This window comes from Gluconobacter roseus NBRC 3990 (assembly GCF_006538885.1).
Taxonomy (GTDB): Bacteria; Pseudomonadota; Alphaproteobacteria; order Acetobacterales; family Acetobacteraceae; genus Gluconobacter; species Gluconobacter roseus.
This window is the reverse complement of record NZ_BJLY01000001.1, coordinates 806,905-864,333: the sequence shown is the minus strand read 5'-3', so window position 1 is coordinate 864,333 and position 57,429 is coordinate 806,905. Positions and strand designations below refer to the sequence as shown.

The 57,429-nt window shown below is 60.2% G+C and carries 52 protein-coding genes and 1 pseudogene (2 of these 53 cut by a window edge); 29 read left to right on the top strand and 24 right to left on the bottom strand.

The annotated features are described in order from the left end of the window. The 6 genes from metH to GRO01_RS03775 form a co-directional block, all read left to right on the top strand. Nucleotides 1–3,168 carry the 3' portion of a methionine synthase gene (gene metH, locus GRO01_RS03800; RefSeq protein WP_062509145.1) on the top strand. 339 nt of this gene lie to the left of the window's left edge, so only the last 3,168 of its 3,507 coding nucleotides appear in the window; its start codon lies off the left edge, out of view; the stop codon is at nt 3,166–3,168. Nucleotides 3,169–3,205: 37 nt separating this feature from the next. After that, the gene (gene purU, locus GRO01_RS03795; RefSeq protein WP_062509147.1) at nt 3,206–4,084 is read left to right on the top strand and encodes a formyltetrahydrofolate deformylase; all 879 of its coding nucleotides are present in this window, start codon (nt 3,206–3,208) and stop codon (nt 4,082–4,084) included. A gap of 101 nt (nt 4,085–4,185) precedes the next feature. Further along, on the top strand, nt 4,186–4,632 hold the full coding sequence (locus GRO01_RS03790) for a hypothetical protein (RefSeq protein WP_062509149.1): 447 nt from the start codon (nt 4,186–4,188) through the stop codon (nt 4,630–4,632). Nucleotides 4,633–4,775: 143 nt separating this feature from the next. Further along, on the top strand, nt 4,776–6,194 hold the full coding sequence (locus tag GRO01_RS03785) for an FAD-binding oxidoreductase (RefSeq protein WP_062509151.1): 1,419 nt from the start codon (nt 4,776–4,778) through the stop codon (nt 6,192–6,194). A gap of 56 nt (nt 6,195–6,250) precedes the next feature. After that, nucleotides 6,251–7,750: a malate dehydrogenase (quinone) gene (gene mqo, locus GRO01_RS03780; protein WP_062509153.1), complete on the top strand. Its 1,500-nt coding sequence runs from the start codon at nt 6,251–6,253 to the stop codon at nt 7,748–7,750. Between the two features lie 121 nt (nt 7,751–7,871). Continuing rightward, entirely contained in the window at nt 7,872–8,690 is an 819-nt protein-coding gene (locus GRO01_RS03775; RefSeq protein ID WP_062509156.1) for a DeoR/GlpR family DNA-binding transcription regulator, read from the top strand. Between the two features lie 9 nt (nt 8,691–8,699). Here GRO01_RS03775 and mntR read toward each other — a convergent pair whose 3' ends face one another. Next, the gene (mntR, locus tag GRO01_RS03770) at nt 8,700–9,191 is read right to left on the bottom strand and encodes a manganese-binding transcriptional regulator MntR (RefSeq protein ID WP_062509158.1); all 492 of its coding nucleotides are present in this window, start codon (nt 9,189–9,191) and stop codon (nt 8,700–8,702) included. Between the two features lie 168 nt (nt 9,192–9,359). On the opposite strand from mntR, the gene GRO01_RS03765 reads away from it, so the two are divergent. Further along, nucleotides 9,360–10,712, top strand: a complete 1,353-nt coding sequence (locus tag GRO01_RS03765; protein ID WP_062509388.1) for an Nramp family divalent metal transporter — start codon at nt 9,360–9,362, stop codon at nt 10,710–10,712. Between the two features lie 3 nt (nt 10,713–10,715). On the opposite strand, the gene GRO01_RS03760 is transcribed toward GRO01_RS03765, so the two are convergent. The 3 genes from GRO01_RS03760 to GRO01_RS03750 all read right to left on the bottom strand — a co-directional run bounded on the left by GRO01_RS03760 (nt 10,716) and on the right by GRO01_RS03750 (nt 13,613). Then, entirely contained in the window at nt 10,716–11,672 is a 957-nt protein-coding gene (locus tag GRO01_RS03760) for a glutaminase (protein WP_062509160.1), read from the bottom strand. Between the two features lie 152 nt (nt 11,673–11,824). Beyond that, the gene (cysG, locus tag GRO01_RS03755) at nt 11,825–13,246 is read right to left on the bottom strand and encodes a siroheme synthase CysG (RefSeq protein WP_062509162.1); all 1,422 of its coding nucleotides are present in this window, start codon (nt 13,244–13,246) and stop codon (nt 11,825–11,827) included. Nucleotides 13,247–13,394: 148 nt separating this feature from the next. Then, complete coding sequence (locus GRO01_RS03750; protein ID WP_141306768.1) at nt 13,395–13,613, bottom strand: hypothetical protein; 219 nt, start codon at nt 13,611–13,613, stop codon at nt 13,395–13,397. Between the two features lie 207 nt (nt 13,614–13,820). Here GRO01_RS03750 and GRO01_RS13705 point away from each other — a divergent pair, with 207 nt between their 5' ends. The 3 genes from GRO01_RS13705 to GRO01_RS03740 all read left to right on the top strand — a co-directional run bounded on the left by GRO01_RS13705 (nt 13,821) and on the right by GRO01_RS03740 (nt 17,397). Continuing rightward, a complete protein-coding gene (locus tag GRO01_RS13705) occupies nt 13,821–13,946 on the top strand; it encodes a hypothetical protein (RefSeq protein WP_264787796.1) in 126 nt (41 codons plus the stop codon). Between the two features lie 49 nt (nt 13,947–13,995). Then, nucleotides 13,996–14,583 (top strand): HD domain-containing protein, encoded by a 588-nt coding sequence (locus GRO01_RS03745; protein WP_062509165.1) that lies wholly within the window; start codon nt 13,996–13,998, stop codon nt 14,581–14,583. A gap of 153 nt (nt 14,584–14,736) precedes the next feature. Then, complete coding sequence (locus GRO01_RS03740; protein ID WP_062509168.1) at nt 14,737–17,397, top strand: TonB-dependent receptor; 2,661 nt, start codon at nt 14,737–14,739, stop codon at nt 17,395–17,397. Between the two features lie 6 nt (nt 17,398–17,403). Here GRO01_RS03740 and alr read toward each other — a convergent pair whose 3' ends face one another. Continuing rightward, nucleotides 17,404–18,504: an alanine racemase gene (alr, locus tag GRO01_RS03735; protein WP_062509389.1), complete on the bottom strand. Its 1,101-nt coding sequence runs from the start codon at nt 18,502–18,504 to the stop codon at nt 17,404–17,406. Nucleotides 18,505–18,787: 283 nt separating this feature from the next. Between alr and GRO01_RS03730 the strand changes: the two genes are divergently transcribed. From GRO01_RS03730 to spt, 5 genes are all read left to right on the top strand, one after another. Continuing rightward, nucleotides 18,788–20,098 carry a lipopolysaccharide biosynthesis protein gene (locus GRO01_RS03730; RefSeq protein ID WP_231490269.1) on the top strand — a complete coding sequence of 437 codons (1,311 nt, stop codon included), beginning with the start codon at nt 18,788–18,790 and terminating at the stop codon, nt 20,096–20,098. Further along, nucleotides 20,095–21,225, top strand: coding sequence for a hypothetical protein (locus tag GRO01_RS03725; RefSeq protein ID WP_062509173.1), 1,131 nt, complete (start codon nt 20,095–20,097; stop codon nt 21,223–21,225). Before GRO01_RS03730 ends, GRO01_RS03725 begins: the two co-directional genes overlap by 4 nt. After that, a complete protein-coding gene (locus GRO01_RS03720) occupies nt 21,225–23,036 on the top strand; it encodes a fatty acyl-AMP ligase (RefSeq protein WP_174787397.1) in 1,812 nt (603 codons plus the stop codon). Before GRO01_RS03725 ends, GRO01_RS03720 begins: the two co-directional genes overlap by 1 nt. Before the next feature lie 113 nt (nt 23,037–23,149). After that, complete coding sequence (locus GRO01_RS03715; RefSeq protein ID WP_062509391.1) at nt 23,150–23,404, top strand: acyl carrier protein; 255 nt, start codon at nt 23,150–23,152, stop codon at nt 23,402–23,404. Continuing rightward, nucleotides 23,401–24,594, top strand: coding sequence for a serine palmitoyltransferase (spt, locus tag GRO01_RS03710; RefSeq protein ID WP_083541359.1), 1,194 nt, complete (start codon nt 23,401–23,403; stop codon nt 24,592–24,594). Before GRO01_RS03715 ends, spt begins: the two co-directional genes overlap by 4 nt. Nucleotides 24,595–24,633: 39 nt before the next feature. Here spt and GRO01_RS03705 read toward each other — a convergent pair whose 3' ends face one another. Beyond that, complete coding sequence (locus GRO01_RS03705) at nt 24,634–25,572, bottom strand: hypothetical protein (RefSeq protein ID WP_062509178.1); 939 nt, start codon at nt 25,570–25,572, stop codon at nt 24,634–24,636. Continuing rightward, nucleotides 25,565–26,512, bottom strand: a complete 948-nt coding sequence (locus tag GRO01_RS03700; RefSeq protein ID WP_062509180.1) for a diacylglycerol/lipid kinase family protein — start codon at nt 26,510–26,512, stop codon at nt 25,565–25,567. The genes GRO01_RS03705 and GRO01_RS03700 overlap by 8 nt, the downstream gene beginning before the upstream one ends. Before the next feature lie 142 nt (nt 26,513–26,654). Here GRO01_RS03700 and GRO01_RS03695 point away from each other — a divergent pair, with 142 nt between their 5' ends. Genes GRO01_RS03695 through GRO01_RS03670 form a run of 6 tightly spaced genes read left to right on the top strand, consistent with a single transcriptional unit; the run spans nt 26,655 to nt 32,466 of the window. Next, the gene (locus GRO01_RS03695) at nt 26,655–27,578 is read left to right on the top strand and encodes a metallophosphoesterase family protein (RefSeq protein ID WP_062509182.1); all 924 of its coding nucleotides are present in this window, start codon (nt 26,655–26,657) and stop codon (nt 27,576–27,578) included. Next, a complete protein-coding gene (locus tag GRO01_RS03690) occupies nt 27,575–28,729 on the top strand; it encodes an LptF/LptG family permease (protein WP_062509184.1) in 1,155 nt (384 codons plus the stop codon). The genes GRO01_RS03695 and GRO01_RS03690 overlap by 4 nt, the downstream gene beginning before the upstream one ends. Beyond that, nucleotides 28,726–29,835: an LptF/LptG family permease gene (locus GRO01_RS03685; protein WP_174787396.1), complete on the top strand. Its 1,110-nt coding sequence runs from the start codon at nt 28,726–28,728 to the stop codon at nt 29,833–29,835. Before GRO01_RS03690 ends, GRO01_RS03685 begins: the two co-directional genes overlap by 4 nt. Further along, complete coding sequence (locus tag GRO01_RS03680; protein ID WP_062509191.1) at nt 29,832–30,647, top strand: sterol desaturase family protein; 816 nt, start codon at nt 29,832–29,834, stop codon at nt 30,645–30,647. Before GRO01_RS03685 ends, GRO01_RS03680 begins: the two co-directional genes overlap by 4 nt. Then, nucleotides 30,644–31,399: a nucleotidyltransferase family protein gene (locus tag GRO01_RS03675; protein ID WP_062509193.1), complete on the top strand. Its 756-nt coding sequence runs from the start codon at nt 30,644–30,646 to the stop codon at nt 31,397–31,399. The genes GRO01_RS03680 and GRO01_RS03675 overlap by 4 nt, the downstream gene beginning before the upstream one ends. Further along, entirely contained in the window at nt 31,396–32,466 is a 1,071-nt protein-coding gene (locus tag GRO01_RS03670) for a glycosyltransferase (protein WP_062509195.1), read from the top strand. Before GRO01_RS03675 ends, GRO01_RS03670 begins: the two co-directional genes overlap by 4 nt. Before the next feature lie 20 nt (nt 32,467–32,486). On the opposite strand, the gene GRO01_RS03665 is transcribed toward GRO01_RS03670, so the two are convergent. Further along, complete coding sequence (locus GRO01_RS03665) at nt 32,487–33,473, bottom strand: glucosamine inositolphosphorylceramide transferase family protein (RefSeq protein WP_231490271.1); 987 nt, start codon at nt 33,471–33,473, stop codon at nt 32,487–32,489. On the opposite strand from GRO01_RS03665, the gene GRO01_RS03660 reads away from it, so the two are divergent. The 3 genes from GRO01_RS03660 to GRO01_RS03650 all read left to right on the top strand — a co-directional run bounded on the left by GRO01_RS03660 (nt 33,472) and on the right by GRO01_RS03650 (nt 35,800). Continuing rightward, entirely contained in the window at nt 33,472–34,035 is a 564-nt protein-coding gene (locus GRO01_RS03660) for an MmcB family DNA repair protein (protein ID WP_083541360.1), read from the top strand. The two genes, GRO01_RS03665 and GRO01_RS03660, sit on opposite strands and share 2 nt — an antisense overlap. Nucleotides 34,036–34,045: 10 nt before the next feature. Further along, nucleotides 34,046–34,834, top strand: coding sequence for an inositol monophosphatase family protein (locus tag GRO01_RS03655; RefSeq protein ID WP_062509197.1), 789 nt, complete (start codon nt 34,046–34,048; stop codon nt 34,832–34,834). Nucleotides 34,835–34,921: 87 nt separating this feature from the next. Further along, on the top strand, nt 34,922–35,800 hold the full coding sequence (locus GRO01_RS03650; RefSeq protein ID WP_062509199.1) for a lipid-binding SYLF domain-containing protein: 879 nt from the start codon (nt 34,922–34,924) through the stop codon (nt 35,798–35,800). Nucleotides 35,801–35,837: 37 nt separating this feature from the next. On the opposite strand, the gene mltG is transcribed toward GRO01_RS03650, so the two are convergent. From mltG to GRO01_RS03610, 7 genes are all read right to left on the bottom strand, one after another. Next, on the bottom strand, nt 35,838–36,887 hold the full coding sequence (gene mltG / locus GRO01_RS03645; protein WP_062509201.1) for an endolytic transglycosylase MltG: 1,050 nt from the start codon (nt 36,885–36,887) through the stop codon (nt 35,838–35,840). Nucleotides 36,888–36,904: 17 nt separating this feature from the next. Further along, a complete protein-coding gene (fabF, locus tag GRO01_RS03640; protein WP_062509203.1) occupies nt 36,905–38,191 on the bottom strand; it encodes a beta-ketoacyl-ACP synthase II in 1,287 nt (428 codons plus the stop codon). Between the two features lie 123 nt (nt 38,192–38,314). Then, a complete protein-coding gene (locus tag GRO01_RS03635; protein WP_011253554.1) occupies nt 38,315–38,554 on the bottom strand; it encodes an acyl carrier protein in 240 nt (79 codons plus the stop codon). Nucleotides 38,555–38,774: 220 nt separating this feature from the next. Then, nucleotides 38,775–39,515: a 3-oxoacyl-[acyl-carrier-protein] reductase gene (gene fabG, locus GRO01_RS03625; RefSeq protein ID WP_041112235.1), complete on the bottom strand. Its 741-nt coding sequence runs from the start codon at nt 39,513–39,515 to the stop codon at nt 38,775–38,777. A 12-nt stretch (nt 39,516–39,527) separates the two neighbouring features. Next, the gene (fabD, locus tag GRO01_RS03620; RefSeq protein ID WP_062509205.1) at nt 39,528–40,472 is read right to left on the bottom strand and encodes an ACP S-malonyltransferase; all 945 of its coding nucleotides are present in this window, start codon (nt 40,470–40,472) and stop codon (nt 39,528–39,530) included. Nucleotides 40,473–40,544: 72 nt separating this feature from the next. Continuing rightward, nucleotides 40,545–41,291 carry a hypothetical protein gene (locus GRO01_RS03615; RefSeq protein ID WP_141306765.1) on the bottom strand — a complete coding sequence of 249 codons (747 nt, stop codon included), beginning with the start codon at nt 41,289–41,291 and terminating at the stop codon, nt 40,545–40,547. Nucleotides 41,292–41,332: 41 nt separating this feature from the next. Further along, nucleotides 41,333–42,211, bottom strand: coding sequence for a class I SAM-dependent methyltransferase (locus GRO01_RS03610; protein WP_062509207.1), 879 nt, complete (start codon nt 42,209–42,211; stop codon nt 41,333–41,335). Nucleotides 42,212–42,469: 258 nt separating this feature from the next. Between GRO01_RS03610 and GRO01_RS03605 the strand changes: the two genes are divergently transcribed. Continuing rightward, nucleotides 42,470–43,249: an acetoin reductase gene (locus GRO01_RS03605; protein WP_062509209.1), complete on the top strand. Its 780-nt coding sequence runs from the start codon at nt 42,470–42,472 to the stop codon at nt 43,247–43,249. A gap of 45 nt (nt 43,250–43,294) precedes the next feature. On the opposite strand, the gene GRO01_RS03600 is transcribed toward GRO01_RS03605, so the two are convergent. The 4 genes from GRO01_RS03600 to GRO01_RS03585 form a co-directional block, all read right to left on the bottom strand. Beyond that, nucleotides 43,295–44,020: a glycine betaine ABC transporter substrate-binding protein gene (locus GRO01_RS03600; RefSeq protein WP_062509211.1), complete on the bottom strand. Its 726-nt coding sequence runs from the start codon at nt 44,018–44,020 to the stop codon at nt 43,295–43,297. Nucleotides 44,021–44,094: 74 nt separating this feature from the next. Next, the gene (locus tag GRO01_RS03595) at nt 44,095–46,191 is read right to left on the bottom strand and encodes a M13 family metallopeptidase (RefSeq protein ID WP_062509213.1); all 2,097 of its coding nucleotides are present in this window, start codon (nt 46,189–46,191) and stop codon (nt 44,095–44,097) included. Nucleotides 46,192–46,262: 71 nt separating this feature from the next. Further along, nucleotides 46,263–46,898 carry a Dabb family protein gene (locus GRO01_RS03590; protein ID WP_062509399.1) on the bottom strand — a complete coding sequence of 212 codons (636 nt, stop codon included), beginning with the start codon at nt 46,896–46,898 and terminating at the stop codon, nt 46,263–46,265. Between the two features lie 100 nt (nt 46,899–46,998). Beyond that, entirely contained in the window at nt 46,999–47,820 is an 822-nt protein-coding gene (locus GRO01_RS03585; RefSeq protein ID WP_062509215.1) for an acyl-ACP desaturase, read from the bottom strand. Between the two features lie 103 nt (nt 47,821–47,923). Here GRO01_RS03585 and bioB point away from each other — a divergent pair, with 103 nt between their 5' ends. The 4 genes and pseudogenes from bioB to GRO01_RS03565 all read left to right on the top strand — a co-directional run bounded on the left by bioB (nt 47,924) and on the right by GRO01_RS03565 (nt 52,681). Beyond that, nucleotides 47,924–48,964, top strand: coding sequence for a biotin synthase BioB (gene bioB, locus GRO01_RS03580; RefSeq protein WP_062509217.1), 1,041 nt, complete (start codon nt 47,924–47,926; stop codon nt 48,962–48,964). A 123-nt stretch (nt 48,965–49,087) separates the two neighbouring features. Then, complete coding sequence (locus GRO01_RS03575) at nt 49,088–50,389, top strand: Hsp70 family protein (RefSeq protein ID WP_062509219.1); 1,302 nt, start codon at nt 49,088–49,090, stop codon at nt 50,387–50,389. 287 nt (nt 50,390–50,676) lie between these two features. Beyond that, a pseudogene (locus tag GRO01_RS03570) lies at nt 50,677–52,243 on the top strand (carbohydrate porin). A gap of 147 nt (nt 52,244–52,390) precedes the next feature. Continuing rightward, a complete protein-coding gene (locus tag GRO01_RS03565) occupies nt 52,391–52,681 on the top strand; it encodes a hypothetical protein (RefSeq protein ID WP_062509221.1) in 291 nt (96 codons plus the stop codon). A gap of 61 nt (nt 52,682–52,742) precedes the next feature. Here the strand turns inward: GRO01_RS03565 and GRO01_RS03560 are convergent, their stop codons facing one another. The 5 genes in view from GRO01_RS03560 to GRO01_RS03540 are tightly spaced (each overlapping or abutting the next) and all read right to left on the bottom strand, a layout consistent with a single transcriptional unit that may run on beyond the window. Then, nucleotides 52,743–53,645 carry a hypothetical protein gene (locus GRO01_RS03560; RefSeq protein WP_062509223.1) on the bottom strand — a complete coding sequence of 301 codons (903 nt, stop codon included), beginning with the start codon at nt 53,643–53,645 and terminating at the stop codon, nt 52,743–52,745. After that, nucleotides 53,642–54,598, bottom strand: coding sequence for an MlaD family protein (locus GRO01_RS03555; RefSeq protein ID WP_062509225.1), 957 nt, complete (start codon nt 54,596–54,598; stop codon nt 53,642–53,644). The genes GRO01_RS03560 and GRO01_RS03555 overlap by 4 nt, the downstream gene beginning before the upstream one ends. Beyond that, a complete protein-coding gene (locus GRO01_RS03550; RefSeq protein WP_062509227.1) occupies nt 54,598–55,317 on the bottom strand; it encodes a P-loop NTPase family protein in 720 nt (239 codons plus the stop codon). Before GRO01_RS03550 ends, GRO01_RS03555 begins: the two co-directional genes overlap by 1 nt. Next, entirely contained in the window at nt 55,310–56,134 is an 825-nt protein-coding gene (locus GRO01_RS03545) for an MlaE family ABC transporter permease (protein ID WP_174787395.1), read from the bottom strand. Before GRO01_RS03545 ends, GRO01_RS03550 begins: the two co-directional genes overlap by 8 nt. Then, nucleotides 56,131–57,429, bottom strand: the 3' portion of a protein-coding gene (locus tag GRO01_RS03540; protein WP_062509232.1) for a cache domain-containing protein. Its footprint extends 1,023 nt past the window's final position; 1,299 of the gene's 2,322 nt are visible here — the last part of the coding sequence; its start codon lies beyond the right edge, outside the window — the gene reads right to left on this strand; the stop codon is at nt 56,131–56,133. Before GRO01_RS03540 ends, GRO01_RS03545 begins: the two co-directional genes overlap by 4 nt.

The window sequence follows — 57,429 nt, the reverse complement described above, 5'->3', positions numbered from 1 at the left end:
CACCGCTATGTCATGGGCTCCATTGGTCCGGGCACGAAACTGCCGACGCTGGGCAATATTGCCTATGACGATCTGGAAGCCGGTCTGGTCGAACAGTGCCGTGGCCTGATCGATGGCGGCGTTGACGGGTTCCTGATCGAGACGTGTCAGGACACGCTCCAGATCAAGGCCGCCGTGAATGCCGCCAAGATTGCGCGGATCGAACTCGGTTCGGATGCGCCGATCTTCGTGCAGGTGACGGTCGAAACCACTGGCACACTACTGGTCGGCCCCGATATCGCCGCCGCCGCCACAACCGTTCAGGCGCTGGACGTTCCCTCGCTCGGCCTGAACTGCGCCACTGGTCCGCAGGAAATGGGCGAGCATGTCCGCTGGCTGTCAGAGAACTGGCCCGGTTTCATTTCCATGCAGCCCAATGCCGGCCTGCCCGAGCTTGTGGACGGCAAGACCGTCTATCCGCTCAGCCCTGAGGAAATGGCTGTCTGGATGGAACGCTTCGTCAAGGAAGACGGGCTGAACCTCATTGGTGGCTGCTGTGGCACGTCCACACCGCATATCCAGGCTCTCGATGGCATGCTGCGTCGCCTTGGCGGCACGAAGCTCCGCCCTGCCCCGGTCAAGCGCAGCACAATCTGGATGCCATCGGTCTCCAGCCTCTACACCCAGACGCCGCTGCGTCAGGAAAACAGCTATTTCTCCATCGGCGAGCGCTGCAACGCCAACGGCTCCAAGAAATGGCGCGAGCTTCAGGAAGCCAATGACTGGGACGGCTGTGTCGCTATCGGGCGTGAACAGGCCGCCGAAGGTTCCAACGCGCTCGATATCTGCACGGCCTTCGTGGGGCGTGATGAAGTTCGCGAAATGAACGAGGTCGTCACGCGTTTCACGTCCTCCGTGAATGCGCCGCTGGTGATCGATTCCACGGAAACGCCGGTCATTGAAGCCGCACTGAAACTGCATGGCGGCAAGCCCATCATCAACTCGATCAACTTCGAGGATGGCGAGCAGCAGGCCCATGACCGCATGAAGCTGGCCCGTAAGTTCGGCGCCGCCATGATTGCGCTGACGATCGATGAAGTCGGCATGGCGAAGGAGCCGCAGGACAAGCTGCGCATTGCCGAACGTCTGGTGGATTTCGCGTGCAACCAGTACGGACTGCCGCAGTCCGACCTGATGATCGATCCGCTGACCTTCACCATCGCTACAGGTGTTGAAGACGATCGCAAGCTCGGCCAGTGGACGCTTGAGGGCATCAAGCTGATCCGCGACAAGTTCCCGGATATCCAGATCATCCTCGGCCTGTCGAACATCTCCTTCGGCCTGAACCCGGCCGCGCGTGCGGTGCTGAACTCGGTATTCCTGGATCATGCGGTCAAGGCTGGCATGACGGGTGCGATCGTGCATGTCTCCAAGATCCGCCCGCTGCATCTGATTGCCCCGGAAGAGGTCAAGGTCGCGGAAGACCTGATTTTCGACCGCCGCACCGAGGACTACGATCCGCTTCAGAAGCTGCTGGAACTGTTTGCGGGCCGTAAAGCCGCCGATGCCGTCAAGAAGCGCCGAGCAGAGACCCCGGCGGAGCGGCTGAAGGACCGGATCGTGGACGGTGACCGCAAGGGCATCGAGCAGGATCTGGAAGACGCGATGGCGGAAATGCCGCCGCTCGACATCATCAACAACGTCCTGCTCGATGGCATGAAGGTCGTCGGCGAGCTGTTCGGTTCGGGCAAGATGCAGCTTCCGTTCGTGCTGCAATCCGCCGAGACGATGAAGACTGCCGTGGCATGGCTTGAGCCGCACATGGAGCGCGTGGAAGGCCAGCACCGCGGCACGATGGTGCTCGCCACAGTCAAGGGCGACGTGCACGATATCGGCAAGAACCTCGTGGACATCATCCTGACCAATAACGGCTATCAGGTCATCAATCTGGGCATCAAGGTGCCTCTCGCGGACATGATCGCGGCCGTGAAGGAACACAAGGCGGACGCGCTCGGCATGTCCGGGCTTCTGGTGAAGTCCACGGTCATCATGCGCGAAAACCTTGAGGAAATGCACCGTCAGGGCTTTGACGTTCCGGTCATTCTCGGTGGTGCGGCCCTCACCCGGAATTACGTCGAGGAAGAATGTGCCCGCTCCTATGGCGCTGGTGAGCCGGGGCGCGTGGCCTATGCGCGTGATGCGTTCGACGGTCTGGGCCTGATGGACAAGATCGCCAACAAGGAGCTCGATTCCTATCTTGGCGCGATCCAGACGCGCCGGGCCAGCCAGGCGAGCCGCAAGACGGCGCGCGCTCCGGAAATCGCAGAAACACGCGGCTTTGGCGTCGTGGATCGCGAGGCCGCCAAGGCCCGGCGTGAGCGGATTTCAGGCTCCGAGCCGGTCATTACACCACCTTTCTGGGGTGGACGTGTGCTCGAAGCGACGCCAAATGCGGTTCTGCCGTTCCTCAATGAGCGCTCGCTGTACCAGTTCCAGTGGGGCTTCCGGAAACAGGGCCGCTCGCTCGACGAGTTCATGGAATACGCCAAGACCGAACTCCGCCCCGTGCTGAAACGCATGCTGGCGCTGACTGCGGAGCAGGACATCATCCGGCCGCAGGCAATCTATGGATATTGGAAGGCCGCAGGCGACGGGAACGATCTCGTACTCTTCGAAGAGGACGGTAAGACGGAAGCCGCGCGTTTCACCATGCCGCGTCAGCCCAAGGATGACGGCGAGTGCATCGCCGATTTCGTCCGCGACATCAGCGATGATACCCGCGATGTGGTCGGACTGCAGGTCGTGACAGTCGGGCAAAAGGCGTCCGATCTGGCACGGGTGTGGTTCGAGGAAAACCGTTATCAGGACTATCTGTACCTGCACGGCCTGTCGGTCGAGATGGCGGAAGCCATGGCGGAATATACCCACAAGCGCATCCGCGCCGAGCTGGGTTTTGCCGGCGAAGACGATCGCGACATGGAGAAGCTGCTGTCGCAGTCCTATCGCGGCTCGCGCTATTCCTTCGGCTATCCCGCCTGCCCGCGGCTTGAAGATCAGGAACCGATCCTGAAAATGCTGGATGCCGAACGCATCGGCGTGTCGCTTTCCGACGGCTATCAGCTTCACCCCGAGCAATCGACATCCGCTCTCGTGATGCTGAACCCACGGGCAAAATACTTCACCGTCTGAGGACGGTAAATTTTAAAAAGACGAGAAAAGACTTTCCATGACGGTCATTTCAGTTCCGCAGACCACCTATGTCCTGACGCTTTCCTGCCCTAACCGACCGGGCATCGTGGCGGCAATCAGCGGCAGGCTTGCGGAACTGAACGCCAACATCACTGAAGCCCAGCAGTTCGATGACCGGGACAGCACGGTCTTTTTCATGCGGATCGTCTTCGAGATCACGGATGGCCAGACCAGCATGCAGCAGCTTCGCGAGGCACTGGCTGTTCTGGGCGAGACGTTCAGCATGGACTGGGCGCTGCATGACCGAAGCGTGAAGCCGAAGGTCCTGCTGATGGTCTCGCGTTTTGATCACTGCCTGGTGGATCTGCTGTATCGCTGGCGCATCGGGGAACTACCGATCGAGCCGGTCGGGATCGTATCGAACCACCCGCGCGAGGTGTTTGCGGATCTGGATTTCTACGGCATCCCGTTCCACCACCTTCCCGTCACAAAAGACACCAAGCCCGCGCAGGAAACGCGTATTCTGGATCTGTTTGCCACGACCGGGGCCGAACTGGTCATTCTCGCGCGCTACATGCAGGTTCTGTCCAATGAGATGGCTGCCAGCCTGTCAGGCCATTGCATCAACATCCACCATTCCTTCCTGCCCGGCTTCAAGGGTGCTCGTCCCTATCATCAGGCCTTTGCGCGCGGCGTGAAGCTGATCGGCGCGACCGCCCATTACGTCACCCGCGATCTGGATGAAGGCCCGATCATCGAACAGGACGTGGAGCGCATCTCCCATGCCGACACGCCCGATGACCTGATCCGCAAAGGACGCGATATCGAACGCCGGGTTCTGGCGCGTGCTGTGCGGTATCACATCGAACGCCGGACCATTATCAATGGTAGCAGGACAGTTGTCTTCACGCCCTGAAGGCTTCTGTTCTTCTGCCAGACATGAAAATTTCGCACGACACCCTGAATATTCTCTCCTAGGCTCGGCTTTATCAGTTCACAGCCGGCAGCAATATTCAGATGACCTTTCGCAAAGCCCTTCTTTCGCTTGCCCTGTTCACCACTCTCCTCGCACAAACAGCCTGTTCCGGTGACGTGGTTCTTGAGAAGCGGTTGACACCTGCGGATACCCTGCGTGAGACCACAAACCGGACCGTCGTGCCCGGCACATTCGTCATGACTGTGAAAAGCGTAAACGTCTTCAACAAGATGGTCTTCCTCAACTCCGAAGACACCTATCTGGACCGCGCCAATGTCGCCGTGCAGATCACGTCAGCCGTGGCCTATAATGCCGATATCCGTTTCGGTGGCGATTTCCGCAAGATGGTCCTGAACCGCAAGATCCTGGTGATCGGGTCGGCCATGAAGGTTGGTGCGGATCTGCAACAGGGGATCGTCGTGAACAACAAGGACGATTACCGAACCTATATCTTCGTCAGCCGGGCGAGCAATATTTTCCTGAGATAGTCACGGATAATATCTGATCTTGCATCGTATATTCGTTTTTCGACAGATTATTCCATTTTATACCCCCATATCGAACTGAAGATATTTCCCGGACCTTCGATCCGGCCTATGAAGAGCATCCTTTCTTCATGCCGGAACTAGTCATGACCGCCTCTTCCGCCTCCGCTCCGGACCGCCTTCAGGCCGTTCTTAAAGCCCTCCAGCCCATCATGGGTGAGCGGATCAGCATGGCACCATCCGTTCGCGAAGAGCACAGTCACGGCGAGGCCATGAATGCCTCCAACCTGCCCGAGGCGGTGGTGTTTGCGGAAAGCACGCAGGATGTGGCAACCGTCCTGCGACACTGCCATGAATGGCGCGTTCCGGTCGTGGCGTTCGGGGCCGGCACTTCGGTGGAAGGCCATGTCGTGCCGCCCGAACAGGCCATCAGCCTCGATCTGTCCCGCATGACGGATATCGTGGAACTGAACGCAGAGGATCTGGACTGCCGGGTCCAGGCCGGCATTACGCGACAGACGCTGAATGTGGAAATCCGCGATACGGGCCTGTTCTTTCCGGTCGATCCGGGCGGGGAAGCCACGATCGGCGGTATGTGTGCCACCCGCGCCTCGGGCACCGCCGCCGTGCGCTACGGCACGATGAAAGAGAATGTGCTGGGACTGACGGTCGTTCTCGCGACCGGCGAAATCATCCGCACCGGCGGGCGCGTCCGCAAATCCTCCACCGGCTATGATCTGACGTCGCTGTTCGTCGGCTCGGAAGGCACGCTCGGGATCATCACAGAAGTCCAGCTCCGTCTGCACGGGCGTCCGGACAGTGTTTCGGCAGCAATTTGCCAGTTCGAGAACCTGCATGACGCCATCCAGACCGCCATGGAAATCATTCAGTGCGGCATTCCCATCACCCGCGTGGAACTGATGGACAGCGTGCAGATGGCAGCTTCCATCCAGTATTCCGGCCTGAGCGAATACCAGCCGCTGACCACGCTGTTTTTCGAATTCACGGGCTCGCCCGCAGCCGTACGCGAGCAGGTCGAGACGACGGAAGCCATTGCGTCGGGCAATAACGGGCTTGGTTTTGCCTGGGCCGAAAGCGCCGAAGACCGCACCCGCCTGTGGAAAGCGCGGCATGACGCCTACTGGGCAGCGAAGGCCATCGTCCCGGGCGCGCGCGTCATTTCCACGGACTGCATCGTCCCGATTTCCCGTCTGGGAGAGCTGATCGAGGGCGTGCATCGCGATATCGAAGCCTCCGGCCTGCGTGCGCCCCTTCTGGGGCATGTGGGTGATGGTAATTTCCATACGCTCATCATCACGGATGATACTCCCGAAGGACATCAGCTTGCCCTGGATCTGGACCGCAAGATCGTCGCCCGCGCCCTGTCCCTGAACGGATCATGTAGCGGGGAGCATGGTGTTGGCATGGGCAAGCTGGAATTTCTGGAAACCGAGCATGGGCCTGGAAGCCTCAGCGTGATGCGCGCCCTGAAGAACACGATGGATCCGCACCATATCCTCAATCCCGGCAAGCTCCTGCCGCCCGGCCCTGTTTACACGGGCTGAGCTTTCGGGGATCTTTCAGCCGCCTTTCTTTCCAGCCCCTGCCGGATTTCAGCATCATGCCGTCACTCTCCAGCCTCTGCCCCGATATCGTCCTGATCGGCGCCGGGATTATGAGTTCCACGCTTGCCGCCCTGCTGTGCGAGTTGGATCCGTCGCTCTCGATGGTGATGTTCGAAACCCTCTCCGACTGCGGGCAGGAAAGCTCCTATGCCTGGAACAATGCCGGGACCGGACATGCTGGCAACTGCGAACTGAACTACACGCCCCAGCGCGCGGATGGCAGCGTCGATATCTCCAAGGCGCTGGCCGTCAATACGGAATTCGATCTCTCCCGGCAGCTCTGGGCCCACTGGGTGCGTGAAGGCCGGATTGCCGATCCGGCCGCGTTCGTTCAGCCCTGCCCGCATATCAGTCTGGTGTGGGGTGCAGAGAATGTGGCGTTCCTCAAGGCCCGCTATGAGGCCATGGTCGCCCATCACTGCTTTGCCGACATGGAATACACCGATGACCCGGCGGTCATCGCGCAATGGGCCCCGCTCGCCATGGCGGGACGCGATACGACACAGCCCGTCGCGGCCACGCGCATCAGGGAAGGCACGGACGTCAATTTCGGTGCCCTGACGCATGCCCTGACCGCATCGCTCAGGACCGACCGCAACGTCTCCATCCACTATAACCATCGCGTCACGGATCTGACCCGAACCGAGGACGGCCGCTGGCGCGTCACGGCAACGGATACTGAAAGCGGTCACGCCACAACGGTCCTGACGCGCTTCGTCTTCATCGGCGCGGGCGGCAATGCCCTGCCGCTGCTTCAGGCGTCCGGCATCCCCGAAGCAGCACATTACGCAGGCTTCCCGGTCAGCGGACTCTGGCTGCGCTGCACCGACCCGACCATCACGCGCCAGCATCACGCCAAGGTTTACGGCAAGGCCCCCGTCGGCTCCCCGCCCATGTCGGTCCCGCATCTCGATACCCGCGTGATCGACGGGAAATCCTGCCTGCTGTTCGGGCCCTATGCCGGTTTTTCTACGAAATTTCTTAAGAGCGGGTCGTGGACGGATTATTTCCGCTCCCTGACGCCGAAAAACATCATCCCTGCCCTGACGGCCGGAAAAGACAATCTCGGCCTGCTGGATTATCTCGTAAAACAGGTCATCCAGACCAACGAGGCGCGTTTTCAGGCACTTCTGGACTTTTACCCGACCGCACGGCCCGAAGACTGGAGCAAGGTCGTGGCCGGGCAGCGGGTGCAGATCATCCGGCCCGATAGCGGCCTGCACGGCAAACTCCGCTTTGGTACCGAACTCGTCAAAAACGCTGACCGCTCCCTCGTCGCGGTACTGGGTGCCTCTCCCGGCGCGTCCATTGCAGCGTCCGTGGCACTTCAGGTCGTGCAGGGCTGCTTCCCCGAACGGCTTGTCGAGGGCGGCTGGCTGCCCCGCCTGCGGCAGGTTTTTCCTGCTTATGGCGTCGATCTGACGCAGGACGCCCAGGCCTGCACGACGCTCCGTCGTGATACGGCTCAGGTCCTGAAGATTACCACACCGACCTGATAATCACCTTTTTGGGGCTGAATGCTCTCCAGCGGGCGTTACAGACGGCCTCTGGCCTGTTATGATAGATACGATTTTACATTTATCTGTTTGTATTCACGCTCAGGAATCGATTTGAGACATGACTGATGGTTCGGGCTCCGTAGTCGCTACCGCCGCACCGCAGGGTTCAAAGCGGCGGGATAATACGGCCCGCCAGAAACAGATCCTCGACGTTCTTCTTGAAACCGGCAGTGCGACGATCGAAGGACTGGCCGAGCGTTTCGATGTCAGCCGCATGACGATCCATCGCGATGCGCATGCGCTGGTCCAGCAGGGCCTGATCGACAAGCTGCATGGCAGCATCGTGCTGCGCAACAAGGTCACGACGCAGAAAACCGTCAATTTCCGCCGCTCGCGTGCAACGGATCTCAAGGACGCCATCATCCAGCGGGCCATCTCGCTGATCCAGCCCGAGCAGGTTCTGGTTCTGGATGACTCCACAACCGTTGCGGCAATGCTGCCCCTGTTGCCTGCCCTCGCACCGCTGACGATCATCACCAACGCCGTTGGGGTAATTCAGGCGTTGTCGCCCTATCCCAACCTGAAGCTGATCTGCCTTGGCGGCGACTACAACCCGCCGCGCAATGCCTTCTTCGGTCTGGTCTGCGAGCAGGCGGCGCAGTCGCTGCGGGCGAACATGATGTTCCTCTCGACATCCATCATCCACAACGCCACCGCCTTCCAGAACGATCAGGACGTTGTAAAGGTCAAGCGGGCCATGATGGACATTGCGGATCAGTGCGTCCTGCTGGTGGACAGCACGAAGTTCCGCAAGGGCGGCCTGCACCGTTTGGCTTCACTGACGGAATTTGACCGCGTCCTGACGGACTCGCAGCTCAAGCCGTCCATCGCCAAGGCTCTGATACAGGACGACGTGAAGCTTGAAATCTGCACCTGACTGCAGGTGTCAGGCGTTGGGCAATGCCTGCATGAACTGTTTCAGTCCGCCCTCGATGGCTTTTTCGAACAGGCTCAGGGTTTCGCTCCCGACATAGTGCTCCACACCCTCGGCATCGACGCGGGCGTTTTCCTCGCTCACACCCAGAGCGAGCAGAAATGCTTCTACGATCCGGTGCCGGTGTCGCGCCCTGTCCGCCATATCCTGACCGGCCGGTGTCAGGAAAACGCCCCGATAGGGCTTCTGCGTGACATACCCTTCTGTCGCAAGACGGGCCAGCATCTTTGCCACTGTCGGCTGTGAGACGCCCAGACGCCCGGCGATATCGACCTGCCGGGCTTCCTGCCCTTCCGACAGCAGGTCCGAAATCAGCTCCACATAGTCTTCGACCAGCACATTGCGTCGCGCCGCCCGATTGGCACGGAAGCCTTCGGAATGGGTTTCGACATCAGGCAGCATCTCTTTGGGCGCCGCATTTTTCAGACGTCTTTTCCGGTCCATTCCCGTCCTGTGCCTCCATAGGGAAAACAATATTCGCGGCGGAATAAAACATTCCTGCATTTTCCGCCAGTCCGAATAATCACGTTTTTCCAGATCGCGTCTTTTTCAACAGGCTCATCAATATAGCATATTGAATATTGGTCGTGGATGGGATTGGATGTTCCCCTGATGTCAGATTCCACCACTCCCAGCACTCCGCCCGTGGAGTCCCGGACGTCCCCGGATATGCGGCAAAGTCTGCCGGATGCGTTTTCCAGCATTCATGTGCCGGGGGCTGATGCGTCCTGGATCAGACGTTTTCTGGCCTTTGTCGGGCCGGGCTTCATGGTGTCGGTCGGCTATATGGACCCGGGCAACTGGGCCACGGATCTGCAGGGCGGGTCGCGCTACGGCTATACGCTGCTCTGCGTCATCATGCTGTCAAACCTGATGGCGATCCTGCTTCAGGCGCTCTCAGCACGCCTCGGGATCGCGACGGGACGCGATCTGGCGCAGGCCTGCAGGGATCATTTTTCGCTACGCGTGAACATCGTGCTGTGGCTGGCCTGTGAACTGGCCATTATCGCCTGTGATCTGGCGGAAGTCATTGGCACGGCGGTGGCGCTTCAGCTTCTGTTCGGTCTGCCTCTTCTGGGCGGCGCGCTGCTCTCCATTCTGGACGCACTGGTTGTCCTGCTACTGATGAACCGGGGCTTCCGCTATCTGGAAGCCTTCGTGATCGCGCTTTTAGGCATTATTGCGCTGTGTTTCGGAATCCAGCTTGTCGCAGCCGCCCCGCCCATGCACAGCGTTCTGGCCGGGCTCCTCCCCGATCCGAAGATCCTGACGACACCGGGGATGCTCTATGTCGCCATCGGCATTATCGGTGCCACGGTCATGCCGCATAACCTGTATCTGCATTCCTCGATCGTGCAGACCCGCGCCTATGAGCGCACACCAGCCGGGCGGCGGGATGCGATCCGCTGGACGAGCTGGGACAGCACGATTGCCCTGACTCTGGCACTATTTATCAACGCGGCGATCCTGATCGTAGCGGCAGCAGCGTTTCACAATTCCGGCCATCAGGACGTGGCGGAAATCCAGGATGCCTACCGGCTGCTCTCCCCGATCCTCGGGCTTGGCATGGCCTCCACGCTATTCGCACTCGCTCTTCTGGCAGCAGGCACGAATTCGACGATCACCGGCACACTGGCCGGACAGATCATCATGGAGGGCTTCCTGCACCTCCGCATTCCGCACTGGGCCAGACGGCTTCTGACTCGTGGGCTGGCGATTGTGCCTGTCGCAATCGTCACGCTGATCTATGGCAACCGGGGTGTGGGCGATCTACTGATGGCCAGTCAGGTCATCCTGTCGCTGCAACTGCCGTTTGCCGTCATCCCGCTGGTCATGTTCGTTTCGGACCGCAGGACGATGGGCGAGTTCGTAATTTCCGCACCCGTCCGTGTCCTGTCATGGTTCGTGGCAGGGCTGATCCTGCTGCTGAACTTCAAGCTGCTTTACGACACTCTGGCGGGCTGAGAGTCAGGTGGGGTTGGCAACCCACGGGTTCGCCCGGAAAACCGACCACCCCGTGTGCTGAACAAGCCGTTCCAGCGCCCGTGTCCCCAACAGGGAGTTCCCCTGTGCATTCAGCCCCGGCGACCACACTGCAATGGACGCAACACCCGGCGCAACCGCCAGAATACCACCACCCACGCCGGATTTTCCGGGGAGGCCAACGCGGATGGCGAAAGCGCCCGAGCCGTCATAATGGCCACACATCATCATTAGTGCGAGGATCGTCTGGGCATTGCGCTCGGACATCACGCGTTCGCCTGTGAGTGGGTTCCGGCCGCCCGTCATGAGATAGGTCCCGACTTGTGCCAACTGGTGGCAGCTCATGGTAAGGGCGCATTGATGGAAATAGAAATCCAGCGTGTCCTCGACCACGTTGCGGATATTGCCGAATGTCCGCATGTAGTTTGCAAGCGCCATGTTGCGAAAACCGGTCGCGCGCTCCTGCCGGGCGACGTCTGTGTCGATGTCGATTGAAGCAGGATCGCTCACCAGCGGACGCAGGAACTCCAGCAGGCGGGTCTGGGCGTTCTCGCGGCCATAACGCGAGACCAGAATATCCGCGATGACGATGGCACCCGCATTGATAAACGGATTGCGGGGAATGCCGTGCTCGTTTTCGAGCTGAACGATGGAGTTGAAGGCGCTGCCCGAAGGCTCCTGACGCACCCGGCCCCATAGCTCTTCACCCATCGCATTGAGCGCCATGCTCAGGCTGAACACTTTGGAAACGCTCTGGACCGAGAACGGGACCTCCGCATCCCCGACCGTATGGGTCGCCCCGTCCATGCCGACCACTGCCATACCGAACCGGTCCAGATCCACCCGGGCAAGCGGAGGAATGTAATTGGCAACGGTCCCGCGTTCGGAGGCCGTGCGCATTTCCTCTGCGATCGAGACGATAATGGACGCAAGTGTGGTCATGGGACCTCGGTGATTGGATCGCGATGTGACTGAAAGAACAGGAGTTTCACAGGCCCTGACGCATGCGGGCAACCCGCGGGAGCGTAAAGAGGGATATGCGCTGCGAGCATGGCTGAAAGAGCGGATCTTCCTGCCATGCAGAACACATCAAGTTACGGCGAGATAACCCGGTGCCGGACCACCTGCCCGACGATTACCAGTGCGGGTGACTTCACCTGCGCCTCGGCGGCCTGTCCGGCAATCGTCTCCAGCGTTCCGGTGAAGACGCGCTGGCCCGGCTGTGTTCCACGCTCGACGATTGCCACCGGCCAGTCCGCGGGCAGTCCTTTTCCCATCAGTCCGGCGGCAAGCTGTGGCAGGGTCGAGATGCCCATATAGATCACGACGGTCTGGCGCCGGTCGGCCATGTCGTCCCATGGCAGGTCCAGCACACCATCGGCCTTCGCATGGCCGGTCACGAACAGGCAGGCCTGCGCGCAATCACGATGCGTCAGGGGAATACCGGAGCATGCAGCACATCCATTAGCCGCCGAAATGCCCGGCACCAGACGGAAGGCAACACCGGCTTCGACCAGAGCCTCGATTTCCTCGCCACCACGTCCGAAAATGAATGGATCGCCTCCCTTGAGTCGCAGGACACGCTCGCCGGCCTGTGCGCGACGGATCATTTCGCGGTTGATCTCATCCTGCGGCAGGGCATGCCGGTCCCGCTGCTTGCCGACAAAAACAAGCTCTGCATCCCGGCGCACCATATCCAGCAGGGCTGGCGAGAGCAGGTTGTCGTAGAGAACGGAGTCCGCATTCTGCATCAGGCGCAATGCCTTGAGCGTCAGCAGATCCGGATCACCAGGGCCTGCACCGACAAGCCAGACTTCTCCTGTTTTGCGCGGCGCATCCAGAAGCGTCTGAAGATATGCATCGGCCCGGCTCTCGTCACCGGACTGCGCGACTTCCGCTCCTGGGCCATCGAGAAAATCTTCCCAGATACGTTTGCGGTCCTGAACCTCGGGATAACGCCCTGACACCAGCACGCGCCGCGACTGCATATAGGCAGCCAGACGCCCCGTGCCTTCCGGCAGAAGTGTTTCAATCTGCTCACGCAGACGACGGGCGAGCACGGGGGCGGCCCCGCCTGTAGAAACAGCTACCCTTACCCCACCCCGGCGCACCTGCGCGGGCGTGATAAAGCTTGAGGGTTGGGAATCATCCACCGCGCAGACGGGAATGTTCAGTTCATCAGCAATGGCCGCGACCTGCCGGTTGGTCTCCCGGCTGTCCGTTGCAGCGTAAACCAGTCGGCAACCCGGCAGACAGGTCCGCAGGGTAAGTTCCTCCGCCCGGCCGCCAATATGGTGAACCAGACCGGCCTCAACCCATCCCTGAACAACCGGATGCAGTTGTTCGGCCAGAACGTCGATCCGCGCACCGTGGTCAAGCAGAAGACGCCCCTTGTTGAGGGCAATTTCTCCTCCACCTACCAGCAGGACGCGGGCACCGGAAAGCCGGATGGAAATGGGAAACCAGCCTGTCTCCGGAGAAGATTCCGGGCTGGAAGGCGAACGCGGTGCAGTCATCGAGGTGTGGATGTCCGGATGAGAGGGGCCTGGCAGAATTCAGGACCGCATTCAGCGACAGCCAGACCGGAACGTCAAATCCGGACCGCGCCACTCCCATCAGAGTTAGGACACGCCCTACTGAACGGGCGCGTCCCGATAGAGGCTGTTACCAGCCGCCCTGACGTCCCGGACCGCCACTCATACCCTGCCCGTTCATGCCTCCACCGTTCATGCCGGGACCACCCATATTTTGACCGCCATAACCCCGGTCGTCATGGCGATGATGATGGTGTCCGCCATCACGACGTCCATCATAAGGACCATCACAGGCTGCAAGCGACAGGGACAGACCGGCTCCAAGAACCAGGGCAACAATCTTCTTCATGAACAGCTCCACCGAAAATATTTCAGGCTCTCAGATGCAGAGCCAAATATGGTGTTCTCAAGGAGAGAACGTAACAGAGAATGACAGCACAGAATTTTGCAAAGAAATTCCAACAGGGAGGCTGATGGAAATGCTAGGATTGTGAATGAACAGGGATCCCGTTGACTGGCGCTTGCGGATCAAACTTCTTTTTACGGAACATGTCTCATGCCCGCGTTGATAGTCAAAATGCTGAAATCCCTTCAGAACGGGCCCGGATTTCTTGTTCTGCTCGTGCTTCTGGCCGTTGCGGTCTTTGTGGGATATGAAGTCCTGTATGCGCTTGTCGGATAAATCTCCCGCAACGGCCGTATCGCGCACCGTCACAGACAGGACCCACTGCATGACAAAAGGCGATCTTGAAAAGCGCCTCGATTTTCTCCGGGAAGCCTCCCGCCTCAAGGATATCCTCAGACGGACCTATACCCATGGCGGCCAGACCGAAAGCACGGCCGAGCATACCTGGGCGCTTTGCCTGCTGGTCATGACCTTCGCCGACCAGCTTGAAGGCATCAACCTTCTGAAACTGCTGAAAATCTGCATCCTCCACGATCTGGGCGAGGCCATCCACGGCGATGTTCCCGCCATTTCGCTCCAGGCCTCTGCCAACAAGGCCGCGCAGGAACGCGAGGATCTGCTGACGATCATGGCCCCCCTGCCCGATGATCTGCAGGCAGAATTTCTGGCGCTATGGGACGAATACGAGAATGCGGCGTCTCCCGAAGCCCGGTTAGCCAAGGCTTTCGACAAGATCGAGACGATCAGCCAGCACAATGCCGGCCTCAATCCGGATGATTTCGACCATACGTTCAATCTGACCTATGGCCGCAAATATACGGACGCCACGGAACTGACCCGTCGCATCCGGGAAATTCTGGACGAGGAAACCCGCCGCAATATGGTGCGTAGCCGGAACATGGTTGCCAGCTAGAGGTCCCTTTAGTCTCGACATACAGAAGAAAATCCGTCAGAAACAGCCTCAAATGACCTTCTACTGCCACGATATCCTTACAGATTCGTGACATTCTGCACCCGCTGCGGACATTCCGGCCCGCACGCAATGCAGGAGCACGCAAAAGAGCGCATGTCAGATCATGACCTGAAAATTCAAGTCACCCTTCCTCTGACACGCCCCATGCTGCGTCCGGCTCTCAGCCTCGTCTGGGGTCTTGGCAGCCTGTTTCCTGCTGTCTCCACACTCGCTCAGACCACATCCGGTGCCACCGCCGCACCGGCAGCCCCGCAGCACAATGCAACGACAGTCACCACGTCCACGACATCAGTGAACGGAGGCGAGAAGATTGTCGTCAAAGCCCACAAGCCGGCCGGAGCCGTGCTGGGTGACGCCAAGCCGATCATGCAGATCCAGGCTGACGAAATCCGCTCATACGGCGTCGATACCGCGGCCGATCTCCTGACGGCCATTGCCCCGGAAACACGCTCGGGACGCGGTGCGACGGGGAACACGCCGGTCGTGCTTCTGAACGGCAAGCGCATCTCGGGGATGCAGGAAGTCAACGATCTGCCGTTCGAGGCCATCGCCCGTGTCGAGATATTCACCGAGGAAGAAGCCCTGCGCTACGGCTATCCGGCCGATGAGCGTGTGGTGAACATCATTACCGTCAAGCACTTCCGTGCCGTCCGGATGCGGGCCTATGGCAGCACATCCACAGATGGTGGCGGCAATGACGGTGTTCTTGGTGCCAGTTTCACGAAGCTCTCCGGGGATCGTCGGATCAATCTGAGTGCCCGGTATGAAGCACAGGCCCGTCTGCTCGACAGTGACCGCGGCGTGACCCCGCCTTCCGCCAGCAGTCTCTATTCCAATGCGGGCAACATCGCATCCGCCGACGGAGGAAGTCTTGATCCGGCGCTGGATAGGCTTGTGGGGCAAAGCGTGACTTCGGCTGGCGTACCCTCACTCGCAGCCGGACAGATCCCGACCCTTCAGGATTTCACAACCTACGCCAATGCACCGCATGTCAGTTCGAATGCGTCAGACTACAGCCTTCAGCCCAGAACGCATGAACTGAGTCTGAACGGCGTCTATGCGGACCAGATCTTCAAAACAGTCTCGGCCTCCTTCAACGCCAGCTATACGCGTAGCGATTCCGAAAGCCTTCAGGGCCCGGCGCGGGGCATCCTCACACTTCCTTCCACCAGCCTGTATTCGCCCTTCTCGCAGGACACATTGCTATACCGGGACTACACGAATGTCTCCGCACTCCAGCAGACATCCCATACGGATGCGGTTCATGCCGGAGTGAATTTCAACGGCGATGTCCGAAGCTGGAAATGGAACAGCACCGGAAGTTTCGACCGCTCTACCACAACGACCAACAGCCAGACCGGACTTGACCTGACCGGCGCCCAGACGGCGCTGACCGACGGGATGACGACCTTCGATCCGTTCTCGGCCGTAGACCGGAGCTGGCTGAACAATCGCCTAGTCAATCACGGACACACCACCGGCACGACCGGCAAGGTCACGGGGCTGCTGTCGGGTTCGGTCTTTTCCCTGCCTGCCGGTGATGTCTCGACCAGCATCGCCCCGACCGGCACCATAACCGAGCAGAATGCGACATCGCTCAGTCAGGGCAAACTGCAGCGGACCCATATCAGCCGCGATGTCGGCACCCTGCAGATTAACGGCGATATTCCGATTGCCAATGCGCGCAAACACGTCCTGTCGTTTCTGGGCAAGCTCGATGCGAACATCAACGGTGCTATTAGTCAGGTGTCGCATTTCGGAACTCTGGGCACAATTGGCGGGGGCGTGACATGGGAGCCCGTGTCATGGATCCAGTTCCCGTTCTCCGTCACCGATCGTACCGAAGCACCAGCAGCCACGGATCTGATTGCCCCGCAGATCGAGACGCCAAATGTCACGACCTATGATTACGTCACCGGACGCTCGGTGCAGGTGACGACCATCTCGGGCGGCAACAGGAACCTTCGGGCGGCGGACCGGCACGAAATCAGCATCGGGACGATCATTGCTCCGGATTTTCTCGAAGGTGCACGGCTGCATGTCAATTATGTGCGGGACCGCAACCACAATCCGGTCATAAGCCTGCCAACCGCGACCGCTGCGATCGAAGAGGCCTTCCCTGACCGCTATCAGCGCAATTCGGACGGGATTCTTGATGTTGTCGATATCCGGCCGGTCAATGCGGTCATGGAAAAGCGCAATGAGTGGAACGCGACGTTCTCTTTTTCGCGTCCTTTGGGGAAAAAGCCTTCCGGCAGGGGCGGAAAACATGGCGCTGGTGGACGGTACTATATTGTCCTCACGCAGGTCTGGCGCCTGAAAGACACCGTGCAACTGCGTGCCGGCCTGCCACCGATTGATCTGCTGGACGGCGGCACTATTGGCGGAACGGGCGGCCAACCGCGGCATGAAGTCGAGCTTCAGGGCGGCGTCTTCAAGAACGGGTTCGGCTTCCGCCTCGTCACCAAATGGCAGTCCGGAACATCCACCCTGGCCAGTACGCACGCCAACAGCCTGTTTTTCAGCGATCTGGCAACAGTGGATATGACGGGCTTTGCCGATCTGGGGGAAATTCCGCGCTGGCAGAACCGACCCTGGGCAAAGAACTTTCGCGTCATGGTTTCGGTCAGCAATCTCTTCAACAGCCGCATCCGCGCCCGCAATGGCTCCGGCATTACCCCGGCCGGCTACGAACCCGCCTTTCTGGACCCACTCGGGCGGACCATCTCGCTCTCGATCCGCAAATCGGTCTGAAACAGATCAGGGCGGTACATAGACACGATGAAAACGGTTCCCCAGAGACGTCAGAACCTCATAGCCGATCGTCCCCGCTGACCGGGCCAGCGCATCCACATCCTGCGCCGGTCCCAGCGCCGACAGCACATCGCCGGCCTCAAGATCGGCAGGAGCCTCAGTCAGATCGACGGAAATGCTGTCCATCGAAACACGCCCGATAACCGGGAGCCGCGTCCGGTCATGCCAGACCGCTCCCCGTCCCTCCTGCGCCCGAAAGAATCCGTCTGCATAGCCCAGCCCGAGCGTGGCGACCCGCGTTGGTTTCATGGCTGTCCAACTCAGGCCGTATCCAACGCGGTCCCCAGCCTCCACGGTCCGGATCTGAACGATCCGCGCATCAAGGGAGACGACCGGGCGGAGCATCCGGTTGCCTTCTGAAGGCGCAATTCCGTAAAGGGCCGCCCCCGGACGGATCAGCTCGAAATGATACTCCGGCCCCAGGAAAATGCCGGATGATGCAGAAAGGGAACGGGGAACACCTGGAAAGCAGGCCGCCATATCCACAAAACGTTGCCGCTGCGTGTCATTGGACAGATTGTCCGGCTCATCAGCACAGGCCAGATGGCTCATCACCAGTTGCAGGTTCAGGCCATCAAAGAGCGTGTGATCGTCAAGATCAGCGGAGTTCAACCCGAAACGGGACATTCCGGAATCAAACTGAAGTGCCGCCGGAAATGCATATCCTTTCCCGTTGCAGAACCGTTTCCAACTGCGGACCTGATCGAGGTCATTGAGAACAGGAATAAGATCATGCGACTGCATGCTACCTTCGCAGCCAGGCATGAAGCCGTGCAGGACGAAAATACGCACATCTGGTAGCACGGCTCTCAAGGCAATGCCTTCATCCAGATGCGCTACAAAAAAGGTTTTTGCGTTCTGCGCGGCGAGGACAGGAGCTATCCTGTCTGCTCCCAATCCATAAGCATCGGCTTTGACGACAGCCGCACATTCTGCTTCCGGCGCCAATCCGGCAACGAAACCGTAATTTTCGGTGATGGCCCGGAGACTGACGGTCATCCAGGCTCCAGCCCGGGCCGAGGCGGCATCCTGAAAAAGTGTCTGCATGGGACTGTCCGTAAGGCTTTGATGCTCCTTTATGACATCCCTGTCATACGACGCAACGTCCATACCATGCTTTTCAGAACGGGAATTATGCGCAACAGAAAATGATATGCTGCAGGCAAGCGCAATCTTTGGTCACAAAAAGTGAGTTCAGATTTGCGGGGAAATGCCTATTTCTGATGCCGAAAAGAGTTAACGGCAAGACTGTCACGAAAGTTTCCATAAATTGATGTCAGACGATTCATCGTCTCCCCAGACCGCCCGTAAAGGCGGAGTTCAGCGTGTCATGAGCAATCTGGGCGTCCTTCTCGGAGGACGTGCAGTCAATGCGCCGCTGAGTCTCGTCCATATCTGGATGGCGACCCATCTATTGGGAAGTTACAGCTTCGGACTCGTTGCGATGATGTACGCCTTCGCACGGACGATGGGCGATATCGTCGATTTCCAGTCATGGCAGACGGTCCTGCATTTTGGACTGCGCCCCCTAACGCAGGGCGATCGTCGCAGTTTTCAGAAAATCGTATCCTTCAGTCTTCTACTGGACAGTTTCGGCGGTCTGCTGGGGTTTGCTGGCGGTGTTCTGATCAGCCTGCTGGCCATGAATTTTCTGGGATGGCCGCCGCAGATCCATGTCATTGGCGTGATCTACTGCGTCTCCATCCTGTTCATGGCATCAGCAACCGCGACCGGTCTGCTGCGGGTTTTTGACCGCTACGACCTCCTTGCCGTGCAGGGGACGGTTGCCACGATCGTCCGTGTGGTTGGCACGGCCTCGATGGCTCTGGGCTGGGCTTCGGTTGCCGCGCTGGCCAGCGTATGGATCGCCGCAGAGATCGCTGCCTGGGGGACGCTCTTCTTCATGGCGACCCGCGAGATGTATCGCCGTGACCTGATCCGCGGCCTGTTTCAGGAAATGCGCGGCATTGTTCCCGATATCCTGAACGGACAGTTCTTCCGCACTTATCCCGGGATCTGGCGCTTTGCATTAAACACGAACCTCAATTCGACGCTCGCACTGGCTTTTGGCCATATCGGGACGCTGGTGGTGGGTGCGTTCGTCGGTCCGACCAGCGCCGGATATTATCGCATTGCCAGCCAGATCGCGGCAGGGATTGCAAAGCCTGCAACCCTGATCCAGACGACTGTCTATCCCGAAATGGCCCGCCTGTGGCGCGACAGGGCCATGAACCGCCTTTATCGCCTCACCGGTCAGATCGCCCTGATGGCCGGCGGAATTGGCACCGCGCTTCTTCTGCTGACCGTGTTTGCCGGACAACCGCTCCTGCAGCTGTATATCGGCCACAAGGGCGCAACCGAGGCTCTTCCGGTCACGCTGTGGCTGCTGGCTGCCGAAGTGGTGACAGTCTGGGGCCTGCCGCTGGAACCATTACTGTTCACGACCAACCGCTCAGGTGCTGCGATCGGTGCCCGCATTCTCGAATGCCTGTTTTTCCTTCCCGCACTCGTAATGATGGTTCGCCATTACGGGTTGAGCGGAGTTGGACCGGCTACGTTGTGCGGGGTAACGCTTCTGATCACGATCCAGCTCGTGCTTGTGCTTCGGACAACCCGTGCGCCAGAAGGAGTGGCGGCATGAAAGTCGCATTTCCTCTCATTGGCCAGCGTCACCAGACCCTGCATGCGCTGCCGATCGCGCTGGAAGTCTCCGCGCGCCATCCGGATGTTGCGGTACACGTTTCCTGCCTGACCGTGAGCCATCTTGAACTGGCCCGCTCGCTGGCGACGCTCTATCCCGAAGCACGGGTGCAGTTCGATCTGCTCCCGATTTCCGCGAAGCTGCGCCGTCGCATCGAGCAGCATGGTCTGCGGGTCGTGGACCGCCTGATCGGGCTCTTTGCGTCCCGTCGCTATTTCCGGAACTTCAATTCGATCATCGTCCCGGAAGCAACGTCCCTGCAGCTTCGCCGCATGGGTGTGCGCCGCCCGAAAATGATCTGGACCGGTCATGGCGCCGGTGACCGGGCCATCGGTTTTGCCCGACATCTCGGGAAATTCGATTTCCTGCTGGTTCCAGGCCGCAAGGTCGAGCAGCGCATGCTGGAAAAGGGCATCATCCGTCCGGGCGCCTATCACCGTGGCACCTATGCCAAGTTCGATCTCGTGCGGCGCATGGATGCGAAACGGCCGAAGCTATTCAACAACAACCGGCCGACGATCCTGTATAACCCGCATTTCCTGCGCCGCCTGTCATCCTGGCCGGAAATGGGACACCAGATCCTGGATTTCTTTGCCAGGCAGGATCGCTACAACCTTGTTTTCGCGCCGCATTTTCGTCTCTTCGACAATCACCGCGAAGAGGGAGAAGCCCTGAAGCGCCAGTATGGGCATCTGCCGCACATGCTGATTGATCCGGGAAGCCACCGCAGCATCGACATGACCTATACGATGGGGGCAGACCTCTATCTGGGGGATGTCAGCAGTCAGGTGGCCGAATTCATGATCCGCCCGCGCCCTTGTCTCTTCCTCAACGCCCACCATGTCAAATGGCATGGAAATCCGGATTATCAGTTCTGGACACTGGGGCCGGTGACGGAAAACGTGTCGGATCTGGGCGCGAAGATCGAGAATGCCTTCGAAACGCATCCTCGTTTTCTTGAGGCGCAGCGCCAATATGTATTAGAGACATTCGAAACACTGGGTGATGAGCCCACTGCTCCCGCTGCGGCGGATGCAATCGTCGATTTTCTGAAAAGGGCTGCCTGATGTCAGGTAATCCAAACGGAGCTAGTCCAGGTTTGACCGAGGCCAACCAGAACCCAACCGCCAATCCCGTCCCGACGCCCAGCCGTTCCGGCCTGGAAAGACGTTACGGTGATTTCCCCAGCTTTGCTGCCGCACTCGATTACGCGGCGCAGGGTGAGAGCGGATTCAACATCTATTCCGGACGGGGACAGCTTCTTGAAGCGCTGCCTTACCGTCTGCTGCGCGAGCAGGCCCGTTCCATGGCCTGCCGCCTGCTGGGTCTTGGCCTTGTCCCTGGTGACCGTGTTGCGATCGTTGCGGAAAGCGATGGCGATTTCGCCCGGATTTTCTTCGGCTGCCAGTACGCTGGCCTCGTCCCGGCCCCCCTGCCCCTGCCCGTCGCGTTCGGTGGACGTGAAGGCTATGTGGCGACCCTGCGCGGGATGATCCAGAGTGCCGCGGCCCGTGCTGTCGTGGTTCCAGACGTGATCGGAAGCTGGACCGGCGAGATCATTGACGGACTTGATCTGGTGTTCGGCGGCTCGCCGGCCGATCTGTACCGTCACGCCGAAGCCCGTGTCGAACTGCCGGAAATTTCTCCGACGGCCCTGTCCTATCTTCAGTTTTCCTCGGGAAGCACGCGCTTTCCGATGGGTGTCTCGGTCACGCAGGCAGCCGGCATGGCCAATGCCCGCGCCATCGCCCGTGACGGCCTGCATGTCCACCCGGCAGAAGATCCGCGTGATGACCGCTGCGTCTCCTGGCTGCCGCTCTATCATGACATGGGTCTTGTCGGCTTCTTCCTGACGCCACTGACCTGCCAGCTCTCCGTGGACCTGCTGCCCACCCGCGAGTTTGCCCGTCGCCCGCATGTCTGGCTGGACCTGATCTCCCGCAACCGCGGCACGATCGCCTACAGCCCGTCCTTCGGCTACGAACTCTGCGCCCGCCGCAGCGGTCAGGCCGATCTTGATCTGTCGTGCTGGCGTATTGCCGGGATCGGCGGCGACATGATCCGCCATCATATCCTTGAAGGCTTTGCCGAGCGTTTCGCGTCCAACGGCTTCAGGGCCAGCGCTTTCGTCGCCAGTTATGGCATGGCAGAAGCCACCCTTGCGATCAGCTTTGCCCCGCTCGATACCGGCATCCAGACTGACACGATCGACCTGCGCCGTCTTGAAAAGGACGGTATTGCCGAACCGTCCAACGATCCGTCCCATCCGCTGCGGACCTTCGTCCTGTGCGGTGAGGCTCTGCCCGATCACCAGATCGAAGTCCGCGATGCAACGGGCCGTGATCTGGCGGACCGACAGGTCGGAACCGTTTATGTCCGCGGACCGAGTCTCATGTGCGGCTATTTCCGCCGCCCTGACGAGACCGAAGCCGTTCTTGACGCTGATGGCTGGCTGAACACGGGTGATCTTGGTTATCACCTCAACGGCCAGATTGTTGTCACCGGCCGTGCCAAGGATCTCATCATTATCAATGGCCGCAACATCTGGCCGCAGGATCTGGAATGGTCCGCCGAAAGCGAGATCCCGTCCCTGCGCTCGCGTGACGTTGCCGTCTTCTCCGTGGATAGCGACGAAGGCGAGAAAATCGTGGCTCTCGTGCAGTGCCGGGCAACGGAAGATGCGAGCCGTGATCAACTCCGCGATGAGGTCACGAGTCTGTTCCGCCGCCAGCACGGCGTGGATGTTGACGTCATTCTCGTTCCGCCCCGCACGCTCCCCCAGACCTCCTCTGGCAAGCTGACCCGTGCGAAGGCCAAAAGCATGCTGCTCTCCGGTCAGTTCGAACAGCAGCCTGAAACCACGCCTTCGGTCGCCTGATCTCTTTCCGGCCGCGCCACGCGACTGCCAGAACAGGCAGAGGGGTGGCGAACGGGGCCGGTTTGGAGCATAAGGCTTGCCCAAGATTGCACAGACACCGAGAGTTGAAGTCCATGACTGACAGCGTCGCCGGCATTTCCGGAATGATCATTGAAAAACTGCTTGCCAACCCGAAGGTTCCCCGGGACATCGACGGCAACAGCAAGATTGTCGAAGACCTGGCCTTTGACAGCCTGGCCGTCATGAACTTCGTCATGGAAATCGAGGATGAACTCGACGTTTCCGTGCCGCTCGACAAGCTTGCGGACATCCGGACCATCAATGATCTTGCCGCATGCCTGCACACGCTCAAGGTTGCCCACGCGTGACAGATATTTTTGCCAAGCACGCAGGCCTGCGCGAAGCCTATGAAGGCCTGACGGCCGCGTCGCCGCGCAATCCGTTTGAAGTCGTGATCGAACGCCCGATCTCCGCCAGTGTGGGGATCATCGAAGGCCGCGAGACGCTTCTGTTCGGGACCAACAACTATCTTGGTCTCAGCCAGTCGAAAAAGGCCATCGACGCTGCCGTGGAAACGGCGGAGACGATGGGCGTTGGCACGACAGGCTCTCGCATTGCGAACGGTACCTTCGGTCTGCATCGCAAGCTGGAAGCGAAGCTCGCCGAGTTCTTCCGCCGCAAGCACTGCATGGTGTTCTCGACTGGCTATCAGGCCAATCTGGGCACGATCTCGGCTCTGGTAAACAAGGACGACGTCCTGCTGCTTGATGCGGACAGCCATGCGAGCATCTATGACGGCGCCAAGCTGTCCGGCGCGCAGGTCATTCGTTTCCGCCACAACGATCCGGTTGATCTGGAAAAGCGTCTGGCACGCCTGAAGGACCATCCGGGCGCGAAGCTGATCGTAGCCGAGGGCATCTATTCCATGACGGGCAATGTTGCCCCGCTGGACAAGTTCGTGGACATCAAAACGCGCTACGGGGCGTATCTGATGGCTGACGAAGCGCATTCATTCGGCGTTCTGGGTGACCATGGCCGCGGCGTTGCGGAAATGCAGGGTTGCGAGGACGGGATCGACTTCGTAGTCGGCACGTTCTCCAAGTCGCTTGGAACTGTTGGCGGCTACTGCGTCACGGATCATGACGGCGTGGACCTGATGCGTCTGTGCTCGCGGCCTTACATGTTCACGGCCTCCCTGCCCCCAGAGATCATTGCCGCCACCATGGCAGCCCTCGAGGATATGCAGGAGCGTCCTGAACTGCGGATCAAGCTTCAGGAAAATGCGGCCCGTCTGCATGCAGGACTTCAGAAGGTGGGCCTCAAGACAGGCGAGCATGTCTCCCCCGTTGTGGCCGTCACACTGGAAACCGTTGATCAGGCTGTCGGGTTCTGGAACGCCCTTCTGGAAAACGGGGTCTACGTAAACCTCTCGCTGCCGCCAGCAACGCCGGATAACCGTCCGCTTCTGCGCTGCTCGGTTATGGCCGCACATTCTCCTGAAGAAATTGACCGCGCTGTTGCGGTCTTTGGCGAAGTCGCCAGACATTTCGGACTGTAAGACCAAAAAAGGGGATCCCATGGATCCCCTTTTTTGTTTTCAGTTTTTCTGACGTTTCAGAAGATGGCGTGCCCGCCACAGAAGCCGGGGCAGCATCACAAGTGGATGCCTGCTTTCAAAGGGCGATAGCTGCATATCAAAGCCCGTATGGCGCTTTATCTTCCAGGCCAGATAGGATGCGCCATTTTCAAAAGTGAAGGCCGCTTTCATAAGTCTGGCTACATTGCGAGGGCGACCCGATTTCTGGATCAGAGCCCAGCGGTGGATTGCCTTTTTGCGGAGCGCTGCACTGATAACAGGTTCCAGCATATCGCCACGTGCCGCAAACTGCAGATGTGCCCGCGCCCAGCCCAGAGGCAGCATGGCTGCGTAACGGGCTTCCTGCCCTTGCAAAATACTGCTCCCCCGCCCCTTTTTCTCCACGCGGAGTTCAGAGGCATAGGTGTGAGCAAAAAGGATTTTCCAGAAATCGTCAGCCGTCATGGAGGGCTGACCCAGCAGCGCTGCCCAGCATGACGCTGTTGTGACGCAGGCTGCGATCAGTGACAGGACAGCATCCGCGCTTTCCGGATCACGGACCCAGACCAGCCGCACCGGCTGGCAGAATCGCGCCCAGATTGTCGTATCCAGGACCCCGAGCCCGGTTCGGGCGGCAAACTGTGCACGCGACAATACCGCAATCTTGGCCCGCAGGGTGCGGTGACCATGGCGGAATTCGGCATAGCGGACATTGGGTGGCAGAACGAGGTTGCCGGTCCGCGCCACCATTCCGCCGGAAAAGCCTTCGGCGTTTTCAGTGACGATATAGAAGTCGAGAATACCGTCCGGGTCGGCTTTCCGCAGCATCGACCCATAAAACAGGATGCCCAGCGGCAGAACGGGACAGGCGCGGGCCAGCGCTTCAGCAAAGGCGACGACACCGGAGTCGACCGGCGTTGTCAGTTCACCGATCAGGCGCTGTTCGAGCGCATCAGGCATGGAGAAACCGGAAGCCGGGAGCACGTTCCAGACGCAGGACTCCATCAGGAGCTGCCGTGAAGACCTCACCATCGAGTACGAAATCACTTTCCGTGACCAGGGTCATGTCATCCGTACGACCACTGACATAATCAGGGTGACGGCGCAGCCAGCGGGGTGCACGCCCACATAAAAGGGCAGCCGTCGCCCGCAGCAGGCTCTCCGGCCAGGCGCTGACGTCGAGGTATCGCAATCCCTCGACATTGGGCTCGGCATCCCAGAATGGCCAGATCCCGCGCGACAGACGTGACAGTCCGGTCGTCAGGAACATGAAGCTCTGCCCGTCATAGACATGGCCACCGGTCTCGATCCGCAGCGGATCGCCCTTGAGCCAGTCTTCGCGGCTTTTGCGGAACATGAGGCTGATAAATGTCGACAGTAGCGTAATGCCAACGGCCAGATCGTGCGGCGCAAAGCGCAGAACGGTAGGTGAATGCGCAATCCGTACGGCCCGTGCATATCCGGCACAGCCACCGAACAGGCCGAGCACCGGCATGCGGTCCGTTCCCGGCCAGGACAGGCGGATCGGTGTACGCATGCTGGATCGCAGCCCGCCCTGCCGCAGACGCTGGATCGCTTCCATGCCCCGCAGACCGAAGCCGACATCCCCCGCGATCAGGTTCGTATTGCCAGATGCAAGAATCACGATATCTGGAAGTCTGTCAGCCGGATAGGCGCGTGCGATGGCGGTCAGAGCGGTGCTGACCGTCCCGTCTCCGCCATCGATGAGAATGGTATCGATCCCGCGCTCGCAGAGCTGCCGGACATGCTCTGTTGTACCTTCACGGCTATCGGAAGGAACGAAATCCTTTCCCAGAAGGGTCTGGGCCTCGACAGCAAAACTGGAACCGTTCCGGCGGTTTTTCCGGCTACGGGCATTATGGATCAAGGCAATGCGCACTGGGTGAGGCAATCTTCATCTGGCGTTCGGCTATGCGGGCGGGTCTAGCACGGCTATGATGGAACTGCCAGAACAGGGCGGCCCGGATCCTCGTCCGGACACTCATTCCTGGCGTGGATACTGACAAGGCCCTTTTCTGATCATGACCCCTGACCTGCCCGCAGATCCCATCTCGTCGCGGCACACGTCCCCTGTCCCCACGCCCGCTGTCACATTGGCCCATATTTCGGACCCGCATCTGCCCCCGCCGCCGGTTCACTGGCGCGAGGCGCTCAACAAGCGCGCCCTGAGTCTGCTGTCATGGAAGAAGCACCGCCAGTACGTCCATCTCGCGCAGACCTGTGCGGCGCTGGTCAAGGATATCAGGCGCTCAGACGTCGATACCATCCTCGTCAGCGGGGATCTGACCAATTTCGGAACGCCTGATGAATTTGCAGAGGCGGCCCGCTGGCTGGATGCCCTGCCCGCGCCTGCCCTTGTTATTCCCGGCAATCATGACTGCATGGTCAGACAGCCGGCATCGGCCGGTCTGCACCAGTGGGAGCGCTGGTCTGCCCGGCAGTATCCTTACGTCCGCATCCAGAACGGCGTTGCGCTCGTTGGCGTCAATTCCGGTATTCCAACCGCACCCTTCATGGCCTGCGGGCGTGTCGGACGTCGCCAGCGTGAGCGGCTTGAAGTCCTGATGGAGCGTCTTGGGAAGGAAGGATTGTGCCGGGTCGTGATGATCCATCATCCACCCAAACGCGGCCTCGTCCCCTGGCGTAAGTCCCTGCTCGATCACCGGGAAGTCGCCGGGGTGTTCCGGCGGGCAGGAGCGGAGATCGTCCTGCATGGCCACTCCCATGATGCGACCCTGACTCATATTGCCGGAACGGATATTCCACTGCTCGGCGTGGCGTCCGCATCCCTGACCGATGAACGCCCGCACCGGCAGGCCTGCTGGAATCATCTGTCCATCCACCCATATGAAAAGGGCTGGACGATCGATCTGGCACGTCACCGGCTCGATGGTTCCGTCAGCGAACGGGCGTCGTGGAAGCGGACAGGAAGGACAGAGGCGTGAAACAGCGGGCCCATATTCTGGACCGGTATCTGCTGACACAGATGGTGCCCCCCTTCGCGATCGCGCTTCTGGCCATGCTGGTCGCCCTGCTGCTGGAACGCCTTCTGTCCCTCTTTGACTATCTGGCTTCGGCAGGCAGTTCGCTTGGAACCTGCATCGCGCTTCTGACGGATCTGCTGCCCCATTATTTCGGAATCGCGCTGCCTGCCGCACTCTGCATTTCGGTTTTCCTGACCATCCGCGGCATGAGCGACAATAACGAGATTGACGCCCTTCAGGCCGGTCGCGTCTCCCTGATGCGGATCAGCCGACCGTTCATGATCGTTGGGCTGCTCCTCAGCGCAGCCAGCGTCTTCCTTTACGGCTATATCCAGCCGGTCGCGCGCTATGACTATCGTGCAGGCTTCTATTTTGCCGAGCATACAGGCTGGGCGCCGCATCTTCAGGCCGGGATGTTCGCATCCACCTCCAGCAAGGCCGTCATGACCGCTGACAGCGTCAGCCACGCCGGTACCCGGCTCAGACGTGTGTTCATCCGTGAAGTCAATGCGAATGGTGTCGCCCATATCATCACGGCCCGTACCGGCGCACTGACCATTTCCGAAAAGACCCGCAGCACCCGTCTTGACTTGTGGAACGGGGAAATCGTGGATGATCCGTTCCAGGCGATCAAACCTCACAAGCCGACCGTGACCCATTTCGAACATGTCGTCCGCGTCATTGACCGCCCGACCAGGGAAACGACTTTCCGCTCCCGCGGGGCCGATGAACGTGAACTGACGCTATTCGAACTGGCCCATGACCTGCGCTATGGCCTGCCGGGCATTGAGTACCGCACACTCAGAGCAGAGATGGATTTCCGCATGGCCCGCGCACTGGCCATTCCCTTCATTCCGCCCCTTGCTGTTGCTCTGGCCATTGGCTCCCGGCGGAAAAAATCGGTCTGGGGCCTGATAGCGGTTGCCGTCATTCTGATCGGCTTCGACCAGACCCTGATGTTCGGTCACAGCCTTGCCTCAACCGGGCGCCTTCCGATCTGGCTGGCGATCTGGGTGCCGGAACTCATCTTCTGCATCGGCTGTCTGGCCGCCCTGCTCCGTCGCTCCCGCGGCTCCTGGCGCCGCCGCACGCTGACACGGGCCTCCGCATGACCGAGTCCACGCAGCGTATGCCCCGGTTTGTGCTGATCAAGGCGCTCAACCGTGCCCTTCTGGGACGGTTCATGCTCTGTGGCGCCGTCCTCGTCTCCCTGCTGGAGATCCTGGCACTTCTTGAAAAGACGACTCCGATCCTGAACCGGCATCTCGGCGTCCGAGGTATCCTGACATTCGCGTTCCTGCATTTGCCGGCCCTGAGCATCGACATCCTGCCACTCGCCTTCATGGTCGGGGCACTGTTCCTCCTCACCCAGATGACGCTGTCGAGTGAAATCTCGGCGCTGCGGGCAGCCGGACTGTCAACGCCGGCACTGTATCGCCTTCTCATACCCGCCGTCCTGATTGCGGGCATCGGAGGTTCCTGTGCCCAGTACTGGCTGGTCCCACCCTGCGAAAATGCCCTCACCACCTGGTGGAACCGGACCGATCCGCTGGCCGGAAAAGAAGGGCAGCCCGAAGACGACATCCTGTGGTTCCGCGCAGGCCCCACGCTGGTCAGGATCGGGCAGATCGCCCAGGGCGGCTATTTCCTGCGGGACGTGACGATCTATCATCGTGACGCCACGGGCCTACTGACCGGAACCGAGCATACGAATATCCTGACGTATCAGAACGGCCAGTGGCATCCTGATGGCGCGCAGGATCTTTCCCTTTCCGACGACAAGTCGTTCGTTAATGTGACAAAGGGTGACAACACTTTTGTTATTCCTGCCACACCGTCGATCATCATGACGCTGTCGCAGAACGGGGCATTCGTGACCCCGGGGCAGATCAGCGCCATTCTTCACAAAGGTGCACCGGCAAGTCTGCCTAGGGCCACATACCGTATGGCGCTGTTCACGGGCATGATTCTGCCCGTTCAGATTGCAGTAATGCTTCTATTGACGCTGCCGGTGATCTATATCCCACCCCGTGCAGGACTTCGAAATCCACTTCCCGTCTATGTTCTGGCGGCTGGAATGGGCTTTGTCATCCTGCAGGGAATGATTTCCGCACTTGGAAATGCCGGGACGCTTCCGGCGCCCCTGGCTGTCAGTGTAGGCCCGCTGCTGGGTGCCCTTCTGGGGCTGACCTGGCTTCTGCGGATGGAGGAACGATGAGCAACTTCAAGGCACCATGGCGCAACATGTCCGCCATCCGGACAGGCCGCAGCTTCGATCTGGGAAAGATGAACCTCTCCCAACTCTGGTTCGCCTATCTGACCTATCCGACGATCCTGCTCTATTTTGCGCTGATCGCGGGCTCCGCATGGGCGGCGCTGCATTTCTCGACCGCGCTCTGGATGACACTCATCCCGGTGCCTGTGGTCATCGTCGTTTACCCGCTGGCCTGGTATGCAATCCACCGCTTCATCCTTCATGGACGCTGGCTCTATCGCAACCACTGGACGGCATCGCTCTGGAAGCGCATCCATTTCGACCACCATCAGGACCCGCATCTGCTGGACGTGCTATTCGGCTCCCCGCTGAACACGGTGCCGACGATGGCTATCATCACCATGCCGATCGGCGGACTGATCGCCGGCTGGAGCGGTGCGTTCTGTGCGCTGTCCACGGCGCTGGTCATGACCTGCATCTACGAGTTCTTCCACTGCATCCAGCATCTGGCCTACAAGCCGCGCTGGAAATGGGTCGCGAACATCAAGCAGTTGCATGTGCTGCACCATTTCCATGACGAAGACGGCAATTTTGGCATCACGAACTATGTGCCGGACCGCCTGTTCAGCAGTTTCTACCGCGAAGCCCGCGACCGGCCCCGCAGCAAGCATGTCTTCAATCTCGGCTATGATATCGAGGAAGCGCATCGCTATCCGTGGGTGATGGACCTGACGGGATCGCCCCCGAAGGACCGTCCCGATGGCGCGCGCCCGGCCGGGGCCCGCACGGCTTCCGGGCATAACCGCGCGGCATGAGCCTCCCTGTTCTGGTTCTCGCCGGCTCCCGCGACGGCGAGAATGATGTGCTTGCGAAGCTGGGGCAGGTTTCCCACAAGGCGCTTCTTCCCGTCGCTGGTCAGCCGATGCTGGCCCGCGTCCTCGACACGATTGCCCACACGCCCGGCCTTGGGCCTGTGACGATCAGCATCGAAAATCCGGACTGCATCAAGGATCTGGCAGGTAATGCCATGATCCTGCGCTCCGCCCCCTCTCCCAGCGAAAGCGTCGCCGAAGCCATTGCCCGGATTGGAACGCCCTGTCTGGTGACGACGGCCGATCACGCGCTTCTACGTCCGGAATGGATTCAGGAATTCCTTGCCAAGGCCCAGGGCTGCGATCTGGCCGCCGGTATCGCACTGCGCGCCACGGTAGAACGCGATGTGCCCGGCACGAAACGGACCTATATCCGCCTGTCGGATATGAGCTTCTCAGGCTGCAACCTGTTTCTGATCGGCACCCCAAAAGGGCGGAACGTCATCGAACTGTGGAAGCGGCTTCAGCAGAACCGCAAGCGCCCGCTCCGGATGGCCATGACGCTGGGCCTCGGAACCCTTCTGCGCGCCGTGACCCACACATTGGACTCGACAGCACTCTGTCGCCGCATCCTTAAGCTGACTGGTTCCAGCGTACGTCTGGTGCCCTTGTCGGACGGGCGCGCGGCAGTGGACGTGGACAAACCTTCCGACCTGAAACTGGCCGAACAAATCCTGGCGCAAACGACCCCATGAAAATCGCCTATATCATCAATTCCCTTGAATGCGGCGGCGCACAGCTTCCCATTCCGGATATCGTGTCTGTTCTGAAGGCACGCGGCGGCGATGTGACGATCTTTGCACTGGCCCGCAAGGATGGGCTCGCCATTCCGTTGATCGAAGCCGCCGGCATCCCCGTGCGCGTTCGGGAAGGCACCACACGGGATCACATCGCGGCCTATCGCTGGCTGCGGGACGAGATGGAGGCGTTTCAGCCGGACCTGATCTGGACGTCCCTCAGCCGCGCCACGCTTCTGGGGCAGTTGGTCGCGCTGCGTCACAAGACTCCGACGGTTCACTGGCAGCACTGCGGACGTTTGAAGAAGGTCAATGCCTTCCTGCTACGCCTGTGTCGCCCTTACACCACGCTTTGGGTTGCCGACTCCCAGTCCGTCATTACCTTTGCGGGCAAAGAACTCGCCATCAGCGACAATTTCGTCGCCTGGCCCATTTTCCGGGCTGATCCGGATGCTCCTGTCGCCACACCATGGAAAGAAGGCGAAGTCGTGCGCGTCGGATCACTGGGACGTCTGAACCCGGTCAAGGCGTATGACATGCTATGCGAGGCCGTAGCCCTTCTGAAAGACCATCCGGACCTGCCGCCATTCCGCCTTCAGATTGCAGGGGATGGTCCCGAACATGCAGCGCTTCAGGCCCGTATTACGGCCGGAAATCTGCCGATCGACCTACTGGGCTATGAATCAAAGCCCTTTGATTTCCTGAAGACACTGCATCTTTACGTCCAGTCGTCGCATTGGGAGGGCATGTGTGTCGCGGGGCATGAAGCCATGTCCTGCGGCCTGCCGGTCGTTTCCACCCCTGCGGGCGAACTGGCGTCGAGCATTCTCGATGGCGAGACGGGACGCATCGTGCCGTTCGACAATGCCCCCGCCCTTGCCGCTGCTCTGGCGGACCTGATCGGCAGACCCGCGGAGCTCGCGGCGATGGGGGCACGCTCCCGCGCCCGCGTACTGGAACGCTTCGGCCCCGAAGCGTTCGTCAGGCATGGCAACGCGGTGCTGGATCGTATCCCGGGCTTCTGAGCGCCTGGAATACGCACCATTCAGGCGCCAAAAATTCGGCGCTTCAGATTAAGCAGGTCCCGCTTCGGGCCGAAGCCGATTTTCTTGACGTCGATCAGCGTCACCTGCCCTGCCGCAGACAGGGTGTGCATCCCGTCCGGATAACGCTTGCGCAAAGACGCCGGGATGGAAATCGACAGTCCTGGCGTAATCTTCGGCAAACCCCGCTCCAGCCCCTCGATTTCGAGCAGCCGGATCCCGCGGCCATAGGTTCCCCTACAGTCCTGCGTCGGCAGGAAAATCTTTCCCTCCACGATGGTCGGCGTGCCACCGGGACGGGCTCCCGCGCGGTCGTTCAGGAAAAGCCCGAGATTTTTCCACGGTCCCATCAGGGTGTCCGCCACGGAAATGTTCAGCAGGCTCTGCCGTTCGTCCTTATCGCCCGCAGGCGTCCAGAACATCCACCAGCGATTGGCATACTGGAATGGCGTAGCGTCGATCGCGGCTTCGGGGAAGTCGAAGGCCTCGACCCGTTCCCAGTCCAGCGGGAATGACTTCGCACGATACAGCGAGAGTCGCCCCGAACCGTTCGCCTCGGGCAGCATGTAAACTTCGCCGTCATGCTCGAACACGAACGGATAGGACAGGTGCCAGGGCTCTTCCAGGACGGTCTCACGGCGGACCATCTGGCCTGTTCCGTCATAAATCAGAACCTCGATCGTCCCTTTCGGACTGCGACAATCGAAGGCTTCGGCAAAGACATGCAGTTTCCCGTCCCGCCAGAACCCGAACGGATCAGCCAGAAAACGATGATCCCCGATATCGGGCAGCGTCGTGATGGGAAAGCCGTTCAGGCTGGCGGCTTCGATCACCTCCGTCAGAGGCGCGTGAACAATGGCGCAGCGCCAGTGATCCGTCCGCAAAAATGGCATGAAGCCCTCTCCCACAAAAAGCGTGACCGCAAAACGGCCGGTCAGGGTCGATCCCGGGGCAGACATAGAGCGCAGATCGGGGCAGGATGAAACCATGAGTACGGATCTTTCCGACATTCCCTGCCAGAGTCCCGATAAGAATTCCGTGCAGAGCCCCTGCGGCCTTCCGGAAACGCAACTGGCCATCCGGCGCGCCGTCCTTGGACTGTGCCGGACCATGAACTGGGCAGCCATCAATGAATTCGCCCTGCCCGCTGCGGGACGGCGGGCGGACATCATGGCGCTTCTGCCGGATCACTCCCTGACCTGCATCGAGATCAAATCCGGCCTGCGCGATTTCCAGACCGATCAGAAATGGCCGGAATACCGCGGCTGGTCCGATCGTCTGTTTTTCGCGGTGGATGACGGGTTCCCACTGGATCTGATTCCGCCGGATGTGGGCCTGATCGTCGTCAGCGTCAGCGCCGTCCCATCGGCCTTTCGCGACAGTATTTTGGCGGAATGCACGATCCTCCGGGAGCCCGCGCTCCACAAACTCGCCCCTGCCCGACGGCGCACGCTCCTGCATCTTTTTGCAACCACGGCTGCCAGTCGTCTCATGACCCTTGAAGACCCCGCCATCACGGCATCCCTTCGCGCTGCACGGCGCACAGACTAGGACTGTTTCCATGACTTTCGATCCGATTGCCGTCCGCCTCGAAGCCGCCCGTTCCGTTGTGCGCGATGCGGCCCAGCTTGCCCTCTCCCTGCGCCCCGCTCCCGGCGGCCCGACCGGAACCCTCAAGGGACGGCAGGACTACCTGACCGAGACAGATGGTGCCGTTGAAGCTTTCGTCAGCCGCCGCATCCAGGAGCTTTTCCCCGAGGACGGCTTTCAGGGTGAGGAAAATGGTGCGACACGTCAGGGCGGCTTCCGCTGGGTAGTAGATCCGATCGACGGGACGTCCAATTATGCCCGTGGACGGGACCGCTGGTGCGTCTCGCTCGGCCTGCTGGACGGAGACGAACCCGTTGCCGGCATAATCGACGCTCCGGCCCTCGGCGAAGTTTTCACAGCCCAGAAGGGCAAGGGCGCGTTCCTGAACGGCAAGCCGATCAAAGCCTCTCCCATTACCAATACGCAGGAAGCCATGATCGAAATGGGCTGGTCAGCACGTGTTGCCGCCGAAACCTTCAACGAAAAAATCGCCGCCATCATGGCTCTTGGCGCGATGCCCCGCTCGGGCGGTTCCGGCGCACTGGCCTTGGCCGACGTGGCCTGTGGACGTTCCGACGGCTATCTGGAAATCGTCATCCAGCTCTGGGATGTGGCGGCGGCTCTGATCATCCTTTCGGAAGCAGGGGCTGCGGTCTCACCTTTCCTCCAGACCGGCGGTCTAACAGGTGGTGCCACCATTCTCGCAGCCGCCCCCGGCATCGCGAAAGCGCTGTCAGCAGCCGTTGACGTGGAAATCTGACTTTCCCTCCCCCCGCACTCGTGATTTGGCCGCATTTGGCGCATAGTGCGGGAAACATTCCTACGATGACTGCAGAAGGTATCCTCCATGACCCTGTCCGGTCTCCTGCGTACGACAGTGCTCGTCGCTTCGGGCTGCGCCGCCCTGTCCGCCTGTTCCGATGCACCCCAGACCACGGCCAGCCAGCAGCAGATCATCGTCGATCGCGCTACGTTGGCGGTTCAGGATCTTTTCACGGGAACAACGACGCAGTCCCGCTCCCAGAAGCTGCTAGCACAGGCAAAAGCCGTCATGGTTTGCCCGTCCGTGCTGAACATGTCGTTTGGGATTGGCGGCTCCGGCGGTCGCTGCGTCCTGCTCAGCCGTGATGCCCGCGGATCATGGTCGGACCCGGCCTTTTACCGTCTGAGCACGGCTTCGCTGGGCTTACAGGTCGGCGTCCAGAGCGCGGAGACCATGCTGTTCATCATGTCCCAGCGTGGCATCCAGGCTATCCTCGACAGCCAGTTCAAGTTTGATGCCTCCGCATCCGCATCCTTTGCCAGCATCGGAACCGGTCTGGAAGACAGCACAGCTGGCGCGCACAATACGGACATCTACGCCGCACAGAAAAACCAGGGTCTCTATGCCGGTGCAGCGCTGGGTGGCTCGAAGCTGACGGTCGATAGCGGTGCCAACCGGGCCTATTATAACCAGACGGTCGGCCCCGAGGACATTATCGTAACGATGCGCGTCAACAATCCGGCCGCAGATCCGCTGCGTCGTGTTCTGATGTCCGTGGCACAGGTTCCAACGGCCGCAACAGCGACCTCTACCGTCTCACAGGCGGCCAGCGCAGCACGCACCACAGCAACACAGGACGCAGTCGGCAACAACCCGTACCCGACAACATATGATTCTTCGCGCCCGTATTCGTCACAGGCCGCCGGCGTACAGAGCCAGAGCCTTGCTCCCCTGAAACACTGAAACACAGGTACCCTGTCCTCTTAGGAGGGCGGGGTTTTCAGTTCTGGTTCTGGGGCGTCGCTGACAGGCGCGCATGATAGGCGCGGATGTTTTTATCCTGATCGGCCAAGGTCTCGGCAAAGCTGTGACCGCCATTTCCCGTCGCCACGAAATACAGCATCTTTCCTTCGGCCGGATGTGCCGCCGCATCCAGAGACGTCTGTCCCGGCGAACAGATGGGGCCGGGCGGCAGTCCCGCCTGAAGATAGGTGTTGTACGGCCCCGGCGTCTGAAGGTCGTCGTGGGTCAATGGCGCATCCAGCGTACCGAGACCATTACTGAGCCCGTAGATTACACTCGGATCCGTCTGAAGCCGCATCCCCAGTTTCAGGCGATTCAGGAACACCCGCGCCACCACCGGTCGCTCGGACGGCACGGCCGTTTCCCGCTCAATCAGGGAAGCCAGCACCAGAAGCTCCTGCGGAGACTGGATCAATCCGTCCAGCGCCTCGACATTCCGGCCGTCCCAGGCTGCTGCAAGCTTCGCCGCCATCATTTTCTGCAGTTTTTCAGACAAGACCTGACGCGGCGTGCCCCAGACATAAGAAACCGTCTGGGGGAACACGCTGCCTTCCGCAAGCGTCGGCAGATCACCGGTGAGCGCCGGAGCCTTGTTCAGAATGGCCGTAATCCTGAGAGCCGTCAGCCCTTCGGGCACCATGACCTGATGGGACACGGGTTTCCCATGGCGCAGGATCTCAAGGACATGCGCAACCGAGACCCGGGAGGGAAAACGCAGTTCCGCCGCATGGATCTGCCCGTCACGATGCGTTAGGAAGGTCGCAATCCGGAAAAACGTACCGGACGCCCAGGTCGGGGAAAGGATCCCGTCGTCCTGGAGCGCCTTTGTCACACGAGCATTATTGCCGTGTGGAATAACAAAAGTCTTCTCGTCCTGAAGCGGTCCGGGATCGGTATAATGGCCGTATCCTGCTACCAGTCCCGCAACGAGAAGCAACGGCGCCCCGAAGAGCGCTAGCTTCCGGCCAACCTTAGGCGGAAGAACGAGCTTCCGCGGTTCTTCGCTGTCAGACTGGCCTTCAGACATTCAGAACGAACCCTTCCTCAGTCCTTGAAGCGCTTGAGGATGATGCTCGCATTTGTTCCGCCAAAGCCGAAGCTGTTGGACAGGGCGACGTCGATCTTGCGCTGCTGGGCGACATGCGCCACGCGGTCGATTACGCTTTCACGCGCCGGATTATCCAGGTTCAGCGTTGGCGGCACGATTCCGTCACGGATCGCCTGAAGGCAGAAGATCGCCTCAACCGCACCGGCCGCACCCAGAAGATGACCGATGGCCGACTTTGTGGAGGACATGGCCAGACGCTTGGCGTCATCACCGAAGAAGCGCTCGACCGCATCAAGCTCAAGGTCGTCCGCCATGGTGGAGGTGCCGTGAGCGTTGACATAGTCGATGTCGGCTGTGGTCAGACCGCCGCTGTTGCGCAGCGCGGCCTTCATAGCACGGAACGCACCTTCATGACCTTCCGCCGGAGCTGTGATGTGATGCGCGTCGCCGGACATGCCGTAGCCGCCGATCTCACCATAGATCTTCGCACCGCGACGCTTGGCGTGCTCAAGCTCCTCAAGCACCACCACACCGGCACCCTCACCCATGATGAAGCCGTCGCGATCCTTGTCCCATGGGCGCGAAGCCTTGGTCGGATCATCGTTGGAGCCGGTGGACAGTGCACGCGCCGAGCAGAACCCGGCAATACCGAGCGAGCAGATCGCGGCTTCCGCACCACCAGCCACCATCACGTCGGCATCGCCATACTGGATGAGGCGCGAGGCATCACCGATGGCATGAACGCCGGTCGCACAGGCCGTCACGACAGCATGGTTCGGTCCTTTGAATCCGTAGCGGATCGAAAGGTGACCGGAAATCAGATTGATCAGGGCCGAAGGAATGAAGAACGGCGACAGACGGCGGGCTTTGCCGCTCGAAACCGTCAGGGAGCCGTCATAAATCGTCTGGAGACCGCCGATACCCGAGCCGATCATCACGCCTGTGGCGCAGCGACCGTCCTCGTCCTCAGGCTTCCAGCCTGAATCCTCGACAGCCTGAATGGCTGCGGCAAGGCCCAGATGGATGAAGCGATCCATCTTCTTCTGGTCCTTGACCGGCACCCAGTCGGACAACGTGAGACCGCCTTCCGCCGTCGGGCCATCCGGAACCTGTCCGGCGACCTGGGCAGGAAGTTCGGAGGGATCGAAATGCGTGATCCGGCCAATGCCGGACTGTCCTTCGATCAGCCGCTTCCATGTCAGTTCCGCGCCCACAGCCAGTGGGCTGACAACACCGATACCGGTTACGACGACACGCCGCCCGTTAGTTGCAGTCCCGCTCATCGATGCCTCTTGTCTCACGTTATGTCCGGGTCTTGCAGTCGGGCTTCATGAAAAGCCCGACTGTTCTTCCGCCTTGTCTGGCAAGACGGGAATCCGGAGCCGGAAAACCGGCCCCGGTCAGCCTCAGGCTGCCTTCTGCTTCTCGATGTAGTCGATGGCATCCTTGACGGTTGCGATCTTCTCGGCTGCATCTTCCGGGATCTCGACGGAGAATGCTTCTTCGAAAGCCATGACCAGCTCGACCGTGTCGAGGCTGTCAGCGCCCAGATCGTCGATGAACGACGCGTCCGGCGTTACCTTGCTTTCGTCCACACCGAGGTGCTCGACAACGATCTTCTTTACCTTGTCAGCAATATCGCTCATCTGTTCGTTCCTTATGCCCATCCGGGATCTCTGCCCGTCCGGTGCGTTACATCAAAACTCGTACTGCCGCCTGCCAGTCCGGAGGCCCGCAGGTCCCTCCAGAGCAGAGCCGTCCCCTTTGCAGGAGAGACGTTGCCGCCGGAAGAACCGGACATCAGCCTTCAGCAGGCCGGGCAAAGCAGCGCGCGATTAGCACGCTTTAACCAAAAAGGCCAAGCATTCACACCATCGCCATGCCACCATTGACGTGCAGGGTCGTTCCCGTGACCCATGCCGCCTCATCGGAAGCCAGATATACCACTGCGGACGCCACGTCACCAGTATTCCCCATCCGGCCGAGCGGAATGGAGCCAACCAGCTTCTCACGCACGGTTTCCGGCAGCACATCCGTCATCGGCGTTTCGATGAAGCCGGGCGCCACGACATTGACCGTAACGCCGCGCGGACCGGCTTCCTGCGCGAGCGACTTGCTCATGCCCACGATGCCGGCCTTGGCGGCGGCATAGTTGGCCTGACCGGCATTGCCCGTCGTGCCCACCACGGACGCAATGGAAATGATCCGCCCCGCACGGCGACGCAGCATGCCCTTGAGAGCAGCGCGGGCCAGACGGAACGGGCTTTCCAGATCCACGGTCATGACCTGCGACCAGTCGCTGTCCTTCATGCGGATGGCGAGCGTATCACGCGTCAGACCGGCATTGTTGACCAGAATGTCCAGCGGCGCCCCCGCAACGGCCTCGGCCTTGGCAACGAGGCCATCAGCCTCGGCCGGGTCAGACAGGTTGGCGACGGCGATATGGGCGCGCTCGCCCAGGCTGTCAGCCAGTTCCTGAAGTGCGGCTTCACGTGTGCCACTGAGCACGACCGTCGCACCCTGCGCATGAAGCTGACGGGCGATCGCAGCGCCAATGCCGCCGGAGGCGCCCGTAACGAGAGCAGTCTTGCCGGAAAGAGAGAACATGATCGGTTGTCCTTACAGGGTCTTGAGCAGGGCTTCGATTTCAGCGGGCGTCCCGGCATTGCTGGTCGCCAGTTCCGGAGCAATGCGACGGGCCAGACCGCACAGGACCTTGCCTGCGCCAAGCTCGTGCATGTTCGTGACACCCATGGCCACCATTGTCTGCACGCTCTCGCGCCAGCGCACCGTCCCCGTGACCTGCTTCACCAGAAGATCGCGGATGACAGCAGGATCAGTGACCTTGGCTGCCGTGACATTGGCGATAACGGGAACGGACGGCGCGTTGAGGGTCGCGGTCGCCAGTGCCTCTTCCATTTCGCGGGCAGCCGGAGCCATCAACGACGAATGGAACGGCGCAGAGACCGGAAGCTTCACGGCGCGCTTGATACCATGCTCCTTGGCGACGACGATGGCACGGTCAATGGCGCTCATGACACCGGAGACCACGATCTGGCCGCCACCATTGTCGTTGGCGATCTCAAGCGTCTCGCCCTGTGACGCCTCATCGCAGATCGAACGGGCCTGGGCCGCGTCAACACCCAGAAGAGCGGCCATACCACCCTCACCCGCCGGTACCGCGCGCTGCATGGCCTGACCGCGCAGACGCAGCAGACGCGCACCTTCAGCGATACCAAGCGTGCCAGCCGCAGCAAGGGCGGAATACTCACCCAGCGAATGACCGGCCACCAGAGCCGCCTTGTCCGCCAGCTTAAAGCCACCTTCGCTTTCCAGCGCGCGCACGGCGGCCAGCGAGACCGCAAAGAGCGCCGGCTGGGCGTTTTCGGTCCGCGTCAGTTCATCCGCATCGCCAGAGAACATCAGGCGTGACAGATGATCGCCGAGCGCCTCGTCCACTTCCTGAAAAACGGCGCGGGAGGATGCAAAAGCCTCATTCAGGGCCTGACCCATCCCGACGGACTGGCTCCCCTGTCCCGGAAAGACGAACGCGTGAACCGACATGGATCCCCCTGCTGGCAGTGAAATTAAGGTTTCGGGTGATGCGTCCTTGCGGGCCATCTGTCAAATCCCGCGTCATTTTTTCCGTTTGAGCGTGAAGAACTCGTTGGTCGGCACCTTCACGCGGATCATGGAAAACGGCCTATCGGACCGGAACACTGTCCCGCTCTGGTAATCCTGTGGCCGAAGGATGTAGGTGTAGGGCGTGGCTCCCTGATTATCGACCAGAAGCCGCGCTGTTCCATTCTCCACTGCCTCGAACCGTGCGCCGGGAGCGACATCGACCTTCAGACGATGGGCATCCGGGGCCAGAAAGGCGAGGATCACGCCAAAAAAGTTCCGGATGGAGGCGTTGATCTCCCCCATCCAGACCTCGGCCTGCTCTTTCGTGAAAGAGGGCGTCGGCAAGGGGGCCACCTCGATCGCCAGTTCAAGCTGGACCTTTCGTCCGGGCGGCAGGGTCAGCAGGACGGGCGGGTTTTCAGCCAGCAGAGCATCAGAACGGGGAAAATGCATGTCCCGGTCATTGCCTACAAAAAGCGGAATATCACCGCTTTTGGCATGGAGCACGACATGCGCTTCGGATGGCACGGCATGATCGGGCAGGATATCGCCCAGAAAATGCAGTGACAGATCCTTCCGCGCGCGTTCCGGCAGACGGTCGAACCGGTCATAGACCCAGTGGATGCCCTTGTAGCTTCCAACACGCATGGCACGCTGGCCGGTCACGGTTACCGTTTCCGCAGTCTGGGCCACAGCGCCGCAGAGAGGCATGAGCACAAAACCGGCAACCAGAAGCGCTCTGATACTGGTTTTCCTCACACCCTTCTCCTCACGCCCCGTCACTTCATGACAAATAGTGACTATCCGATCTTCTGCATCACGATCAGCACCTGAGGCAACCGCACAGGGTTGTCCAGATATTCGATCAGACGGAACAGACCGCCCCAGCCCTTGATGATATAGTTCCGCGGAATGATGGCCTCACCATAATGCGACTGGGGCTGCGGCGGTTTCGAGGACGCTGCATGCAGGAAGCGCCCGGCTTCAAACTCGGCATTGGCCCGCGCTTCGTCGATGAAACTGTCCGCGCAGACTTCATGCCAGGGATGTTCGAGCCTGATGCCGGAGGCACGCTTGAGGCGCTGTTCGGCACAGAAGGCAATGAACCTGCGGCTCTGCGTCGTCATGACCAGCATCCCGCCCGGTTTGAGCAGACGGTGGAACTCCCGCACCCAGTGCCCAGCCAGAAACTCATCCAGATGGGAGAACACCGACCAGGACGTAATCAGGTCAAAGCTTTCCGATGTCAGGAAAAGCGGCGGAACAAGTTCACTACTCAGAAAATTGAGGGCCGGATTAGCCCGTCGCGCCGCCATGAGAAACCGGTCCGTAATTTCCGCGCCGTACAGGTTCGCCGGCCGGATATCTTTCATGAAAAGCCGGGCGATACGCCCCCATCCACAGCCAAAATCCAGCAGCATCGTCTCGGCCCGCACCGGACGCCCGGCATAGGCGCAGTAGGCCTTGATTTCCCGGAAAAAGACATGCGCTTCATGGATGGAAATTTCCCCATGATGCCCGTGAATTTCCCTCTGAAGGTCATCCGGCGGAAAAGCCGGCATCGTCACGCCCTGGATTTCAGGAATATGCACCGACGACACCAGAACCTGAAGCCACTCTTCATCACTGATGCCACCGAATGCATCAAAAACGGCGCTAATGCTGTCCGGTTGGTTCATCAGGTCCTGCCAAAGCCTCGTCGTAACGTTTATTTAACGCATCCTTGCAGGCACGGGAACACATGACGAGCGGTCCATTTCCGAAAACCGCGATCTTCCGGGCGGCTCTCCGGACATGCCTTGTCCCCTTTCACACAATCCCGTGTCACTTTTGGAAAACGGGTAATTTTTTGTGGCAAGCGGAAAGTAATGGGGCGATGGTTCCCGCCGTCATGGCAGTCACATGCCGATGACGGACAATCGAAGGATCTTTTTTCAATGTCCCTTTCTGGAAAAATCGCCGCAGTTACGGGTGCAGCCCAGGGTATCGGCAAGGCCATTGCGCTTCGTCTGGCCAAGGACGGCGCGGATCTCATCCTGCTGGACGTCAAACAGGACACGCTCGCCGAAACCGCAAAGGAAGTTGAAGCCCTCGGACGGCGCGCTGTGGCCCTGACGGCCGATATCAGCAACCGCGACCAGTTCCGCAGCACGCTGGCCGATGCCGCAAAGCAGCTCGGTGGCCTGGATATCATGGTCAACAATGCCGGGATCTGTCAGGTCAAACCGGTTCTGGATATCGAGCCTGCGGAAATCGAAAAGATCTTCAGCATCAATGTGCAGGGCGTGCTGTGGGGCATGCAGGCTGCTGCCGGGATTTTCAAGGAGAAGGGCACCAAGGGCAAGATCATCAATGCCTGCTCGATTGCCGGACACGAAGGCTATCCCCTTTTGGGCGCCTATTCCGCAACCAAATTCGCCGTCCGCGCCCTCACACAGTCCGCGGCCAAGGAACTGGCATCCTCGGGCATCACGGTCAATTCCTATTGCCCGGGCATCGTGGGCACGGATATGTGGGTCACGATCGACAAGCGCATGGCCGAGATCACCGGCACGGAAGTCGGCGCAACCTACAAGAAATACGTTGAGGGAATCGCGCTCGGTCGTGTGGAGACGGCGGATGATGTCGCCGGTTTCGTCGCCTATCTCGCCAGCAGCGATGCCGATTACATGACGGGGCAGTCCGTCCTGATCGATGGCGGTCTCGTTTTCCGCTGAGACCAGAAAAAAGGGGGCCGGTTTCCCGCGCCCCCTTTTAGTTTTTCAGCGGCCGATCAGGCGTCCGCGCTGCCAGGCCTCGGCAGCGCCTTCAGGGTCCTGACCTTCAATGGAAATGACATAATCCAAGGCGCTCATGACCTTGTTGCCCAGCATCATTTCCGAAAGCTCGTCGAGCAGATCACTGTCCGCCTGACGCGCCACATCCTCGCGCATCACCATCCGGGCCGACATCTCGCCACCCAGCAGACGCGCCGGATCCTCGATCACGGTCAGCAGATCCGTGTGGAAGACTGCATGAGGCTGGGTTGCCACCACCAGCGGCTTCTCGCCAGCCTCACGCGCCTTTTCCAGACGCTCGATCAGCGCCCCTTCCCCGATGCTTTCGATAGGCAGCACCGAAAGGGCCGGAAGCTGCTTGAGGGCCTCTTCCAGAGCGTGACGGCTGTCATCGCTGACGATAATCCGGTCCACATCCGATGACGTCAGCGTACTGACGGGACCCAGCGGCGTGAGAGCCGCAAAGCTGACGACAGGCTGGTACAGATCGCCCAGAACCCGACGACCGGGACCGGCAAACCTCTCGTCCCGCGGAAACCATGCGGAGACAAGAAGATCGACTTCTGCCCCTTCGAGAGCGTCCTCGATATCATCGGGGTCCAGATCGACATATTCGACCTCGACCTCATAAGCCTCAAGAACGCGCGCGACCGCGCTGGCACAGCCCGCATGCAACGAGGTGTACAGATGGCCGATCGTCATTTGCGTCATGAGAATGGGTCCGTCAGGTAGAAAAGTGAAACGTGAGACCGTGATTAGGCCCCACGTTCCGATTTGTCACGACCTTACCAGATCTTTACGCGCTGATCCGGTGCCAGATAGAGCTTCTGGCCGGGCTTCACACCAAATGCCTCATACCAGGCATCGATGTTGTGAGCCGGGATATTGACGCGGGTGATGGCCGGAGCGTGCTCGTTCGACAGCATCTGCTGACGCAGCGCATCCGGACGATCCTTTTCACGCCAGACCTGGGCCCAGCCGAGGAACACACGCTGGTCGCCCGTCAGACCGTGCACGACCGGCGCGGGCTTGCCGTGCAGCGAGTCATGATAGGCCTGCAGACCAAGGTTCAGCCCGCCGGAATCCGCGATATTCTCACCCATGGTCATCTTGCCGTTCACATGCGCACCCGGCAGGACTTCCTGTGCGTCATACTGCGCGCCCAGACGGTCAGCCAGCTTCTGGAACGCATCCGTCGAAGCCTTGGTCCACCAGTCATTCAGACGGCCATGCTCGTCGTAATGACGGCCCTGATCGTCGAAGCCATGGCTCATTTCGTGACCGATCACGCCACCAATGGCACCGTAATTGACGGCTACATCGCCCTTGGGATCGAAGAACGGCGGCTGGAGAATTGCAGCCGGAAACACGATCTCGTTCATGGTCGGATCGTTATAGGCATTCACCGTCTGCGGCGTCATGCCCCACTCGTCACGATCAACCGGCTTGTCGAGCTTGTCCAGATCGTGCTGCCAGTTGAACGCCACGCCACGCACGGCATTGCCGTAGACGTCGCCCTTGCGGATATCGAGCTTGCTGTAATCCCACCACTTCTTCGGATAGCCGACCTGAAGGGCGAAATGGTCCAGCTTGTTCAGGGCCGCCTTGCGGGTCGGCTCGTCCATCCAGCTGTTGTATTCAAGACGCTCGTGGAAAGACGCCTTCACTTCCTGCACCAGTGACGTGATCTGCGCCTGTGCGGAAGGCGGGAAGTAACGTGCCACATATTCGCGGCCCAGAGCCCAGCCCAGAGCGCCATTTGTCACGCGCACGGCGCGCTTCCAGCGCGGGGACTGCTGCGCCACACCTGACAGCGTATGGCTGTTGAAGTCGAAAGACGCATCATAGAACGTGCTGGACAGATAGGCCGCTGCATTGTCGCCGAGATGGAAGGCGAGCCAGGCCCGCAGCGTTCCGATATCCGCACCCTTCAGAACCGTGGCCATGGCCTTGATCCCGGCTGGCTCGCGCACGTCGATCTTGCGGTTTTCCAGCCCCTCGGCCGGCAGGCCGGCACTGATCAGGAATGCAGACCAGTCGAAGTCCGGAGCAAGCTTCTGAAGCTCGGAAACCGGCATCGGATTATAGGTCTTGAGCGGATCACGGGTCTGGTCACGCGGAACCTCGACCTTGGCCAGAGCTGTTTCGAGATCGACGACAGCCTGTGCGTTCTTTTCAGCGTCCGGCCAGCCCTCAAGCGTCAGCATCTTGGCGATATAGGCCTGATAGGCCTTCTTCTTGTCCGCCAGCTTGGGGTTTGTGTAATAGCTCGTATCGGGCAGACCGAGACCGCCGCCAACACCGATGCTCATGCCCTGATCGAGCATCAGCATGTAGTGCTCGGGGTCCTTCTGGTCCTGCTCCACGCCAATCTGGAATGTCGTGAACGCCATGGATTTGAGCGACGATCCGAATGCCGTGGCCAGACCCTTGCCGTCATTGACGTTGCGAATCTTTTCCAGATCGGTAGCGAGCGGCCTGGCCCCCAGGCGATCCACGGCCTTCTGGTCCAGGAAGCTGGCGTAATAGGTGCCGATCTTGCCCATGTCGTCCGTCGGCTGGTCAACGGACTTCTTTGCGGCTTCGTCAAGAATGGTCTTCTGACGCGACAGGGACAGCTCGTAGAGGATCCGGAACGGGCCGTAGCTGCTCATGTCGCCGGGGATCTTGAGGTTTTTGAGATAGGTGCCGTTGGCATACTCGAAGAAATTGTCGCCCGGCTGAACGGCGCGATTCATGCCGGCTTCATCAAAGCCCCAGCCAGCGTTGTAGCCAGCGGCCTGAGCACCAGAGACCGTCAGACCTGCCACCAGGGCGAGAAGGCTGGCGCCCTGCTTCAGAGCATGTCGCGACGTAAGAAATTGTTTCACATTGTACCTCATTCCAGAATGGTGCCCCTAGAATGAGGTATAAAATATCATTTCGTCAAAAGGACGGAACGCAAACCGCGCGATCAGCGGTTATGCTTGGCTTTTCTGGCCTTTGTACCCGTCTCAGCAGGCCCCACCTCAGCCGCAACACTGTAGTCGAATACGACGACCTTCTCGAGATAGGGCGCGGCAAACTCCTTGAAGGCTTCATGAGCCGGATCAAAAAACGCAGGATCCGTTACAACAGGCTTGCCAACATAATAATTCCGATCGCCTTCGGAGCGGAACGTCACGAGGAACGCCTGCTGCAAACCGGCATCAGCCCCTTCCCCACTGCTCTGAAAGCCTGTTTCAAGGCTCGCCACGACTGGCTTGCCGTCCGCACGGCGGCTGTCCTGCGCAAGATGCAGGAAACGGCCGGAAACCTCGGCACGCTGGGCTGTCGTTGAGTCCTTGGTATAGCGGAACATCACCATGTGGCGAACCGGTCCGACATGCCAGTCAGGCGCCGTGAACTGCGCGTAGCCGACCTGCTTGGCAAGCTGCTGGGCGGACAGGGTGGCAGAACTGACCATATCGGTTTTAACCGGTCCGGATGAGGCGATCGGCAGCGAATACGGATCCGCCTTTGCAGTCGGGAACTGATACAGCCCAACGGCACAGAGCGCCAGAGTGGCCCTATAGACGGCACGACGGGAGAAAAGGGCGGAAACGGTCATCTCGATCTCCGGACGCAGGGTGGAAAAACTGCTGCCTTTCATGGCACAACCGCCCCGTTTCGTCTCGTTTTTTCAGTATCCCAATGTTTCGTATCCGGATTCAGGCTTCCACAGCCTTCTGGAAAACTTTCCGGCGCCACTGCATGAGACGATAGACAACATTCGCAGCCAGCTTCTGCCAGCGCGAATGCGGCGTGAAACCGATGGTTTTGAAGATCATCGCCGTCACCCGGTCGATATGTTTGGGCTGATAAAATCCCATGGCCTTGGACATATAGGCTGCAATGCAGCGCTGGTGATCATAGGCCATGCCCGGCGGCTCGTTGGTCGTGTGGTAGGCGGATGCCAGCTCGTCGTCTTCGCTCTCAGTCACGCGGCCCAGTGCAATGCGCGTGCGCGCCCACACCCCCAGCTTTTCGCGCTTCAGGTAGCGATGCATGTGATCGTAGAACAACTTGAAATGTCGATATTCGTCGGCCGCGATCTGTTTGCAGATGGCCTTAAGCAGCGGCTCATCCGTCGCATCCGCCAGTGCCGTATAGAATGAGGACGTCCCTGTCTCGACCATACACCGCGCGATAAGCTCGCCCGTACGGGATCCACGAATGGACGCATCCACATCCGCATCGATCTTGTACGATGCGCGATAGCGATCGAACGCCTTTTCATAATCCCAGGACGGATCGGCCAGCATGGCCCAGCGGCCAAGCGCGTCTCCATGCTGCACTTCCTCGACCGCCCAGTTCTCGGCAGCCTTGCTGAAATCCGGGTCACCGACAAAGACGCGACGGAGATACTGGGCATAGTCCAGCCCGTTCTTCTCCACCACGGATGCGGCCTTTACGAGAGGAATGATATCGGGATCCACGCGGGAAGGATCAAAGGAGTTCCAGTCCATCTGATCGATATGCCAGTGTTTCATTCTGCAACCTCGTCCGTTTTCCGGCTCATCAAGAGTGACGATCAGATGACACGGTGGGACAATTTTGGGTAGGTGTGATGCAGCAACCCTTGGAGATTGATCCGTGACGGCCACCACCACGACCAAGCCAGACGTCCGCCACGACTGGACCCGCGACGAAGTCGAAGCCCTTATCAGCCTGCCTTTTCCGGAGCTGATGTACCGCGCGCAGACCCTGCACCGCCGGTACTTTGACCCTACAAAAGTGCAGATTTCCACGCTTCTTTCGATCAAGACGGGCGGCTGCCCGGAAGACTGCGCCTATTGTCCGCAGAGTGCGCTGCACGAAAAAAGCGTCAAGGCCGAGCGCCTGATGGCCGTGGAGTCCGTCATGAAGGAAGCACAGGCCGCCAAGAAGGCCGGTGCGGGCCGATTCTGCATGGGGGCCGCCTGGCGCACGCCGAAGGACCATGACCTCGACACCGTCTGCGAGATGATCGAGGGCGTGAAGTCCTTGGGGCTGGAAACCTGCGTGACCCTCGGAATGCTCGACGCCCAGCAGACCGAGCGTCTCAAAACCGCGGGGCTGGACTACTACAACCATAACCTCGACACGTCCGAGGAGTTCTACGGCTCCATTATTTCCACCCGCACTTATCAGGAGCGCCTCGATACGCTCTCGAATGTGCGCGACGCGGGCATCAATGTCTGCTGCGGCGGAATCGTGGGCATGGGCGAGGACCTGTCCGACCGTGCCGGCCTGCTCATGACGCTCGCCAACCTGCCCAAGCATCCCGAGAGCGTACCCATCAACCTGCTCGTCCGCGTCGAAGGCACCCCGCTGGGTGAGGCCGAAGCCGTCGATCCGATCACCTTCGTCCGCATCATCGCTACGGCCCGCATCATGATGCCGGAAAGCCATGTCCGCCTCGCCGCAGGCCGCGAGAACATGACGGACGAAGCCCATGCGCTGTGCTTCCTGGCGGGTGCGAACTCGATTTTCTGCGGCGAGAAACTCCTGACCACGCCGAACCCGGCCGAACACCGCGACCGCCAGCTCCTCTCCGCGCTTGGCATGTCGCCCATGGTGCAGTCCGAAGCCGAGATGGGCACGATGCGCCCCGCCGTGACGGAAGACGCCGTCTGCGAGATGGCCGTCTCCTGATCCTTGGTCCACGTCTGAAAGGGGAAGCGTTCGAAAGGGCGCTTCCCCTTTTTTATGCTTGGCCTTTGCCTGCTTCTTCCCTAAACCCACGCCCTTTGCCCAAACCGGAAGAAAGCAGAACCAATGACGGCGCCCGGACACAACCAGACCAAAATCCGCGTCGGAATTGACTTCGGCACCACCAACAGCGTGGTCGTGATCGCCGATGAAAACGGCAACACCCACCCTGCCCGCTTCGTCTTTACGGACCACGCCACCAGCGAAACCTGCCGCACGCTGCTCTGCCTGTGGATAGATCAGGACGGACGACGCCGCGTCATGAAAGATGCGATCGGACTGGACGCCATCGAGGCTTATCTGGACGATCCGGCCGAAAGCCGCCTCATCATGTCCATGAAGACCTATCTCGCGCAGGGGTCTTTCCGTGAAACGCGGGTTTTCAGCAGCGTCATGACGCTCGAAGCCCTGATTGCGCGCTTCCTGACGTCGCTCATGGACAAAGCCGGGCTGAACCCGGGCGATGTGAGTGCCACGATCGGCCGTCCTGTGCGCTTTGCGGGCGAACTGGCCGATGATTCGCTCGGTGTGGCCCGTCTGCGCGAGAGCTTTCTGGAAGCAGGCTTTCCAGAGCCCAATATCGTCCTCGAACCCGAAGGCGCAGGCTGGCGCTTCATGCAGCGTCTCGACAGGCCCGCCACCGTTCTCGTCGGCGATTTCGGCGGTGGGACCAGCGATTTCTCGGTCATGCGTTTCGATCCGCAGGGCAGTCCGCGCGTCACGACGCTGGGCCATTCAGGTGTCGGCATCGCCGGCGACCAGTTCGATTACCGCATCATCAGCCATGCCGTCGCTCCGGCACTGGGGCGCGATGCGACCTATCGCGTCATGGGTGGTCAGCCCCTGCCCGTCCCTGCCGAATGGTTCGCAAGCCTCGGCCGCTGGCACCGCCTGTCCCTGATGCGCACGCCCCAGACCCTGCGGGACATCGCCGACGTCGCCAAGACATCATCCGAACCGGAAAAGCTGCGCAGCCTGTTGCGGCTGATCGAGGATCAGGAAGGCCAAAATCTTTATCGTGCAGTTGGTCAGGCCAAAAGCGACCTGTCGCGTCAGGACAGCACTGTCCTGCGCTTCGTCCATCGCGATCTGAAAATCGAAGAAACCATCACCCGCGCCGATTTCGAAAGCTGGATCGCCCCTGATCTGGTGCGTCTGGATGACGCCATCGAAGACGCCATGCGTCAGACCGGACTTGAACCAGACGATATCGACCGGGTCTTCCTGACCGGAGGCACGTCCTTCGTTCCTGCCGTGAGAAACCTGTTTGACCGCCGTTTCGGCGCAGAACGTGTGGATGGCGGATCGGAGTTTGTCTCGGTTGCCGAAGGACTGGCCCTGATCGAGCGGGACCGGCACCTGTCCTGAAACACGCCCGGCCGCTTTCCTCCCTGACACGCCATGTCCCACAATCCGTGATTGCCCTGTCAAGGAAATATGGAATAACAGCACAAGTCTAACACTTCAAATTGCACTTTTTTATTTAGTGAAGAAAATTCCAGATTATGTGATTGGGAATTTTCTTCATTAAGGACTTTATCTTTCCCTGAAAGACCAGAAACGCGCACCCACCCTCTTTTGGGTGCTGCGTTTTGGTCTGCTTTATTTGAAGTAATGCGCCATAGTGATTATGACCGCAGGAAAGAATACCAGAAATGTCCTGTAAATATTTTTCAAAAGTCTTCCTGCAGATCAATGTTCTTACAGCTATCGCCACCGCTCCCCTGACACTTCATGCTCAGGACATCACTCCGTCATCCGCACAGACTGCTCCGGGCGCATCTGTCCGACAGCTTCCATCCACAACACCCGGCATGTCTCATCCAGCAGCCCGGACGCAGTCCAAATCGGCCACCCGTCCCCATCCACCCGCGCCATCTGCCGATCATCTCGGGGCAATCTTTGATACGGAGAGCATCTCCTCCCTCCTCAACCGCAATGACGATGCCCTGCGCCGCAGTGACCTGACAGCCGGTTATTACGTCCCGGCAGAAGCGTTCGGTCATATTGCACCCCAGCTCTCGCCCTATCGGAACTGGCTGGCAGAGCGCGGTTTCAGCTTCGAGTTCTCCTACAAGGGAGAAGCCATGGCGAATGTCGGCGGCGGCATCAGCAAGGGTATGTCCTACGCCCATGAACTGACGTTCAATACACGCTGGGATCTGGGTCGGCTGCTGGGGCTGGATGGCTGGATCCTGCACGCAGTGATGATGGAGCGCGCCGGTCGCGAAGTGTCCTACGACCATGTTGGCGAGCACCACATCCTGCTGAGTGAAGTCTACAGCCTCTCAGGTCATGCGGCGGCCCATCTGGCGGACATCTATCTTGAGAAATCGTTTTTTAATAACCGCATCAACATCAATATCGGCCGCATCACGCTGACGCATACCTATGCGACCTCCGTGCTGCTCTGCACATTCATGGTGCAGTGTTCCGCGCCCCCCTGCCATCAAGGCCGACGAAGGCTGGAGCGTTTATCCGAAAGCCAACTGGGGCGGCACGCTGCGTATCAAACCCACACGTGACCTGACCCTGCGAACCGGCGTCTACCGGGTTGGCGCGCTGACGGAAAATCCCAGCGGCTGGGCCTGGGGCAGTGAGCACTCAACCGGTGTCATGCTTCCAATCGAACTGACCTGGGAGCCCTTTATCGGTCCAGACAACCTTCCGGGTCATTACAAGCTCGGCTTCGCGCATGACACGTCGCCTTATGCGGATCGGCTCGGCACCATTCCGGCAATGTTTGCAAAGGACGTGATCCACGACGCCAACAAACCGCGCGACACGTTCTATATCGAAGCGGACCAGATGGTGTATCGCAAGGGCGGACAGCATCAGATGGCAGGCGGCTACATCCTCGCCGGCTATGTGCACAATACGCCCAGCGTCTCGACGTTCTCGGATCAGGTCTATGTCGGCGCATCGCTGCTGGGGATCATCCCCCGCCGGCCGTTCGACCGGTTCGGCGTGATGTATTCCTATTACCAGATGAGCCCGGCCATCACGGTCGGTCAGCGTCTGAGACAGCTTGCGGGCATGTCCATGGGGGCCTTCGTCAACGGTCCGCAGACCCATTCGGCCATTCTGGAAGCCTATTACGGCGTCCCCATCCGTCCCGGTCTCGTGCTGCAACCGGAGTTCGAATACATGATGCGCCCCGGCCAGACCTCCGTCATTCCGAATGCAACACTGGTCGGCCTGAAGGTTCTTGGGAACCTGTAAGACAAGATCACTGATAACAGATCCGTTACTTGTGAATTAACATGAATGTTATTCTTTTACATTATAATTACCCGTTCGTGATTTGGATATAATTTCCCCTTTACATAATCTGAAGGCAGCTACTGATACCCGATAAGGAATTCTTCCATGAAAACGGTGCTCGCTTCTTTCTTCGTCCTCGGACTTCTCGGCGGAACGGCCGTCGCTCAGGATTCGAAAGTCGAAAACGCCGTTGTCAGCGCACCATCAGAAGGAAAGCCCCAAGTCACACAGGCCGCAGACACCCGGAACAGCGAGACCTGCAACCAGGTCTGGGTCAACACGGCAACCCATGTTTACCATGTACAGGGCAGCTTCTGGTACGGCGCCACTTCACATGGAAGCTATATGTGCGAAGACGAAGCCAAGCGGACAGGAAATACCCGCGGCCAGTTCTGAGTTTTACTTGAGAAAAAAGGCGTCAGAACCCGTACAATCCGGGTCTGACGCCTTTTCTTTTTCAGTCACCAGCCCCAAGGCCTGACTGATCGGCAGGCGTACCATGCACCTGCACCGTAACTTTGGCCGGGACTGATCCGGGCGCAGGAGCATCTCCCGCAGCACCGCCATTTTCCCCGGCCTGTTTCACAGCCACCTGTTTGCTGATCTGTTCTTCCTGACGAAGCGCCGTGGCCTGCGGAAGGTGTCCTGCCGCCTCGGCAGCATCAGCCGCGAGTGTAAGCGCCCGGCGCATTCCGCGATAATCCAGCGCATCCCGGCGACTCTTCACCACCGATAGCGCTCCGCTATAGGCCAGTTCCGGCTGCCTCCGAAGCAGGTTCAGGCGGGCTGTCAGTTCTTGCTGATCAACTGTCGCGCTGGTTGTATGAAATCCCGCCAGATCGTTCACACGCCGGTCCAGAACCGTGTCCTGCCTCAGGTCCGCTGCGATCAGCCCCGACAGGTAAAGCGCCCGTTCGCGGATGCCCATATCCGAAGACTGAAGGGCGCGGTCCACGGCCTGCGACGCGAATACCGTATCATGAAGCCGGTAAAGCGCAGCCGCACGGATCACGGCCAGATCGGATGTATCGGAAAAATTGCGCAGGCTCAGTGCGGCCTCTGTCGTACTCAGGCTCTGCAAAGCCTTGCGGGGCTGATCCTGCGCCAGCAGGACGGTCGCCAGATTAAAACCGGCCTCATGGATGCCCGCCGCATCGTCCCGCATCAGCGCACGATCCATGGCTGTCCGGTACTGGGCCTCGGCCTGCGAGGCCTGACCGATCTCATACACGCTTTTGCCCGTGTCCATGGCGTCTTCGTAAGGCTGGTCCGGCTTTGGACCTTTCGTCGCAGTCGATGATGAACAGCCAGCAAGCGTCAGGACCATCAGGGCGGTGCATCCCAGGAGAACCCGATTCATGGCCGCACCGCCTGCGCCGGCAGTCGGCGCGAGGGCTCCTGTTTCGCCCCGCCGCCGCCCAGCAGCCAGAGCCCCCGCAACTGATCCGTCAGCTTGCGCAGACTGCTCGCACTGGCCTCCGCCTGCGCCAACAGGGCCGGAAGCTGTGCGGTCGCCGTATTGGCGTGGGCCACGGTCTGCTGAACCTGCGGCATGCTCTGACGCAGGCTTGCCGTCGCGGCCCTGGCATTGGCCATCGTGCCGTCAGCCTTGGTCATGATTCCTCCCGCCTGTTTTTCAATGGGTCTGAGATCCGCGATGACCGTATCGAGATGAGCCAGCGCAGCATTGGCCTTGTCGAGCACGTCATCCTTGACCAGCAACCCGCCAATCGTTCCCTGTCCTTTGCGCATGTCGGTCAGCATGTCGTTGACCTGCGCCGTGATGAGCTGGACGTTGTTCATGGCCGGTACGAGCTTGTTGCGCAGATCCGTGACCGTCTGGGTAATCACATCCGCCGGGTTGGCTTCAACCGTCGCCTGCAAGACGGCATAGTCCCAGTCCAGCGGCTTGCCCTTGCCCCGACCCAGTTCGATATAGCTCGCTCCCGCCACGATCAAGCGATGGCGAATGATGGCCGTGCTGTCCTGCCGGATGAAGTTGGCGAACTGCGGGTCCAGATCCCCTTCGGCATACATCCGCCCCGTTTCGTTGAGCTTGAGGCGACGGATTTCCCCTGCGTGAACACCCATGACCTCGATGTCATTGCCGATCGCCAGCCCCGCCACGCCACTTTCCGGCAGCACGAAATGCAGTTTCTTTTCCGGCGTCAGCCACTGGCGCAGGAAACCCGCCTCTACGACGGCCACTGAGAACAGGACGATCGCGGCAAGGACAAGCAGCCCGACCCATTCATCCGCATAGCGGTTCTGAAAGAGCGGACGGGCGGTCTCGGTCTGGCGTACGCGAAACATCAGGAACCTCGCATCGAAAACAGTCCGTCATCATAAAGGCGCAGGCGGATGGTGGCGTCGGACGCATAATCCCCCCACCCGCTTTCATCCGGAGCCATCCACACGACCGCGCATCCCCGGTCCCGCAGATCGGTCACAAGAGACAGGAACGCCTCCATCAGACTGACGGACGCCCCTTCCATCGGGTGTTCCAGAAGCAGAAGCGCAGGCTCGCCCAGCATGGACCGGACACAGGCCGCGCGCTGCCTGTCCATGGAGGACAGGCGGTTTGGAGGGACGACCGGCAGGCCTGGCAGGCCGAGCCGCACGGCCAGATGCACCGCCTGGGCCTGAAGCTTTTCGATCGGCGTGCGGGTATGGTGCAGCTGTGGCCACAGGATGTTCATATGGGTCCCGTAAAGATCCACCCAACCACCTGTCATCACCACGCGACCAATCCGGCCCCGCAGTGCATTGCTGCGCCGTTCGTCCAGATCGGCCCAGTCGAGCCCCATGCAGCGGATATGCCCGTCATCGAGCGGGATCAGACCGACGCACATATCCGCAAACAGGGCCGCCTGCCCCATGTCCCGACACTCGATCAGGGCACATTCCCCCGAATTGAGACGCAGATTATAGCGGCTGGAAACCAGTCCACTTTCATCAAAGCGCGGCCGCGCATCCAGAAGCTCCAGACGGGCATCGAGCGAATTCGGAAAAACGTCGTCAGGTTCAGCCATCGAAACACACACTGAAGACCACGTTGATGGCCATGATCGACAGCATCCCGCGTGCAAATCCGCGCGGCATCATGCTCGACAGATCGTCTTCTGTCGTCACGTCCATGCCCGACAGGCACGAGCAGACGCCCACGGCATAACCGCTGAAAACGAACTTCGCCGGGATCACGAAATAGTCGATTGGCTTCACACTGCTGACGACCTGATCCAGAAACGCCCAGATCGGCATCGTAATCGCATCCTCGACGCGGCAGACCGCATAGCCAACCAGAAGTGCAGTTACGCTAAAAATGACACCGAGCGTAAAGCCGCTGATTGTCAGGGCCAGACTGCGTGGCACCAGAAAGGAAATGAACGGATCAATGCCCATCCCGGTCATGGCCCGCATCTGCCCGCCCGTCGTCAGGGTTCCCAGTTCGGTGAGCATCAACATCCCGGAGCGTCCCAGCAGGATCACCCCCACCAGAACCGGCGCGATCTCACGCACCAGCACCGTGGACAGGATGGACCCCGTCATCTGCGCCATGCCCGCAAAGCCGAGCCAGTAGACGGTCTGGGCCACGATACCGAAGCCCGTCAGCGCCGCCGTCACCAGCGTACTCAGGATCCCGCCACCCACAGCCTGATGCAGGGATGTCCAGAACTCGATCCGCACTGTCCGCCGCCAGGTCGTCAGCCGGGTGGCCTCACGCATGATGCCCCAGCCGGCACCGATCATCATGAGCGTGAAGCGCATCTGCGTGCGGGAGAAATATCCCAGATGCACCAGCATGCTCCGGACCATCGTGATCCGGTCGAAATTGCGCAGCATTTTCATCGACGGCCCGCCAGAATGAAGCTGCGGGTGATCCCGCTGTTGGGAAGGTAGAACATGCCTCTGGCGCGGAAGAGGAAATGTTCACGCAGGATCATATAGGCCTGCTCGGAGACCTGGATCGTGCCCGCATCCGGCGCGCTGCCGGTCAGGAGTTCGGCACCGTTGAGCGCATCCCCCCAGATATTGAAGACCGATGGCGATTCTCCGAGTTCGGAGGCCATGACTGACCCGACATCCATGCCAATCCGGAAGACGGGGTCCAGATCCGCCGCGGCCAGCGAGGACAGGCAGGCTTCGCGGATCGAGACCGCAGCATCCGCCAGCCGGACGGCCGCAGACGGGTCTGGCGTCTGCGAGCAACCGCCCACGAGGACGAGACGGTTGCTCACCACCTGAACCGAGAACAGCCCGCTGTCGCGCGCGATCTTCTGGATTTCCAGACTGAGAGCACGGATGACGTTCATGGCGCGCGCGATGCTGTCGCGATCCGGCGCGTAAGGGTCCACGAAGGAAATGACCATGACCGGGACCTGCGGATAGACACCCGCCGCCACCGGCTCTCCGGCTGTCGTATCCGACGGGGCCAGCAGAAAGCCTTCGTCAAAGCGCGTGTCATGCTTTTCCGCCGGAACCGTAAGGCCGGTTTTGCCGTCTTCCGCGGCCCCGTCAAACGGTTTGGCAAAGCGCAGGGCCACGATGGACGCCACGATGGCGATGATGTGTTCCATCGTCTCCGGCTGGCCCGGATCTTCCAGCACGATCGCGCCAACCGTCTTGTGCGCGTTGCGAACCGGCTGGAACAGCAGCGTATTGGCGCCTACGGCCCGCATGATGACGCGCTGGAAATTCTGCGTCCGCTCGTCCTGCGACGCATCCGCGATTGAGAGGGTATGCCCCTCTTCCAGAGCCTCGAACAGCTTGCCGTTTTCACGCTGACTGATCTCGACACCCGTGCTGTGCACGTCACGCGCGGGATCGAACGCATCCTCGCAGAGCAGGCGATCCCCATCGGGCAGCAGTCGCCACAGGCTGGCACGCCGCGCGCTGGTCCGGGCCGTCAGGGCTTCGGTCAGGATCGGCACTTCATGCGCGGGATCGAACAGATCCGGCGTGCTGGCGATTTCCAGTAACGAGGCATTCTCCGCCCTGACCTGATCCCGTCCTCGCTGAAGCCGTTTGCGCAGGCGCTCCACATGCCGCCCCTGCGCAACCAGCGCGAGCGCCAGAATGGACGCCAGTCCGACGACCAGCAGCGAGAACCCGATATTCTGCCGCCGCGCCGTTTGGGCGAAATC

Excerpts from the sequence above, each read along its gene's own strand:
- GRO01_RS03660 (WP_083541360.1), top strand. The coding sequence starts at position 33,472 with ATGAGTACGGATCTTTCCGACATTCCCTGCCAGAGTCCCGATAAGAAT.
- GRO01_RS03685 (WP_174787396.1), top strand. The coding sequence starts at position 28,726 with ATGACCGAGTCCACGCAGCGTATGCCCCGGTTTGTGCTGATCAAGGCG.
- GRO01_RS03730 (WP_231490269.1), top strand. The coding sequence starts at position 18,788 with ATGAGCAATCTGGGCGTCCTTCTCGGAGGACGTGCAGTCAATGCGCCG.
- GRO01_RS03600 (WP_062509211.1), bottom strand. The coding sequence starts at position 44,020 with ATGACGCAAATGACGATCGGCCATCTGTACACCTCGTTGCATGCGGGC.
- mltG (WP_062509201.1), bottom strand. The coding sequence starts at position 36,887 with ATGTCTGAAGGCCAGTCTGACAGCGAAGAACCGCGGAAGCTCGTTCTT.
- GRO01_RS03655 (WP_062509197.1), top strand. The coding sequence starts at position 34,046 with ATGACTTTCGATCCGATTGCCGTCCGCCTCGAAGCCGCCCGTTCCGTT.
- GRO01_RS03705 (WP_062509178.1), bottom strand. The coding sequence starts at position 25,572 with ATGCCTGATGCGCTCGAACAGCGCCTGATCGGTGAACTGACAACGCCG.
- GRO01_RS03775 (WP_062509156.1), top strand. The coding sequence starts at position 7,872 with ATGACTGATGGTTCGGGCTCCGTAGTCGCTACCGCCGCACCGCAGGGT.
- GRO01_RS03765 (WP_062509388.1), top strand. The coding sequence starts at position 9,360 with ATGTCAGATTCCACCACTCCCAGCACTCCGCCCGTGGAGTCCCGGACG.
- alr (WP_062509389.1), bottom strand. The coding sequence starts at position 18,504 with ATGCAGACACTTTTTCAGGATGCCGCCTCGGCCCGGGCTGGAGCCTGG.
- GRO01_RS03725 (WP_062509173.1), top strand. The coding sequence starts at position 20,095 with ATGAAAGTCGCATTTCCTCTCATTGGCCAGCGTCACCAGACCCTGCAT.
- GRO01_RS03740 (WP_062509168.1), top strand. The coding sequence starts at position 14,737 with ATGTCAGATCATGACCTGAAAATTCAAGTCACCCTTCCTCTGACACGC.
- GRO01_RS03595 (WP_062509213.1), bottom strand. The coding sequence starts at position 46,191 with ATGAGGTACAATGTGAAACAATTTCTTACGTCGCGACATGCTCTGAAG.
- GRO01_RS03550 (WP_062509227.1), bottom strand. The coding sequence starts at position 55,317 with ATGGCTGAACCTGACGACGTTTTTCCGAATTCGCTCGATGCCCGTCTG.
- GRO01_RS03605 (WP_062509209.1), top strand. The coding sequence starts at position 42,470 with ATGTCCCTTTCTGGAAAAATCGCCGCAGTTACGGGTGCAGCCCAGGGT.
- GRO01_RS13705 (WP_264787796.1), top strand. The coding sequence starts at position 13,821 with ATGCCCGCGTTGATAGTCAAAATGCTGAAATCCCTTCAGAACGGGCCC.
- GRO01_RS03785 (WP_062509151.1), top strand. The coding sequence starts at position 4,776 with ATGACCGCCTCTTCCGCCTCCGCTCCGGACCGCCTTCAGGCCGTTCTT.
- GRO01_RS03635 (WP_011253554.1), bottom strand. The coding sequence starts at position 38,554 with ATGAGCGATATTGCTGACAAGGTAAAGAAGATCGTTGTCGAGCACCTC.
- mntR (WP_062509158.1), bottom strand. The coding sequence starts at position 9,191 with ATGGACCGGAAAAGACGTCTGAAAAATGCGGCGCCCAAAGAGATGCTG.
- GRO01_RS03760 (WP_062509160.1), bottom strand. The coding sequence starts at position 11,672 with ATGACCACACTTGCGTCCATTATCGTCTCGATCGCAGAGGAAATGCGC.
- GRO01_RS03715 (WP_062509391.1), top strand. The coding sequence starts at position 23,150 with ATGACTGACAGCGTCGCCGGCATTTCCGGAATGATCATTGAAAAACTG.
- GRO01_RS03790 (WP_062509149.1), top strand. The coding sequence starts at position 4,186 with ATGACCTTTCGCAAAGCCCTTCTTTCGCTTGCCCTGTTCACCACTCTC.
- GRO01_RS03590 (WP_062509399.1), bottom strand. The coding sequence starts at position 46,898 with ATGACCGTTTCCGCCCTTTTCTCCCGTCGTGCCGTCTATAGGGCCACT.
- GRO01_RS03565 (WP_062509221.1), top strand. The coding sequence starts at position 52,391 with ATGAAAACGGTGCTCGCTTCTTTCTTCGTCCTCGGACTTCTCGGCGGA.
- purU (WP_062509147.1), top strand. The coding sequence starts at position 3,206 with ATGACGGTCATTTCAGTTCCGCAGACCACCTATGTCCTGACGCTTTCC.
- fabF (WP_062509203.1), bottom strand. The coding sequence starts at position 38,191 with ATGAGCGGGACTGCAACTAACGGGCGGCGTGTCGTCGTAACCGGTATC.
- GRO01_RS03650 (WP_062509199.1), top strand. The coding sequence starts at position 34,922 with ATGACCCTGTCCGGTCTCCTGCGTACGACAGTGCTCGTCGCTTCGGGC.
- mqo (WP_062509153.1), top strand. The coding sequence starts at position 6,251 with ATGCCGTCACTCTCCAGCCTCTGCCCCGATATCGTCCTGATCGGCGCC.
- GRO01_RS03670 (WP_062509195.1), top strand. The coding sequence starts at position 31,396 with ATGAAAATCGCCTATATCATCAATTCCCTTGAATGCGGCGGCGCACAG.
- GRO01_RS03555 (WP_062509225.1), bottom strand. The coding sequence starts at position 54,598 with ATGTTTCGCGTACGCCAGACCGAGACCGCCCGTCCGCTCTTTCAGAAC.
- GRO01_RS03745 (WP_062509165.1), top strand. The coding sequence starts at position 13,996 with ATGACAAAAGGCGATCTTGAAAAGCGCCTCGATTTTCTCCGGGAAGCC.
- GRO01_RS03750 (WP_141306768.1), bottom strand. The coding sequence starts at position 13,613 with ATGAAGAAGATTGTTGCCCTGGTTCTTGGAGCCGGTCTGTCCCTGTCG.
- GRO01_RS03575 (WP_062509219.1), top strand. The coding sequence starts at position 49,088 with ATGACGGCGCCCGGACACAACCAGACCAAAATCCGCGTCGGAATTGAC.
- cysG (WP_062509162.1), bottom strand. The coding sequence starts at position 13,246 with ATGACTGCACCGCGTTCGCCTTCCAGCCCGGAATCTTCTCCGGAGACA.
- GRO01_RS03665 (WP_231490271.1), bottom strand. The coding sequence starts at position 33,473 with ATGGTTTCATCCTGCCCCGATCTGCGCTCTATGTCTGCCCCGGGATCG.
- GRO01_RS03585 (WP_062509215.1), bottom strand. The coding sequence starts at position 47,820 with ATGAAACACTGGCATATCGATCAGATGGACTGGAACTCCTTTGATCCT.
- GRO01_RS03680 (WP_062509191.1), top strand. The coding sequence starts at position 29,832 with ATGAGCAACTTCAAGGCACCATGGCGCAACATGTCCGCCATCCGGACA.
- GRO01_RS03545 (WP_174787395.1), bottom strand. The coding sequence starts at position 56,134 with ATGAAAATGCTGCGCAATTTCGACCGGATCACGATGGTCCGGAGCATG.
- GRO01_RS03695 (WP_062509182.1), top strand. The coding sequence starts at position 26,655 with ATGACCCCTGACCTGCCCGCAGATCCCATCTCGTCGCGGCACACGTCC.
- GRO01_RS03560 (WP_062509223.1), bottom strand. The coding sequence starts at position 53,645 with ATGAATCGGGTTCTCCTGGGATGCACCGCCCTGATGGTCCTGACGCTT.
- fabG (WP_041112235.1), bottom strand. The coding sequence starts at position 39,515 with ATGTTCTCTCTTTCCGGCAAGACTGCTCTCGTTACGGGCGCCTCCGGC.
- GRO01_RS03720 (WP_174787397.1), top strand. The coding sequence starts at position 21,225 with ATGTCAGGTAATCCAAACGGAGCTAGTCCAGGTTTGACCGAGGCCAAC.
- fabD (WP_062509205.1), bottom strand. The coding sequence starts at position 40,472 with ATGTCGGTTCACGCGTTCGTCTTTCCGGGACAGGGGAGCCAGTCCGTC.
- GRO01_RS03610 (WP_062509207.1), bottom strand. The coding sequence starts at position 42,211 with ATGAACCAACCGGACAGCATTAGCGCCGTTTTTGATGCATTCGGTGGC.
- GRO01_RS03675 (WP_062509193.1), top strand. The coding sequence starts at position 30,644 with ATGAGCCTCCCTGTTCTGGTTCTCGCCGGCTCCCGCGACGGCGAGAAT.